Source organism: Bradyrhizobium ferriligni, assembly GCF_056837965.1.
Window position 1 is genome coordinate 56,345 of record NZ_JBXEJO010000024.1, and the last position, 54,115, is coordinate 110,459.

The window sequence follows — 54,115 nt, forward strand, 5'->3', positions numbered from 1 at the left end:
CGGAAGAAGCGTACCTGGAGAGCGTCGCTTAGGCGGCGCCCGTCGTCAGCCCTCGGCGTCGATCGCGAGCACCGCGAAGCTCGCAAGCCAGTGTTCGCCCATATAATCGCTCGCGATATGCGGCAAGCCGGCGTCGAGATGGCGTCGCGCGGCATCCTGCAGGATCGGACGACGGGCATCGGCCGCCGGCAATGCGCCGGCCAGCGCCCGCCAGCACCATGCGCGGCTGAGATTGAGCCCGTCGAGATGCGCCAGCTTGCCGTCCGTGCGATCGGTGACCGTTGCGGGTCGGAACAGGGTTGCCGGTTCGCGCAGTTCGAGCCGCGGCAGGAAGCGGTCGAACCAGGACAGGAAGTCACCCGGCGCCAGCAGCCGGCGCATGCACTGCGCTTCGATGAGCGCGGACGACTGGAAGTCGTCGCCGCTCGGCTCACCCCAGGCGGGGCAGTTCTGATCGGCGCCGTACCAGCGCAGCGCCGTGTCGCGCAACAGCGCGCCGAACGCATCGTCCTGTGTCACGGCGGCGTAGTCGGCTGCCATGCGCAGCCCGAACGCTGTGTTGAAATGGGTGCCGACCCGCACCGGATAGGTGGCGAGCGGCAGGAAATCGCGGTAGCGCTGCGCGAAGATCCCGGCCAGCGGCGCGATCCGCTCGTGCCAGTTGGCGTTCTCGAGGAGCGAGAGTTCCGCTGCGAGCTTCAACAGCCAGCCCCAGCCGTAAGGCCGCTTGAAGCCACGCGCGGTCGGGGCGGCGAGATAGCTGCATTCCGCCGCTACCTTTTCCGCAACGAACTGCGCGTCGAACAGCGCGCGGATATCGTCCGCCGCCCCGGATGAGGGATAGCGGCGCAGCAGCCGGGCAAGCATCCAGTAGCTGTGGACGCAGGAGTGCCAGTCGTAGCTGCCGAAGAACACCGGATGCAGCTCGCGCGGCGTGCGCGCGTCCTGCGGCCCCGCCAGCACGTGATCCGGCTTGTTCGGATATTCGCGCGTAACGTGGCCAAGCGCGATGCGCGCGAAGCGGACGGCGAGCTCTTCGGTCAGGATCGTCGCGCTCATGGTGAGGCATTCTCCTTGCGCTCGCGGCGAACGAGCATCTCGATCAGCCGCGGCGTCATATAGATCGGAAACTGCGTGGCGGCGAAGAACAACGCCGTCATCGGCGACACCGCAGCGCCCATCGCCGACCAGACCAGTCCGACATTGCGGTTGCCGAGAATGAGGCCGCTGGTCAGCCGCGCAGCCAGATTGCCCGGCGTGAGCAGCGCGCCGCACAATTGCAGGGCAAGATTGCAGGCGAAGGCAAGGCCGACGCAGGTGAACGCCGCGGCCGGTTGCGCTTCGATCTGGGTGCGCACCCCGGCCATGGTGGCGATCGCGAACAGCAGCAGCGAGGCGAGCACGAGTGCGTCGATGATGCGCGCGTGCTGCGCCAATCGTGCAGCGGCCTGACGGCGCAGCAGCAACGCCAGCGCGCCGGCGGCGCCGACCAGCAGCGCCAGCCGGGCCGCAAGCGCCAGCGGATCGAGCGCCAGATCGGCAAATCCCGCGGCGATCAGCGGCACGGTGACCGGCGCCAGCGCCATCGACAGCAGCGTCACCGCAAGCGGAATGGTCGCGTCGAAGCCGAGCATGCGCGCGACGGCCGCCGTGCCGCTCGACGGCGGCGCACACACCGACAGCACCAATGCGACGATCAGCTCGGGTCGAAAGCCGGCGCCGCGCGCCGCGAAGCCGACGGCAAGCGGGCTCGCCAGCATGGCGAGCGCCGGCAACAGCAGCCAGACCAGCGGCCGGCGCAATGCGCGCCGGAACGCGGTCCCGTCGACCTGGAGGAAGGTGCCGAGCACCAGAACGAAGATCGCCGCCGCCATCAGCGGGCGCGCGCTGTCCGCCAAGGCAGGGAAAGCCAATCCTGCCAGCACGCCGATGATCAGCAGGGTCGGCCCGCGCGGCACCAGCCTCGCAAATCTCGCCAAATTCGTGGGTCCCGTCGTCATGTCCGGCCAACGAGCATAGGCCGGGGCAAGTCATTGTTGAAATCGATTATTATTATAGGCACTATTGTTACGATGAATTTAGCTGCCATCGATCTCAACCTGCTGGTCGCCTTCGAGGCGCTGATGGAGGAGCGCCCCGTCACCCGGGCGGCCGAGCGCATCGGGCTCGCCCAGCCGTCCATGAGCAGCGCGTTGCGGCGGCTGCGTGCGCTGTTTGCCGACGAACTGTTCCTGCGTGCCGGCGCGGGCATGCAGCCGACCGAAAAGGCGCTGGCACTGGCCGGGCCGATCGGCGAAGCGCTGCGGCAGATCCGGAGCGCGCTGGTGCCCGATCAGGGCTTCGATCCGGCCATCGCGCGACGGCGCATCACCATCGCCGCGACCGACTACGGCGATCTCGTTGTGGTGCCGGAACTGACCCGGCTGCTGCGCATCGAAGCGCCCGGCATTGACCTTGCCGTGCGCCCGCTTACCGATGCGACGGTGGCGCTGGCGAAGCTGGAGCGCGGCGAACTTGATGCGCTGATCGGCGGGCACCTGCCGGAGTCGCCGCGCTGTGTCCGGCACCGGCTGTTCGAGGAACGCTTTGTCTGCGTCCGCGATGCACGCGCGAACCGATCGGAGCGTCTCAGTCTGAAGGATTACGCGACCCTGCCGCACGCGCTGTTCTCGGCGGCCGGCGGCGACGGCCTGCCGAGCGTGATCGACGCGCTGCTGGCACGCCATGGACTGAAGCGACGGGTAGCGGTGACGCTTGCGCATGTGGTGGCCGTTCCGTTCGCCGTGGCCGGCACCGATCTGATCGCCACGATGGCCGAGCGCGTCGCCCGGCGCTTCACGCATCTGGCCGACATTGCCGTCGTCGCACCGCCGATCGACATCCCCGCCTTCGCGATCGACCTGATCCATACAAGCCGCGCCGCCCGGGATCCGGCGTTGCGCTGGTTCCTGGATGCCGCCGATCGCTGCGCCGGCCGATTGCGATATTGAGCGGTGACGTTGACCGCAGGGCTATCGCATATGGGAGGAAATGGATTTGTCCGCACCGTCATGGCCGGGCTTGTCCCGGCCATCCACGTCTTTCTTCACCTGGAAACAAAGACGTGGATGCCCGGGACAAACCCGGGCATGACGAGTTTGTGGAGCGACCGAGCTCATATGCGATAGCCCTGACGTTGATCGGGAGGGGTGGCTAACGACGGCCGCCGCTCCCTATATTGGCGCCGGATTCGAATCAGGCAGCCCATGCGCGTCTTCAGTGTTCCCGTTTCTGCGCCGTTCCTGCGGACCGTCATCTCGGCGCTGGTCGATGGCCGGCTGGTCGCGGGATTCGAGGCGCAGAGCGATCCGGCAAGGCTCGCCAACGCCACGCTGTATCTGCCGACCCGCCGTGCCGGACGGCTGGCGCGGGAAATCTTCCTCGATGTGCTCGAGTCCGACGCAGCCGTGCTGCCGCGCATCGTCGCGCTTGGCGACATCGATGAGGACGAACTTGCCTTCGCCGACCAAAGCGAGGACGTCGGCGGCGCCGCCCCGCTGGAGATTCCGCCAAGGCTCGGCGAGCTCGAGCGCCGGCTGACGCTGGCGCATCTGGTCGCGGCCTGGGCGAAGACGCCGGTGTCGGCGCCGCTGGTGGTCGGCGGCCCGGCTTCGACCTTGCAACTCGCAGGCGATCTGGCGCGGCTGATGGACGACATGGTGACGCGCGGCGTCGACTGGCGCGCGCTCGACCGCCTGGTGCCGGACCAGCTCGACAAATATTGGCAGCATTCGCTCGACTTTCTGCGCATCGCGCGCGACGCCTGGCCGAACTACCTCAAGGAGATCGGCCGGATCGAGCCCGCGGCGCGCCGCGATCTCCTGATCGAGGCGGAAGCGGCGCGGCTGACCGCGCATCACGCGGGCCCTGTGATCGCCGCCGGTTCGACCGGCTCGATGCCGGCGACGGCGAAATTCCTGCACGCGGTGGCGAAGCTGCCGAACGGCGCCGTGGTGCTGCCCGGACTCGACACCGATCTCGACGAGGACTCCTGGGACACGATCGGCGGCGAGCGCGGCGATGACGGCAGGTTCACCACGCCGCCCTCGTCGAACCATCCGCAATTCGCGATGCACGGTCTGCTCGACCGCTTCGGCATCAAGCGCCGCGATGTCGAGAGCCTTGCCGAGCCCGCGCCGCTCGGCCGCGAGGTGCTGGTGTCGGAGACGATGCGTCCCTCGACCGCGACAGCGCAGTGGCATGACCGGCTGGAACGGCCGGAGATCGTGGCGCGGATTTCCGCCGGGATGACAAACCTCACCGTGGTCGAGGCGCCCAATCCGGAAATGGAGGCGCTGGCGATCGCGGTCGCGATGCGCGAGGCGCGGCATCTCGGCAAATCGGCCGCGCTGGTGACGCCGGATCGCGCATTGGCGCGCCGCGTGATGGCCTCGCTGACGCGCTGGAAGCTGGAGTTCGACGATTCCGGCGGCGATGCGCTGATGGAAACGCCGGCCGGCGTGTTCGCCCGCCTGACCGCGGAGGCTGCAGCCAAGGGGCTGGAGCCAGCGATATTGCTCGCGCTGCTCAAGCATCCGCTGTTCCGGCTCGGCGGTTCGCATGGCGCGCTGCGGCGTGCGATCGAGGTGTTGGAGATCGCGCGGCTGCGCGGCACGCGGCCGCAAGCCGGGACCGGCGGCCTCGCCCGCGACTTCGCGCGTTTCCGCGCCGAGCTGGTCAAGCTGCACGGCGGCGAGACCTCGTCGCTGCACGCCATGGAGCCGCGCGCCCGGCTGCGCGACAACGAGCTCAACCAGGCCGAGGGCCTGATCGCCAGATTGCAGGCGGCGCTGGCGCCGCTCGAAGGCATGGCGTCGTCAAAGCCCTACGACTTCGCCGAGCTCGCCGCGCGCCACCGCGAGGCGCTGATCGCGCTGTCCGGCGACCGGAACGGCGTTGCTGTCGTGTTCGAGGAGCGCGCCGGTGCGTCGCTGGCGTCCGCGTTCGACGAGCTGCTCGCCAAGCAGCAGCCGAGTGGGCTGATGACGCCGCTCGCCGATTATCCCGAGGTGTTCCAGACCGCCTTCACCGACCGCATGGTGCGGCGGCCGGAATCGGCGCGCGCGCAGCTCAACATCTTCGGCCAGCTCGAAGCACGTCTCACCGAATCCGATCGCGTCATCCTCGGCGGTCTGGTCGAGGGCGTCTGGCCGCCGGCGCCGCGGATCGATCCCTGGCTGAGCCGGCCGATGCGGCATGAGCTCGGGCTCGATCTTCCCGAGCGGCGCATCGGCTTGTCCGCGCACGACTTTGCGCAGCTGCTCGGCCATGACGAGGTGATCCTCACCCACGCCGCAAAGGTCGGCGGCGCGCCGGCGGTCGCCTCGCGCTTCCTGCATCGGCTCGAAGCGGTTGCCGGCGAAGCGCGCTGGAAGGCCGCGACATCGGCCGGCGAAACCTACGTGCAATATGCCGCCGAGCTCGACCGGCCCGACAAGGTCGAGCCGATCCCGCAGCCGGAGCCGCGGCCGCCGCGCGAGGCACGGCCGTTGAAAATGTCCGTCACCGCGATCGAGGACTGGCTGCGCGATCCCTACACGATCTATGCGCGCTACATCCTGCGGCTCGATCCGCTCGACCCCGTCGACATGCCGCTGTCGGCGGCGGATCGCGGCTCGGCGATCCACGAGGCGCTCGGCGAGTTCACGCAGGTCTATGCCGACGCGCTGCCTACCGACACCCTGCGCACGCTGCGCGAGATCGGAGCCAAATATTTCGCGCCGCTGATGGAGCGGCCCGAGGCGCGGGCGCTGTGGTGGCCGCGCTTCCAGCGCATCGCCGCGTGGTTTGCCGAATGGGAGCAGGCCCGGCGCGGCAATATTGCTGCGATCAAGGCCGAAATCCGCGGCGAGATCGGTATCCCGCTCGACGACGCCAGGACCTTCACCCTCTCGGCGCGTGCCGACCGGATCGAGCGGCGCGACGACGGCAGCTTTGCGATCCTCGACTACAAGACCGGCCAGCCGCCGACCGGCAAGCAGGTACGCATGGGCCTGTCGCCGCAGCTCACCCTGGAAGCCGCGATCCTGCGCGAGGGCGGCTTCGCTGACATCTCGGCGGACTCCTCGGTCGGCGACCTCGTCTACGTCAGGCTGAGCGGCAACAATCCGCCGGGCGAGCAGCGTTCGCTGGAGCTGAAGATCAAGACCAACGACACGCCGCAGCCGCCCGATGAGGCCGCCGACAGCGCGCGGCGCAAGCTGGAGGCCCTGATCCGCGCCTTCGACGACGAGCAGCAGGCCTACACCTCGCTGAACCTCTCGATGTGGGCCAACCGCTACGGCGCCTATGACGACCTCGCGCGCATCAAGGAATGGTCCGCCGCCGGCGGCCTGGGGATCGAGGAATGGTGAAGGCTATCAGGCCCATCCCGCCCGCCGTGCGCGACGCGCAGGCGCGCGCGTCCGATCCGAAGGCGTCGACCTTCGTGTCGGCCAACGCCGGCTCGGGCAAGACCCATGTGCTGGTGCAGCGCGTGATCCGCCTGCTGCTGTCAGGCGTGCCGCCGGAAAAGATCCTCTGCATCACCTTCACCAAGGCGGCTGCGGCGAACATGGCCGAGCGCGTCTTCACGACGCTCGGCCATTGGGTGACGCTCGACGACGCCGGGCTCGATGCTGCGATCCGCGAGGCCGGCATCGCGCATCCAGATTCGAAGCTCCGCAAGGAAGCTCGCAAACTGTTTGCCTGCGCGCTGGAGACGCCCGGCGGCTTGAAGGTGCAGACCATCCACGCGCTGTGCACCCGCCTGCTGCAGCAGTTTCCGTTCGAGGCCAACGTGCCGGCGCGCTTTGCCGTGCTGGATGACCGCGACCAGAACGAGATGATGGAGCGCGCCAATCTCGCGGTGTTCCTCGAGGCGTCGCGGATTCCCGACAGTCCCATCGGCCACGCGCTGCGGACGGCGATGGCAAATGCCGCCGACGTCACTTTCAAGGAGGTGGTCCGCGAGGCTTGTCTGAGCCGCGACCATTTCATGGCCTGGACCGATGCCGCCGGCAACGCCGCGGCCGCCGCCGCGCAGATGTCGGCCGCGCTCGGCGTCTCCTCCGATGATCGCATCGAGGATGTCGAGCGCGAGATCGTCGACGGGCCGAACCTGCCGCGGTCGAGCTGGAAGGAGATGGCCACGCTTCTCGATACCAGCAGCAAGGCGGATCAGAAGCAGGCCGAGCGGCTGCGGAGCGCGCTGACCTTTACCGGTGCAGCCCAGGTCGAGGAATATCTCGGCGTCTTTCTCACCGACGACCGCGCGCCGCGCGCATCTGTGGTCACCAACAATTTCATCAAGAAGAATGCTGTCGCAGGCCACAGGTTCGAGGCGGAGGTCGACCGTCTCGGTCCCTTGATCGAGCGCCGCCGCGCCGTGGTCGCGCGCGACCGCACCGAGGCGCTGATCCACATCGCGACCGCGGCCGCCGCGCACTACCGGCGCGAGAAGCTGGAGCGCGGGCTGCTCGACTACGACGATTTGATCGACAAGACGCTGGCGATGCTCGACCGCGTCTCCTCCGGCTGGGTGCATTACAAGCTCGACCGCGGCGTCGATCACGTGCTGATCGACGAAGCCCAGGACACCAGCCCGCGGCAATGGGATATCGTCGCCCACATCATCTCGGAATTCACCTCCGGCGCCGGCGCGCGCGACGGCCTGGTGCGCACGGTGTTCGCGGTCGGCGACGAGAAGCAGTCGATCTTCTCGTTCCAGGGCGCAGCGCCGCGCGAATTCGACCTGCGCCGGCGCGAGTTGAAGCGGCGGTTCGAGGAAGCCGGGCTGAAATTCGACCCGGTGTCGTTCACCTATTCGTTCCGCTCGGGGCCGGTGATCCTGCATTCGGTCGACCATGTGTTCCGCGAGCAGGAGATCTTCCGCAGCATCCATGCGGTCGAGAACGGCTACCCGATCCACAACGCGATGACCGACGCCGGCCCCAGCCTGATCGAGCTCTGGGATCTCGCGGTTGCCGACGACCGCCAGGACATCGAAGGCTGGCGCGCGCCGTTCGACGGCGTGTCGGTGACCAGCCCCGAGGTGAAGCTGGCAAGGCGCATCCAGGCCGAGATCAAGCGCCTCGTTGCCAGCGGCACCATGACCGGCAGCGCCGGCGGACGGCGGCCGCTCAGCTATGGCGACATGCTGATCCTGGTGCGGCGGCGCGGCAACGCCTTCGACGCGGTGATCCAGGCGCTGAAGCACGCCGGTATCCCGGTCGCCGGCGCCGACCGGCTGAAGCTGACCGAGCACATCGCGATCATCGACCTGATGAACCTCGCCGATGCGCTGTTGCTGCCGCAGGACGATCTCGCGCTTGCGGTGGCGCTGAAGAGCCCGTTGTTCGGCCTCGACGACGACGATTTGTTCAAGCTGGCGTATCAGCGTCGCGGCTCGCTGCGCGAGGCACTGGCCACGCCGGCGCCGACCGATGAGCGCTTTTCGGCCGCGCTCCGCCGTCTCGAACAATGCGAGCGCCGCTTCACCCAGGAGACGCCGTTCGCGTTCTACGCCTGGCTGCTCGGCGGCGACGGCGGACGGGCGCGCATCCTGCGCCGGCTCGGCCACGAGGCCAACGACGCGCTCGACGAATTCCTCGAGCTCGCGCTGAGCTATGAGCGCAAGGCGCCGGCTTCGCTGCAGGGCTTCGTCGCCTGGCTGCGCGCCGCCGACACCGAGGTGAAGCGCGACATGGAGATTTCGCGCGACGAGGTCCGCGTCATGACCGTGCACGGCGCCAAGGGCCTCGAGGCATCGGTCGTGTTCCTGGTCGACACCACGACCTCGCCGTCGGACACGCAGCGGCTGCGGCTGATCCATCTGCCGCAGGGCAATGCCGCACCGAACGCGCCGGGCGTCGTGGTGTGGGCCGGCAAGAAGGCCGAGGATCCGCCCGGCGTCGCGGAGGCGCGCAAGGCGATGCTCGGCGACACCGAGGACGAGTATCGCCGCCTGCTCTACGTCGCGATGACCCGTGCCGCCGACCGGCTGATCGTCGGCGGCTGCATGCCGGGCAACATGAACACGGTGCGGAAATCGTCCTGGTACGATCTGATCACCAAGGGGCTCGCCGGTTCCGGGCTCAAGCTCGAGGAGCTGGAGACGCCAGGCGGCAAGGTGATGCGCTATTCGCGGCCGGATGACGTCGCCGATCTCACCGGCGCTGCTACGTCAGCGGCGACGGCGCCGATCGAGCTGCCGTCCTGGCTGCGTGCTGCGGCCGCACCGGAAGCATCAGCGGCGAGCATGCTGCGTCCGTCCGATCCGACTGATGACGACAGCCATCCGATCCGAACCGGCGAATCGGTGCTGCTGCGCGCCCGCGCCCTGCAACGCGGCACGCTGGTGCATCGCCTGCTGCAATCGCTGCCCGATGTCGCTGTCGAACGACGGCTCGGCGCGGCGCTCGGCTATCTTGCGCGCAATGCCGATGGCTGGAGCGAGGAAGAGCGCGCGGCGCTGGCTCGGCAAGTGGTCGCCCTGACCGTCGATCTGCGCTTCGCGCCGGTGTTTGCCCCCGGCAGCCGTGCCGAGGTTTCGATCGTGGGCCGGCTGGAGCGGCCGGGCCGGCCAAAGGCGCTGGTCTCCGGCCAGATCGACCGGCTGATGGTGACGCCGAACGAGGTCCTGATCGTCGATTTCAAGACCAACCACGCCCCGCCCAAGACCGCCGCCGAGGCCCCCAAGGGTTATATCCGGCAGCTCGCGCTGTACCGTGCGGTGCTGGCAAAGCTTTATCCCCAGAGGATCATCCACGCCGCCCTGCTCTGGACCGAAACGACTGAAATCATGGAGATTTCCGCCTCCGCGCTGGACGCCGCCCTGGCATAAGTTCATGTTGGCGTGAGTAACCTTGACCCGGCAAGGGGGCGTTCATAGGTTTGACCCATGCTCCCGGGCGCGATTCTCAACCGCGCCCTTTGTCTCAACCGAACGAGGTACTCACATGGCCGTTGGCAAGGTTTCTGACGCCGATTTCGAAGCCGAAGTGCTCAAGGCGACCGGGCCGGTGGTCGTCGACTTCTGGGCCGAGTGGTGCGGCCCCTGCCGCATGATCGCGCCCGCTCTCGATGAGATTTCCGGCGCGATGGGCGACAAGGTCAAGATCGTCAAGCTCAATGTCGACGAGAGCCCGAAGACCGCGTCGAAGTATGGCGTGATGTCGATCCCGACCCTGATGATCTTCAAGGGCGGCGAGATGGCGTCCCGTCAGGTCGGCGCCGCTCCGAAGGCCAAGCTGCAGCAGTGGATCACCGCCGCGGTCTGATCCGTTTCGAATTAGCTGATTTGTGCAAACGGCCGGCGATGAGCCGGCCGTTTTGTTTTGCACCCCGATCCCTGCGGTTGCGCGGCAACGCTTAGGAACCCGAGCGGGTGGCCCACGTTCTGGTGTCAAATGGCCCTCGGGAGGGACCCATGTCGAACCCCAGATCAACCGCGCAGGTCGCGGGACATCCTATCCATCCGATGCTCATTCCGTTTCCGGTCGTATGCTTTGTTTTGACCTTCGTTGCCGACCTCGCATTCTGGAAGACGGGCACTGACTTCTGGGCCAGCGCCTCGCTCTGGCTGCTCGGCATCGGCTTGATCATGGCCGCGCTCGCCGCCATCGCCGGCGTGATCGATCTCCTCGGAGACGATCAGGTCCGCAACCTTTCCGATGCGTGGCAGCACGCTGGCGGCAACGTCATCGCGGTGCTGATCGCGCTGTACAACTGGTATTCGCGCTTCGAGCACGGCGCATCCGCCATCGTGCCGACTGGTCTGGCGCTATCGCTCATCGTGGTCCTGATCCTGCTGTTCACCGGCTGGAAGGGCTGGGAGATGGTCTATCGCGAGCATGTCGGCGTCTCGGATGAGGCGCACATCCATTAGCAGCGAGTCCCACGGGTAGCCCGGATGGAGCGCCTGAAGTCGCCTTCCCCTTCCCCCTGAAAGGGGGAAGGTCGGGATGGGGGTCAGCCGCAGGCGACGCTGCATGTGGAGAGAGCAGATCCCCTCCCGCTTTGCTCTGGCGAGCAAAGCGACCTCCCCTTTTCAAGGGGAGGTTGGAGCTACCGGATCCATCCCGTCGCCAGTGCCGAGGCGAGTTCGGCCTGGCCGTGCTGCCGCGCCAGCGCCGCCATTGCCGCGTGGTCGTAGGGGATGTGGCGGAAGGTTACGTCCCAGCCACCATCGACCTGCTCGAGGATCGCATAGCGCGCATCGGGCGAACCGGCCTCCACGACATGCGGATGCGGCTTGCCGACGCGATAGCCGGGCGAGCCGACGCTGCCGGGATTGACGATCAGCCGGCCGTCTCGAAGTCGCACGGCGCGCGCAGTATGCGTGTGTGCGCAGAGGATCAGCGGCTGCCCCACGCCGGCGGCCCTCGTCTCGATCGCTTCCAGCGAGGACATGCAGACTTCGCCGCCCGGCAATACCGTCTCGAGCCAGTAGGTCTCGTCATCCTGGGGCGTTGCATGACAGAGGAAAACCTCGTCGCGATAGACCGAATTCGCCGGCAGCGTGCGCAGCCAGTCGAGATGCCGCGGCTCGAGCTGGGTATAGGTCAGCCGCTCCCAGGAGCCCATTTTCTCGTGCGGCCGGTCGATCAGATAGCGGTCGTGATTGCCGAGCAGATGGACCGCATCGAGCGCCATCAGCATATCGATCGTGGGCCGGGCGTCGAGCGGCCCGCTCACCATGTCGCCGAGGTCGACGATGTCCCGAATTCCCTGCGCGCGGATGTCCGACAGCACGGCTTCGAGCGCGAGATGGTTGCCGTGGATGTCAGCGATCGCAGCAAAGCGCATGACGTTGTCCTGTCCTCAAGCGCGACGTCCCGTAGCCCGGATGGAGCGAAGCGCAATCCGGGGCCCTGTGCCCGCGGATCGAGCCGCTCCGGATTTCGCTTCGCTCCATCCGGGCTACGATACCGACATCATGCAGGAGGCGTGCCGTTGGCCGCAAGCACCGGGCCGGCGAGATACAGCGAGCCCGTGATCAGGATGCGCGGCGGCACCTCATAGGCCAGCATGGCAAGCCGTTGCAGCGCGGCGGCGACGCCATCAGCGATCTCGACCCGCATGCCGAGCGCCCGCGCGGCGTCAGCCAGTCTGTCCGGCGCCATGCCATTGTCGCGGCCGGGCACCGGGACCGCGATGATGTGGCGGGTCAGTCCGGCGAAATTGGCGAGAAACGCGTTGGCGTCCTTGTTGGCCATCATCCCTGTGATCACGACCAGCGGCCGCGACACGCGCTCCTCGAGATCGCCGAGCGCCGCGGCCGCAACGCGGCCGCCCTCGGCATTGTGCCCGCCGTCGAGCCAGACCTCGGAGCCCTGCGGCCCCTGGCCGACCAGCGCGCCGGAAACCAGCCGCTGCATTCGCGCCGGCCATTCCGCATTGACGATGCCGGCTTCAAAGGCCGCGATGTTGAGTTTGAACTTATCGATCGCGCGCAGCGTCGCGATCGCGAGGCCCGCATTGTCGAACTGGTGCCGGCCGAACAGTTTCGGCGCGGCGAGATCGAGCAAGCCGCGCTCGTCCTGATACACCAGCCGGCCGCGCTCGACGCCGACATGCCATTGCTGGCCGGCCGCATGCAGCGGCGCGCGCATGCGGTTCGCCTGCGCCTCAATCACGGCCATGGCATCCGGCGCCTGCTCGGCCGAGATCACCGGCACCTTGCGCTTGATGATCGCGGCCTTCTCGCCGGCGATCGCCGTCAGATTGTCGCCGAGGAATTCCATGTGGTCCATGCTCACCGGCGAGATCACCGAGGCGAGCGGCGTCTCGACCACATTGGTCGAATCGAGCCGGCCGCCAAGCCCGACCTCGAGCAATGCGACATCGGCAGGATGCCTGGCGAACAGACAGAACGCCACCGCCGTTTCCATCTCGAAGATGGTGATGGGACTATCGGCGTTGACGCGCTCGCAGTGCTCGAACGTCTCGCGCAGCTCGTCGTCACCGACGAGCTTGCCGCCGCCTGTGGCGCCCAGCCGGTAGCATTCGTTGATCCGCACCAGATAGGGCGAGGTGAAGACGTGCACGCGCAGGCCCGACGCCTCCAGGATCGCGCGCAGATAGGCGATGGTCGAGCCCTTGCCGTTGGTGCCGGCGACATGGATCACCGGCGGCAGCTTGCGCTCGGGATGATCGAGCCGCTCCATCAGGCCGCGCATGCGATCGAGGCTGAGATCGATGCGCGTGGGATGCAGCGCCGATATCCGCGCGATCAACGCCTCGAACGAGGCTTGCGGTGAGGCGGCGCTTGCGGTCACGCGTGCGGCGCAGCCGGCACCGTCTCCGGTGCCGTGACGATCTGGGCCGGCTCGGTGACTGCGGCCTTGGGCTTCGATGCGGATTCGAGCGGCGGCGCCTTGGTCAGCAGGCGGCACAGCCGCGCCAGCGTGGCCTTCATCTCGTGGCGGTGCACCACCATGTCGACCATGCCGTGCTCGCGCAGATATTCGGCGCGCTGAAAGCCGTCCGGCAGCTTTTCGCGGATGGTCTGCTCGATCACGCGCGCGCCGGCAAAGCCGATCAACGCGCCGGGCTCGGCGATCTGGATGTCGCCGAGCATCGCATAGGACGCGGTGACACCGCCGGTGGTCGGATTGGTCAGCACCACGATGTAGGGCTGGCGCGCCTCGCGCAGCATCTGCACGCCGACGGTGGTGCGCGGCATCTGCATCAGCGACAGAATGCCTTCCTGCATCCGCGCGCCGCCGGATGCGGCGAACACGATGAACGGCGACTTCTTCTCGACCGCGAGCTCGAGCCCGCGCACCATCGCTTCACCGGCGGCCATGCCGAGCGAGCCGCCCATGAAATCGAAATCCTGCACCGCGACCACGACGCCGGCGCCCTCGAGCTTGCCGTAGCCGACCTTGATCGCGTCGTTCAGCCCGGTCTTGGTGCGGGCGTCCTTGATGCGGTCGACATATTTGCGCTCGTCGCGGAATTTCAGCGGATCGGCCGTCACCTCGGGCAGCGCGACATCGAACCAGGTCTCGTTGTCGAAGATCGACTTCAGCCGCGCCACCGCGCCCATGCGCATGTGGTAGTTCGAGCCGGGGATGACGAACTGGTTGGCCTCGACGTCCTTGTAGAACACGAGCTGCCCGGAATCCGGGCACTTGATCCAGAGGTTTTCCGGCGTCTCGCGCCGCAGGATGTTGCGGATCTTCGGCCGGACGACGTTGGTGAGCCAATTCATGGTTCGCTCCGAAATGCGGATCGGTTCCGCACCAGCTGGATATATGGCGGGCCGGGCGAGCCCGGCAAGCCGCCATCGGCGGCCTTGTTGCCGCAAAATGTGGCTTATTCAGCGGCCTGTTTGGCGCCCCGGACCCCCTGCGCCAGCGCCGACACCAGGTCCGCCACCGCGCTCACGGTCTTCGGCGTCGCGCGGCCCTCGGCATCGAGATTGGCACGCACCACATCGACGATTGCGGTGCCGACCACCGCGCCGTTGGCGTTCTCGGCGATCGCGCGCGCCGTCTCCGGAGTGCGGATGCCGAAGCCGACGCAGACCGGCAGCTTGGTGTGCCGCTTGATGCGGGCCACGGCTTCCGCGACCACCTTCGAATCGGCCGTCGCAGCGCCGGTGATGCCGGTGATCGAGACGTAATAGACAAAGCCCGAAGTGTTCGCGAGCACCGCCGGCAGCCGCTTGTCGTCGGTGGTCGGCGTCGCCAGCCGGATGAAGTTCAGCCCGGCCTTCATCGCGGGGATGCAGAGCTCGGTATCTTCTTCCGGCGGCAGGTCGACGATGATCAGGCCGTCGACGCCGGCGGCCTTGGCATCGGCCAGGAAGCTGTCGACGCCGTAGATGTAGATCGGATTGTAGTAGCCCATCAGCACGATCGGCGTGACGTTGTCCTCCTTGCGGAAGTCGCGGACCATCGCCAGCGTCTTGCACAGCGTCATGCCACCCTTGAGCGCGCGCAGACCGGCGGCCTGGATCGACGGGCCGTCGGCCATCGGGTCGGTGAAGGGCATGCCGATCTCGATGACGTCGGCGCCGGCCTTCGGCAACGCCTTGAGGATGTCGAGCGAGGTCTTGGCGTCGGGATCGCCGGCCATCACGAAGGTGACGAAAGCGGAGCGGCCCTGCTGCTTCAGCTCGGCGAAACGTGCGTCGATACGGGTGGTCACTTCTTCCTCGCCTTCAAGATGTCGCCGACCTGCGGCACGTCCTTGTCGCCGCGACCCGAGAGGTTGACCACCATCAGGTGATCCCTGGGCCGCTGCGGTGCGAGTTCGGACAGCTTCGCGATGGCGTGCGCCGATTCCAGCGCGGGGATGATGCCCTCGAGCCGCGACAGCAGCTGGAATGCAGCCAGCGCCTCCTCGTCGGTCGCCGAGAGATACTTCACGCGGCCGGTCTCGTGCAGCCAGGCGTGCTCCGGGCCGATGCCGGGATAATCGAGGCCCGCCGAGATCGAATGCGCTTCCTCGATCTGGCCGTCGGCGTCCATCAAGAGATAGGTGCGGTTGCCGTGCAGCACGCCGGGACGCCCGCCGGCGAGCGAAGCGGCATGCAGCTGCGTCAGTCCGTGACCGGCCGCCTCGACGCCGAAGATCTCGATCAAGGGATCGTCGAGGAACGGATGGAACAGGCCCATCGCATTGGAGCCGCCGCCGATGCAGGCGATCAGCGAATCCGGCAGGCGGCCCTCGGCCTCCTGCATCTGCTTGCGGGTCTCGTGGCCGATGATCGACTGGAAATCGCGCACCATCATCGGATAGGGGTGCGGACCCGCGACCGTACCGATGCAATAGAAGGTGTCGTGCACGTTGGTGACCCAATCGCGCAGCGCGTCGTTCATCGCGTCCTTCAGCGTGCGCGCGCCCGACTGCACCGGGACGACCTTGGCACCCAGCATCTCCATGCGGATCACGTTCGGCTGCTGCCGCTCGACGTCGACCGCGCCCATATAGACCACGCATTCGAGCCCGAACCGCGCGCACAGCGTCGCCGTCGCCACGCCATGCTGGCCGGCGCCGGTCTCGGCGATGATGCGCTTCTTGCCCATGCGGCGCGCGACCATGATCTGGCCGAGCACGTTGTTGACCTTGTGCGAACCGGTGTGGTTGAGCTCCTCGCGCTTCAGATAGATCTTGGCGCCGCCGAGATGCTCGGTGAGACGTTCGGCGAAATAGAGCGGCGAGGGCCGGCCGACATAGTCCTTCAGATAGACATTCATCTCGGCCTGGAACGCCGGATCGGCCTTAGCGTCGGCATAGGCTTTTTCGAGATCGAGGATCAGCGGCATCAGCGTTTCCGCGACGAAGCGTCCGCCGAAAATGCCGAAATGCCCGCGCTCGTCGGGGCCGCTGCGGAATGAATTGGGCAGGTTTGGATTCATCGAACCATCAGTTCTTGGGTTGCGCGCGCGGCGCGGATGAAGGCGCGGATCAATTCGGGATCCTTGACGCCGGGCATGCCCTCGACGCCCGACGAGACATCGACGCCGCCGGCGCCCGTGACGCGGACAGCTTCAGCGACGTTGTCGGCATTGAGCCCGCCGGAGACCATGTAGGGCAGCGCGAGATCGAGATTTTCCAGCACGTGCCAATCGAACGGCGCGCCGAGGCCACCCGGCCGCGTGGCATCCTTCGGCGCGCGGGCATCGAATAGGATGCGGTCGGCGACGCCGGCATAACCCGGCAGCGGGGCGAGATCGGCTGCGGTCTCGACCGGCAGCGCCTTCATCAGCGGCAGGCCGAACTTCGCCTTGATGTCGCGCAGCCGCGCCGTGGTCTCCTTGCCGTGCAATTGCAGGATATCCGGCCGCAGCGTCTCGACGATGTTCTCAAGCGTCGCATCGTCGGCATCGACGGTCAGCGCGACCTTGACGGCGCGGCCCTTGGCGCGGCTGCCGAGCTCGCGCGCGGCCTCGAGGCTGATGTGACGCGGCGACGGCGGAAAGAACACGAACCCCACCATGTCGGCACCGCCCTCGAGCGCGACGTCGAGCGTCTCGCGCGTGGACAGGCCGCAGATTTTGACGAGCAGGGGCATGGTCTCGAAACGGGTCTCAAAACGGGTTTTCGGGCGGCCGGAACCGGAACCCCGGTCCGACGGGGCGGGTTCTACAACGTCGCGCCCTGCTTGTCTCGCCCGGCGGCCCCGTAAAAACCTGATAGGGCCGGGGCCGGACGGCGCTGCGCGTCGTCCCGGGAGGCCGCGGCCCTGAGGTCGGCGAGCTCGGCGCGGACCTGACGGGCGTCGGCCTCGTGCTGCCGGGCGGCGCGGCGCCAGCGCCCTTGCTTGAACCAGGTTCCGATGCCGCCCGCGATCACGCCCAGGATCGCGGAGGCGATGATGACGACGAACAGCGGCAGCGTGACCGCAACCGTGGGGGTCACCGAATTGAAGGGATCGAACGACACCGTCACCCAGTGACGGTTGGCGACTGCAAAAATGATGAAGATCAGTCCGAGCGGAATGACGACCACTGCCGTGAAGAACTTTCGCATGACCATCTCTCGCAGCGATGGAGCAAATGCGGGCGCATCGCCCGCAACACGGCAACGCCTGACGTCGCGCCTTAGGCGTCGACCTTAAGCATCAGCCTTGGGCGCATCGACCTTGGCGGCGCCCGCCTCGGTCACGTCGCGGTTGAGGCGCTCGCGCATTTCCTTGCCGGTCTTGAAGAACGGCACGCTCTTCTGGTCGACCGGCACATGCTCGCCGGTGCGTGGATTGCGGCCGGCGCGCGCCGGGCGGTGCTTCACCGAGAATGCGCCGAAACCGCGCAGTTCGACACGGTCGCCACGAGCCAGCGCCGCGACGATTTCATCGAGAATCGCATTCACAATGTTCTCGACATCCCGCTGGTAGAGGTGCGGGTTGTGCTCGGCGATACGCTGAACAAGTTCGGATTTGATCATCGAAAGTGGGATCCGGGCTCTTGCGGAAACCCATTTCCGTGAAAATGCCGTGCACTGTCAAGACGCTAAATCGATTTAGAGCGTCGTGAAATCACGTGACAAATAGCCCAATTGGGGCATGCGGCGATTCCCGCAAAGCGGGAATAGCCTGACGAGCACGCCTTTGGCAGCCGATCAGTTGGTTCCAGCCGGGCTCCACAGCGCCAGCATGCCGTCAAGCCCGAACCGGTCGACTGCCTCGGCCACGCCACCCTGCTCGATCCGCCGCGCGATCGCGCCAAGACCGAACGCATCGAGCGTCACGGACGCCGCCGTGCGCAGGAAGGTCAGGTCGCCGAACCGCGGATTGAGCTTGTAATTGCGCACCGGCAGGTCGCTTTTGACCTTCTTCTCCGCAACCAGCCAGGCGATCGCGGTCTTCTCGTCTCCCAGCTGATCGACCAGCTTGAGATCGACTGCCTGCCGGCCGGTGAAGACGCGTCCGTCCGCAACCTTCTCCAGCAGGGCGTCGTCCATGCCGCGCCGTTGCTTCACCAATCCACGGAACCATGCATAGGAGTCCTTGACGAGACCATCGATCGCGGCGCGGGCCTCCGGGCTGGTCGGCTCGAAGCCGTTGGGCGCCGCCTTCAGCGGAGAAGATTTGATCTCCTCCATTTTCACGCCGACAGTCTTGAGCAATTCCGAAACGTTCGGATACTGGAAGAGCACGCCGATCGAGCCGACCAGCGAGGTCTGCTGGGCGACGATATGATCGGAGGCGATCGCCGTGATGTAGCCGCCCGAGGCGGCCAATCCCTCGACCACGACGACAAGCGGCTTCTTCGCCTTCAGCTGCATCAGCGAGTCGTAAAGCTGCTCGGAGCCCGCCGTGGTGCCGCCGGGCGAATTGATGTGCACGACAACAGCCGCATAGCTCGACTTGCCGAGCCGCTCCAGCGCCTCGACGCGATCCTGGTCGCTGCGGATCAGTCCGTCGATATTGACCCGCGCGATCGTGTTCGATGTCGAAAAGGTGCCGCGTCCGCCGGCGGCGACCACGCCCACGCCCACGATGGCCGCGATCGCAATGACCGCGGCGGCGACGCGCCAGAACGTCAGTTTGCGCCTGATGCGGCGGCGATCGACGATCACGTCTGAATCCAGCGACATCCGATCTCTCCAGAAATGGTCAGCGCGCAATCCGCGCGTTTTGCAGTCGCAGCGTCACTATCAGCTTAGCCAAATACATCAATTGCGACGCAATATGAAGAAAACAAGGCTCCAACCTCCCCTTGAAAAGGGGAGGTCGCTTTGCTCGCGAGAGCAAAGCGGGTGGGGATCTGCTCCCTCCACATACAGCGTCAGTCGCGGCTGACCCCCATCCCGACCTTCCCCCTTTCAGGGGGAAGGAGAAGAGAAATCCGTAGCCCGGATGGAGCGAAGCGTAATCCGGGAAGATCTCGCAGCGACGTAGGGACCCCCGGATTGCGCTTCGCTCCATCCGGGCTACGCGGCAAAACAAACAAAAGGGCCCCGGCTTGCGCCGGGGCCCCGATTGTTCGCTCAAATCGTGCGAACGCTTACTTGTCGGTGCCGCGGTTCTTCAGCGCGGTGCCGAGGATGTCGCCAAGCGTCGCACCCGAGTCGGAGGAGCCGTACTGCGCGATGGCTTCCTTCTCTTCGGCGACTTCCAACGCCTTGATCGAGACCTGCACCTTGCGGGCCTTCTTGTCGAACTGGATGACGCGGGCATCGACCTTCTCGCCGACGGCGAAGCGCTCGGCGCGCTGGTCGTTGCGGTCGCGGGCCAGCTCGGACCGCTTGATGAAGGTGGTGAACTCGGTGCCCGAAATCCGGACCTCGATGCCGCTCTCCTTCACTTCGAGCACTTCGCAAGTCACGACCGCGCCCTTCTTGACGTCGCCCGGCTCGGCGAAGGGGTCGCCTTCGAGTTGCTTGACGCCGAGCGAGATGCGCTCCTTCTCGACATCGACATCGAGCACCACGGCCTTGACCATGTCGCCCTTCTTGAAGTTGTCGATGACCTGCTCGCCCGGAAGCTTCCAGTCGAGGTCGGAGAGGTGGACCATGCCGTCGACATCGCCCTCGAGACCCAGGAACAGACCGAACTCGGTCTTGTTCTTGACCTCGCCCTCGACCACCGAACCGACCGGGAACTTCTCGACGAAGACTTCCCAGGGATTGCGCATGGTCTGCTTGAGACCGAGCGAGATGCGGCGCTTGACCGAATCCACTTCCAGCACCTGCACTTCGACTTCCTGCGAGGTCGAAACGATCTTGCCGGGGTGCATGTTCTTCTTGGTCCACGACATCTCGGAGACGTGGATCAGGCCTTCGATGCCCGGCTCGAGCTCGACGAACGCGCCGTAGTCGGTGATGTTGGTGACGCGGCCGGTGAAGCGGGCACCCAGCGGGTACTTGGCTTCGATGCCCTGCCACGGATCATCCAACAGCTGCTTCATGCCGAGCGAGATGCGGTGCGTCTCGTGGTTGATCTTGATGATCTTGACCTTCACCGTCTGGCCGATGGTCAGCACCTCGGTCGGGTGGTTGACGCGGCGCCAGGCGATATCGGTCACGTGCAGCAGGCCGTCGATGCCGCCGAGATCAACGAACGCACCGTAATCGGTGATGTTCTTGACCACGCCGTCGATCACCTGACCTTCTTCGAGGTTCTGCACCAGCTCCTGGCGCTGCTCGGCGCGGGTCTCTTCGAGAACAGTGCGGCGCGACACCACGATGTTGCCGCGGCGGCGGTCCATCTTGAGGATCTGGAACGGCTGCGAATTGTTCATCAGCGGCGCAACGTCGCGGATCGGACGAATGTCGACCTGCGAGCGCGGCAGGAAGGCCACCGCACCGTCGAGGTCGACCGTGAAGCCGCCCTTGACCTGGTTGAAGATGACGCCGTTGACCTTTTCGTTGTTCTGGAACGCCTTCTCGAGCTTGCCCCAGCTTTCCTCGCGGCGCGCCTTGTCGCGCGACAGCACGGCTTCGCCGAGCGCATTCTCGATACGGTCGAGGAACACCTCGACTTCGTCACCGACCTTCAGATCGCTTTCACGGCCGGGGCCGGCGAATTCGCGCAGCGCAACGCGACCTTCGGTCTTCAGGCCGACGTCGATGACGGCCATGTCCTTCTCAATTGCAACCACCTTGCCCTTGATGACGGAGCTTTCCTGCAAATTGCCGCCGGCAAAGGATTCATCAAGCATCGCCGCGAAATCATCGCGGGTCGGGGTGTAAGAAGACGCAGAATTCGAAACCATTTGTTCTCCAGATGCGGGATCTCGCCGGCCGTTCGGGTTGATGGGCGCACCGTGCGTGAAGTGTCAGGGCTCCGCAAACCCTGACGACCGCTCATTGCAGGAGGTGCAACAGCGGGCCGGCAGCAAGACTGCACGTTCGGTACGTTTGATTGATGCGGAGCCTGAAACGAAAATATCGACTTCAAGACCTGGGAGCGGGCGTTCCTCCAGATGCGGCGTTGGTTTCGTTTGAGGAATAGCTCAAACCCATCGCCGGCCCGCTCAGACACGGCCTCGACATGGTCGATGCTGCTCCGAACGGCGCTGATATAGCCCTGCAGGCTGCTTTCGGCAAGCAGGAAATGCCCCATTTTGCTGGGTTTTCGGGCCAAACCCGCCCGCCATGCCTGCTGTTCTAGCGCCTGGCGCGCGCCGCCTCGACGATGGCGATGGCGGCGCGGACGCCGGCCTCGATGTCCAGATTGGAATTGTCCAGCGTGTGGGCGTCCGGAGCCGGCCGCAGGGGTGCAATCGCCCGGTTCTTGTCCCGCTCGTCGCGCTTGAGGATGTCGGCGAGCACAGCCTGTTCGTCGGCGTCCTCGCCGCGGGCGCGCGCCTCCAGCGTGCGCCGCCGTGCCCGCACGCGGGGATCGGCGACCACGAAGATCTTCACGTCGGCATCCGGGCAGATCACGGTACCGATGTCGCGTCCATCGAGCACCGCACCGGGCGGATCGGCGGCGAACTGGCGCTGAAAGTTCACCAGCACCTCGCGAACCTGCGGAATGGCCGACACCACCGAGGCGGCATCGCCGACCTTCTGGGTCTTCAGGATCGGATTGCCGAACTTTTCGGGGTCGAGTTCGAGCGCCGCAGCCACGGCCAGCACCTCGTTGCTGAGCTCGGCACCGGCTTGCATCATCGCATAGGCCACCGCGCGGTAGATCACGCCGGTGTCGAGATGGCGGTATCCGTAGTGGTGGGCGAGCCGCTTGCCGAGCGTGCCCTTGCCCGAGGCGGCGGGTCCGTCGATGGCGATGATCATGCGAAATCAGCTCCGAGCGCGCGCATCATCGGGATGAAATCCGGAAAACTGGTGGCGATGAAGCCGGTGTCATCGATCTTCACCGGCCGATCGGAGGCGCAGCCCATCACCAGCGCCGACATCGCGATGCGATGATCCATATGGGTGGCAACAAGGCCGCCGCCCGGAACATGGCCGCGGCCCTCGACGATCAGATCGTCGCCGGACACCTCCACCTTGACGCCGTTGACCCGCAGCATGTCGGCGGTTGCTTCAAGGCGGTCGGATTCCTTGACGCGCAGTTCCTGCAGGCCGTGCATGATCGTGGTGCCCTCGGCGAAGGCAGCCGCGACCGCCAGCACCAAATATTCGTCGATCATCGACGGCGCGCGCTCCGGCGGCACCTCGACGCCCTTCAGCTTCGAGGCCCGCACCCGCAGCTGCGCCATCGGCTCGCCGGCATCGCCGCGGACATCGCTCTCCTCGATCGAGGCGCCCATCTCGCGCAGCGTGGTGAACAGGCCGGTGCGCAGCGGATTGGTCATCACGTCGGAGAACACGACATCGGAGCCTTCGACGATCAGTGCGGCCACGATCGGGAACGACGCGGAGGACGGATCGGCGGGCACCACGACGTTGGCGCCGTGCAGCTCGGGCTCGCCATTCAGCGAAATTCGCCTGCCGTGGCTGCCTTCCTTCTCGGAGGAGATCTCGGCACCGAAATGCTTCAGCATCAGCTCGGTGTGGTCGCGGCTCGCCTCCTGCTCGATCACAGTGGTGATGCCGGGGGCGGAGAGCCCCGCCAGCAGCACCGCGGACTTGATCTGGGCCGAGGCGACCGGCGTCTTGTAGACGATCGGCACCGGATAGCGGGCGCCGTGCAGGGTGAGCGGCAGCCGGCCGCCCTCCCTTATGTCGCTGGTTCGGGCGCCCATCAGCTCCAGCGGGTCGAGGATGCGGCGCATCGGCCGCGAGCGCAGCGAGGCATCGCCGTCGAAAATGGCGACGATCGGGCAGCCGGCCACCGCGCCCATCACCAGCCGGCAGCCGGTGCCGGAATTGCCGAAATCGAGCGGCGCGGCAGGCTGGGCGAAGCCGCCGACGCCGACGCCTGCGACCGACCAGGTAAACGGCGCCGTCCGCTCCACTTTCGCGCCCAGCGCGCGCATGGATTTGGCGGTATTGAGGACGTCCTCGCCCTCCAGGAGGCCGGAAATGCGGGTTTCGCCGACCGAAAGCGCCCCCAGGATCAGGGCACGGTGGGAAATCGATTTGTCGCCGGGAACGCGGACGGTGCCGGCCAGGGGGCCGCACGCGCGCGATTCCAGCGGGGTCGGGGTGTCAGATTGGGCCAAGATTGTGTCCTCTCGCGCCGCGGCAGGTATCACATAGGCAACACCACGTCACGCGCCCGTCACTTGCGCGCAAACCGCTATTGACAGCAGCCTCTCAACTAGCCAAGTGAAGCTCCGTTTTTCAGGAAAATTCTGGGATTACCACGTGGCCAAGTCCGAGCTCGGAACCAAGCGCATTTGCCCGACCACGGGCAAGAAGTTCTACGACCTCAACAAGAATCCGGTGATCTCGCCCTATACCGGCGAAGTCGTGCCGATCGCGCCGGTCGCCCCGCCGCGGGGCCGTGGCGCCACCGTCACTTCGCCTGCGACCGCAGCCGACATGCCGGAGCCCGCCGAGGCCGAAGAGATGGTCTCGCTCGAGGAGGCCGATGCCGAGGAGAACACCGGGAAGGTCAAGGCCCAGGTTCCCGAATCCGAGGACGATATCGAGGTCGATGAGACCATCGACGACGATGACGACGACGATTCGACCTTCATCGCCGACGAGGAAGAGGGCGATGAGGACGTCACCGACATTATTGGTGACGTCGGCGGCGACGAAGAGACTTGAGATCGGCGCCGATCTATGATCAACGGTGCTGCCGCGCGAGTCGTGTAGGCCGCGCGGGCCGGGATTGATCCCCCAGGATCATCCCTACTGGATAAGGGGCCATAGCTCAGCTGGGAGAGCGCTTGCATGGCATGCAAGAGGTCGGCGGTTCGATCCCGCCTGGCTCCACCACGCTTCGCCCTTCGGGCTACGCGTGGCGCAGCCACGAGTTGCCTGAAGGGCGAAGCGTGGTGTCCGGCGTAGCCCGAAGGGAGAAGACGGACTGCCAAGGGCTCTACCCCCGTCCGGCTTCAGTGGATGCGAATGTGGTACGTCTACATCCTCCGCAGCATCAACTTCCCTGATCAGGAATATGTCGGCGCGACCGAAGATCTGAAGCGCCGGCTTCCTGAGCACAACGCCGGCAAATCGGCGCACACCTCAAAATTTATGCCGTGGGACTTGGTCTGGTACTGCGCATTTCCCGACAAGTACAAAGCGTTGGCCTTCGAGAAATATCTCAAATCCCACTCCGGCCGCGCCTTCGCCAAGAAGCGCCTCTAACCGCCCCGCCCGCCCCCTACTCCCCCAGCACCGCATTCAGCCGGTCGCGCAGCGCGACGATCTCGTCCTTCATCGCCATCAGTTCGCTAACGGTGCAGTCCGAGGCCGCGAGGATCGACTGCGGCACGGCCTTGGCCTTGTCGCGCAGCGCGTGGCCCTGCGGCGTCAGCGCGATCAGCACCACCCGCTCGTCCGCGGTGCTGCGCGTCCGCTTGATCAACTCCGCCGCCTCCAGCCGCTTCAACAGCGGCGTCAGCGTGCCGGAATCCAGGAACAGGCGCTCGCCGAGGTCCTTCACCGCCACGTCGTCGCGCTCCCACAGCGCCAGCATCACGAGATACTGCGGATAGGTCAGCCCGAGCCGGTCGAGCAGCGGCTTGTAGACGCGGTTGAAGGCGTGCGCGGTCGAATAGACCGCAAAGCAGATCTGGTTATCGAGCCGCAGCGCCTGATCCGCCGCCGTCGGTTTCCTGGCCATGATTCCCATCGAATCCATCTCGTTTCCGGGTCATTCTGGGCTCTCGGGACCGCGGATTCAATTGCGAACAATTAAATGTGAGGCCGCATATTTTATATTGTGCACAATCTATTTGCGTGCAATACATACGTCGTCGAATTCAAGTCCACACCCACCAAGGGAGACCACGATGTCTGTGAACGTGCTCTACAAGACCAGCGCCAAGGCAACCGGCGGCCGCGACGGCCATGCGGCAACGCTCGACGGCGCGCTCGATGTCAAGCTCACGACCCCGAAGGAGCTCGGTGGCGGCGGCGGTGCCGGCAACAATCCGGAGCAGCTGTTCGCGGCCGGCTATGCCGCCTGCTTCATCGGCGCGATGAAGTTCGTGGCCTCGCAGGGCGGCCCCAAGGTTCCCGCCGACGCCTCGGTGACCTCGACGGTCGGCATCGGCCCGCGCTCGGAAGGCGGCTTCGGCCTCGCGGTCGAGCTCGCGGTGTCGCTGCCCGGCCTTTCCCGCGCCGACGCTGAAGCGCTGGTCGAGAAGGCCCATCATGTGTGCCCCTATTCCAACGCGACCCGCGGCAATGTCGACGTCAAGCTGAGCGTCGTCTAATTCCACATCACGCAATGGTCCGCCGCGACACGTGGCGGACTATTGCTCTTTCAGCGGCTGGTTCGCTTGGCGAACGCATGCGCCGCCTGCTGCATGGGCCTGCGCCGACGGAAGCATTGCTGCCCCGGCTGAAGACCGTTAGCTCTGGGACCCTCGTTATCTGATCCCAACTGAGCGAAGGTTGTTTCCATGAATACCCCAGCGGCTACGGGCGCGATGACCGGCCTGCGCGTGATCGATCTGACGCGCGTGCTCGGCGGCCCGTATTGCACCCAGATCCTTGCTGACCACGGCGCCGACGTGATCAAGGTCGAGCCGCCCGCCGGCGACGAGGTGCGCGACTGGGGCCCTCCCTTCCACGAGGAAGACGCAGCCTATTTCGTCGGCATCAACCGCAACAAGCGCTCGATCGGCCTCGACCTCGCCTCCGAGGGCGGCCGCGCGGTGCTGATGAAGATGCTCGAGACGGCCGACGTGCTGATCGAGAATTTCAAGCCGGGCACGCTCGACAAATGGGGCATCGGCAACGACGTGCTGCGCGCGAAATTTCCGCGCCTCGTGCATTGCCGGATCTCCGGCTTCGGCGCCGACGGCCCGCGCGGCGGCAATCCCGGCTATGACGCGATCATCCAGGCGATGACCGGCATGATCGCGGCGACCGGCTCGCCGGAGAGCGGCCCGATGCGGATCGGCGTGCCGCTGGTCGACATCACCACCGGACTCTACGCCACGATCGGCATCCTGATGGCGCTGTCGGAGCGGCAGCGCTCGGGGATCGGCCAGTTCATCGAGACGACGTTGTACGAGACCGGGCTTGCGATCATGCATCCGCACACCGCGAACTATTTCATGCATGGCAAGCCGCCGTCGCTGACCGGCAACGAGCACCCCAACCTCGTTCCTTACGCGATCTTCCCGACCAAGACCGACAACATCTTCATCGGCGTCGGCAATGACGGCACCTTCCGCAAGCTCGCCAAGGAGATCGGCAAGCCCGAGCTCGGCACCGACCCGCGCTTTGCCCGCAACAAGGACCGCATCGCCAACCGCGATGCGCTCCGCGTCGAGCTGGCCGCGGTGTTCAGCCAGCACGAGGCCGAGCCGCTGTGCAACCGGCTGCTCGCCGCCGGCCTGCCGGCCGGCCCGGTGCAGAAGATCGACCAGGCGCTGACCAACCCGCACACCATTCATCGCGGCGACGTCATCGAGAAGGATTGGTACAAGGGCGTCGCCTCGCCGATCCGCCTCGAACGCACCAAGCCGAACCTGCGCCGCACGCCGCCGAAGTTCAGCCAGCACGCTGCGGAAGTGCTCGGCGAGTTCGGCTACTCGAAGGACGAGATCAACGGCCTGGTTGAAAAGGGCGTGGTCTGCGGCCCCCAGCGCAAGCGCTAGCGCGACCATCCGTTAGCCCTGCGGTGCAACGTCGCGTCTGGCGCTGCACCGCACGGAGCCGGCTGCGGTCTTCGCCTTTTTTACCGCTTCCCTTCGCTTCGGCTTCCCCCCTACCATGACTTTCGTTTATACGGTCATTTGAACGTCATCCGGCGCTGATAACGCGCGCAACGAAAGATGATGTTCCAATTGGGAGGGTTTTGATGTTCTTTCGACGACTAGGCGCTGCCGCGGCAGCCGCTGCCGCGTTTGCATTCGCGTCGCCCGCGTTTGCGGTGACCGAGATCCAGTGGTGGCACGCGATGACCGGCGCCAACAACGACGTCATCGTCAAGCTGGCCAACGACTTCAACGCCTCGCAATCCGACTACAAGGTGATCCCGACCTACAAGGGCGGCTACGCCGACACCATGAACGCCGGCATCGCCGCGTTCCGCGCCGGCAACGCTCCGCATATCATGCAGGTGTTCGAGGTCGGCACCGCGACGATGATGGCCGCCACCGGCGCCGTCAAACCGGTCTACAAGCTGATGGCCGACGCCGGCGAGAAGTTCGATCCGAGCGTCTATCTGCCCGCGATCACCGGCTACTACTCGACCTCCAAGGGCGAGATGCTGTCGTTCCCCTTCAACTCGTCGTCGACGGTGATGTGGATCAATCTCGATGCGCTGAAGAAGGCCAACATCGCGGAGATTCCGAAGACCTGGCCGCAAGTGTTCGACGACGCCAAGAAGCTGAAGGCAGCCGGCTACGCTACCTGCGGCTTCTCCGGCTCGTGGGTCACCTGGGTCAATCTCGAACAGCTCTCGGCCTGGCACAATGTGCCGCTCGCCAGCAAGGCCAACGGCCTCGACGGCTTCGACACCGTGCTCGAGTTCAACGGCCCGCTGCAGGTCAAGCATCTCGAGAACCTCGTCGAGCTGCAGAAGGACAAGACCTACGACTATGCCGGCCGCACCAATACCGGCGAAGGCCGCTTCACCTCGGGCGAATGCCCGATCTACCTGACCTCGTCAGCCTTCTTCGGTAACGTCAAGGCGCAGGCCAAGTTCAACTTCACCGCGGCACCGATGCCGTATTATCCCGACGTCAAGGGCGCGCCGCAGAACTCGATCATCGGCGGCGCCTCGCTCTGGGTGATGGGCGGCAAGTCGGCCGAGGAATACAAGGGCGTGGCCAAGTTCCTGACCTTCCTCTCGGACACCGACCGCCAGATCTGGATCCACAGGGCCTCGGGCTATCTGCCGATCACCAAGGCCGCCTATGCCAAGGCCAAGGAAGAGGGCTTCTACAAGGACCAGCCCTATCTCGAGACCCCGCTGCTCGAGCTCACCAACAAGGAGCCGACCGCGAATTCCCGCGGCCTGCGCCTCGGCAACATGGTGCAGCTGCGCGACATGTGGTCGGAGGAGATCGAGCAGGCGCTGGCCGGCAAGAAGACCGCCAAGCAGGCGCTGGACGCCGCCGTCGAGCGCGGCAACCAGATGCTGCGGCAGTTTGAAAAGACCGCCGTCCGCTGACATGATGCCTTCGGGCATGATCCGGAAAGACGCGAAGCGGCTTTCCGAAAAGATCATGCCCAGACGACAAGCTAAAGCGCGATGACGATCCGACCTCATCTCATCGCGCTTTAGGGCCATCAACCGGAAGGCCGCATCCGCGGCCTGCCCTTCTTCCGAGCCCATGCAAAAGCAAGCGATTTTCCAGTCAAAGCTGTTGCCTTACGCGCTGGTTGCCCCGCAACTCGCGATCGTCCTGATCTTTTTCTACTGGCCGGCCGTGCAGGCGGTGATCCAATCCTTCCTGCTGCAGGACGCTTTCGGTCTCTCCACCAGCTTCGTCTGGTTCGAGAACTATCTCGATCTGTTCAAGGAGCCGGCCTATTTCGCGGCGATCGTCCGAACCTTCGTGTTCTCGTTCGCGATCGCGGTCTCCTCGCTGTCCTTCGCGCTGCTGCTCGCGGTCATGGCCGACAGGCCGCTACGCGGCTCGACGCTGTATCGCACGCTGCTGATCTGGCCCTATGCGGTGGCGCCGCCGGTGGTCGGCGTGCTCTGGGTGTTCATGCTGCACCCCTCGCTCGGCGTGCTGTCGCGCTATCTGCGCGCCATGGGCATCGACTGGAATCCGCTGCTCGACGGCAACCAGGCGGCGGCCCTGATCATCCTCGCCGCGGCCTGGAAGCAGATCTCCTACAATTTCCTGTTCTTCCTCGCCGGGCTGCAGAGCATCCCGAAAAGCGTGATCGAGGCCGCTGCGATCGACGGCGCCCGTCCGATGCGGCGGTTCTGGACCGTGATCTTCCCGCTGCTGTCGCCGACCATCTTCTTCCTCTTGGTCATCAACATCGTCTACGCCTTCTTCGACACCTTCGGCATCATCGACACCATGACCCGCGGCGGTCCCGGCAAGGCGACCGAGACGCTGGTCTACAAGGTCTATACGGACGGCCTGCTCGGCGGCAATCTCGGCTCGTCGGCGGCGCAGTCGGTCATCCTGATGGTAATCGTCGTCATGCTGACGGCGATCCAGTTCCGGTTCGTCGAACGCAAGGTGACCTACTGATGGTCGAGGAGGAGGGCTTCCAGCGCTATCTGGCTCACGCCATCCTGTGGATCGGGATCGCGATCGTCGCCTTCCCGGTCTATCTCGCCCTGGTCGCCTCGACCCAGGACAACGCCGTGATCGCCAACGGCCAGATGTCGCTGCTGCCCGGCGGCCATTTCCTCCAGACCTACTACCAGACGCTGTTTGTCGGCACGAGCGGCTCGACCCGCGAGCCTGTGCTCAACATGATGCTGAACTCGCTGATCATGGCGCTCTTGATCGCGGTCGGCAAAATCGCGATCTCAATCATCTCGGCCTACGCGATCGTCTATTTCCGGTTTCCGTTCCGGATGGCGATCTTCTGGATCATCTTCATCACCTTGATGCTGCCGGTCGAGGTGCGCATCTATCCGACCTACAAGATCGTCGCCGATCTGCACCTGCTCGACAGCTATGCCGGCCTCTCGCTGCCGCTGATTGCGTCAGCCACCGCGACGCTGCTGTTCCGGCAGTTCTTCATGACCGTGCCGGATGAGTTGCTGGAGGCCTCGCGGATCGACGGCGCGGGCCCGGTCCGCTTCTTCTGGGATACGCTGCTGCCGCTGTCGCGCACCAACATGGCGGCGCTGTTCGTGATCCTCTTCATCCTCGGCTGGAATCAATATCTCTGGCCGCTTCTGATCACGACGCGCGACGATATGCAGACCATCCAGGTCGGCATCCGCAAGATGATCACGACGACCGATGCGCTGACCGAATGGCCGATCGTGATGGCGACCGCGTTGCTCGCGATGTTGCCGCCGGTGTTCGTCGTCGTCGTGATGCAGAAACTGTTCGTGCGCGGATTGGTGGAGACGGAAAAGTAATGGCTAACGTCACGCTGCGCAGCGTCCGCAAGACCTATCCCGGTGGCTTCGAGGCCATCAAGGGCGTCGATGTCGACGTCGGCGACGGCCAGTTCTGCGTGCTGGTCGGCCCATCCGGCTGCGGCAAGTCCACGCTGCTCCGCATGGTCGCGGGGCTCGAGACTATCACCGGCGGCGAAATCGACATCGGCGGCCGCGTCGTCAACCAGGTCGAGCCCGCCGATCGCGACATCGCGATGGTGTTCCAGAACTACGCGCTCTATCCGCATATGAGCGTCTACAACAACATGGCCTACGGCCTGCGCAACCGCGGCATGGCCGAGGCCGAGATCAAGACCCGCGTCGAGGAAGCCGCGCGCGTCCTCGAACTCTCGCCGATGCTGGAGCGCAAGCCGCGCCAGCTTTCCGGCGGCCAGCGCCAACGCGTCGCGATGGGCCGCGCCATCGTGCGCCAGCCGAAAGTGTTCCTGTTCGACGAGCCGCTGTCGAACCTGGACGCCAAGCTGCGCATCGCGATGCGGGTCGAGATCCGCAAACTGCAGCGCCGGCTCAACACCACGTCGATCTACGTCACCCACGACCAGCTCGAGGCGATGACGCTCGCCGACATCCTCGTCGTCATGAACGGCGGCCAGGTCGAGCAGGTCGGTAATCCGCTGGACATCTACCAGAAGCCGGCGACCACCTTCGTCGCCTCCTTCATCGGCGCCCCGCCGATGAACCTGATGCCGCTGCGCGCGGACGAGCTGAAGTCCCAGATCACGGGCGCCGACGGCGCCGGCATTGTCGGGATCCGGCCGGAGGATTTCGTGATCTCGAGCGAGACCGGATCCGGCGGTGTTGCGCTTGGCCTCACGGTCGAGGCGATCGAGCATGTCGGCGCCGAGACCTTCGTCTACGGCAGCCGCCAGCGCGAGGAGCAGGGCGTTGCCGCCAATCCGGGCGAGCTGCCGCCGGGCGAGGTGATCGTCCGGGTTCCCGGTGTCTCGGGTCCCGCCATCGGCGAGCGGATCCGGGCCGTCGCCCCCCGCGACAAGCTGCACCTTTTTACCGCCGACGGCCGCAAGCGCGTCGGGGAGTAACCGATCGGGAAGAATTTACCCCCATGTTGCGGGCGTTTAGGCTGGTTTCGGGGCTGCTTGAACGCTATCCAGATCGCCCCCATATCCCTCACTGACCGGAGGCCAGACGGCCCGCCGGTTGCATGGGGCGCCGCAAGGGCCCCTCAAAGTCGCTTCGAGAGGACTTTGTAATGTCTCGTGTTCCATCGTTGTCCAGTCCGTTCCTTCTGGGATTCGACGAGATCGAGCGTGCGCTCGACCGCGTCGTGAAGGGCGCAGACGGCTATCCTCCGTACAACATCGAGCGGTGCGACCGTACCAACGGGCAGCCTGAACGGCTGCGCATCACATTGGCGGTGGCGGGCTTCACCCGCGACCAACTCGATGTAACTATTGAGGAAAATCAGCTCGTCATCCGCGGCCGTCAGCAGGACGACAAGGCTCGGCAATACATCCATCGCGGCATCGCCGCGCGCCACTTCCAGCGCACCTTCGTGCTGGCGGAGGGGATGCAGGTGCTGGGCGCGGATCTGAAGAACGGGTTGTTGTCGATTGACCTGGCCAGGCCGGAACCTGAACGGGTCATTAAGACAATCGCTATCAATGAGCACGAATAATAGAAACAACGAGCGGACTCGACCGCTTATCTGACTGAGGAGTCGAGACCATGAGTGAACTGAGTACCACCACCATCGAATCCGAGAGCGTCACGCCGGAAGCGCTGGCCCATCTGGGCGAAGGTCATATCGCCTATGTGAAGCAGGTCCGCTCCGAGGACGTGCCAGATCTCTTTCCGCAGGCGCCGAAGATCGCGCCGGGCCTCAAACTGTTCGCACTGCACGCCGCCGACGGCACGCCGATCATGCTGACCGACAGCCGCGAAGCCGCAGTCGCGAACGCATGGAGCAACGAGCTGCAGGCCGTCAGCGTCCACTGACGCAGGGTTGAACTAGCATCCGGGAATTCAATGCGCGGGCATGCCTCGATACCGAGGCGGCCCGCGCATTTTTCATGGCGATGTGGTCGACGTGGTGAGCATCGGGCCCATGCTGAGCTGCACCTCGCCGGGCACGTTGTAGTCGCGCATCAGCATGCGGTTGTTCCGCAGCCCGCAGGCCTCCCGCTGCACCACGAACATCCAGAGCGCATGGCCGGCCTCCCGTACCAGGAGACGCCGTGCCTGTTGTGTGGACGTCGATGCTTCAGCGCGCGAATGGGCGGCATCGAACTCGCGCAGCCTGGCGAGCGCCTGCTCCAGCGCGCGGCCCATGCGGCCGAGCGCACTCGCCCTCTCTTCGGCGAGCTCGTAAGCGAGAACGTCGACGGGAACGCGATCAAGGCGAAAATCGCGGGACATCAGTCATCCCTGGTTCGCACACGCAATGTTGCGCGCGTTCGTCTTCCGGCGTCATCGGCTGGTTGTCAATAGGTGCTCGTGTCTTCGATCGCCAAGCGAAAGCTCGCTCAACGTGAGCAATTCAATGCGCAGCCCTGGGCAGCGGACCATGGTCGCGGCTCCATTTCGCTTTGTGCATTTCCGTGCTGTAATAAGTTCCCGCGAGAAACACTGCGACAGGGGAATTTCCAGCAAGAATTATTCGCCGCCAAATCGATTGAAGGAGATGCGACCATACAGAAGAGCTCGCTGATCAATCTCGTTGCTTCGGTGTCGATTTCCGTCCTCGCGACCGGTGTCGCGATTTCCGCGCAGGACAAGTACAGCCTGCAAGTGCCGAACGGGCTCGCGTTCTCCGAGTTCAGGGGATACGAGGACTGGCCCGTGATCGCGATCAGCGAGAACGAAGGCGTCATCGCCGCGATCCTGGGCAATCCGGCGATGATGGGCGCCTTCCGCGAAGGCATACCCGGCAATGGCAAGCCGTTCCCGGACGGCGCCAAGATGGCGAAGATCCATTGGATCCCGAAGAAGCAGGAGGCGTATCCCGGTCAACCGACAGTGCCGGGCGCACAGCACGACGTCGACTTCATGGTCAAGGACAGCAAGAGGTTCGCGGACAGCGGCGGATGGGGATACGGCGCGTTCGAGTATGACGCGGCGTCAGATGTGTTCAGGCCCGCCACTACAGCGGACAATCCGCCCCAGGAAAACGACGCGAAGTGCGGCTACGCCTGCCACACGGTGGTACAGAATCGCGACTATGTCTTCACCGAGTACGGCAAGAGGTAGACACCGGATCGCACGGGCTAGCGTGGCACCAGCCGCGCGCGGATGTCCGGCTTCAGCACCTTGCCGACCTTGGAACGCGGAAGATCGTCCCAGACCTCGATCTGCTTCGGCGTCTTGATGCTGCCGATCTGCTGCTTGACGAAGGCGGCGAGCGCGGACGCATCGACGGTGTGGCCGGCGCGCGGCTGCACCACAGCGACGATCCGCTCGCCCCATTTGTCATCGGGCAATCCGATGACAGCGCAATCCTGCACCGCCTCGTGGGCCCGCAACGCGTTCTCGACCTCGATCGAGTACACGTTGAAGCCGCCGGTGATGATCATGTCCTTGGCGCGATCGACGATGTACAGGTAGCCGTCGCCGTCGATGTAGCCGATATCGCCGGTGTGGTGCCAACCATGCGCCGAAGCCTCGCGCGTGGCCTCGGGGTTCTTGTAGTAGCCTTCCATGACCAGCGATCCGCGCACCACGATCTCGCCGCGCGATCCCGCCGGCAACAGCTTCCCGTCGCCATCCATGATGCCGGCCTGCACCAGCGGGCCGATCCGCCCGGCCGACGAAAGTCGCTCCATCGCGATCGTGCCGTCCGGATTGTAGTGATCGGCGGGCGGCATCATCGAGATCATCATCGGCGCCTCGGTCTGGCCGAACAGCTGTGCCATCGGCCCGATCCGCTTCAAGGCTTCCGCGAGCCGCGTCGCCGAGATCGGTGCCGCTCCGTACCAGAAACATTGCAGCGAGCTGCGATCGGCCGCATCGAGCCCGGGATGATCGAGCAGCATGTAGATCACGGTCGGCGGCAGGAAGGTGTGGGTGACGCGATAACGCTCGATCAGCGCGAGGAACTCGCCGATGTCAGGGTGGTGCATGATCACGACGCGACCACCCAGCGTCATGATCGGAAAACAAAGCACGCCGGCGGCATGCGTCAGCGGCGCAAGCGCGAGATAAATCGGGCGGCCCTTGAACGGGTAACCCATCAGGGTCAGCGCGGTCATCGCCTCGATGTTGCGCCCGGAGAGCATCACGCCCTTCGGCTTGCCTGTGGTGCCGCCGGTGCCCGGGATCATCGCGAGATCGTCGATCGTGGCGCGCTGATAGACATCATCAATAAGGTCGCCGAGCCAGCGCTCGAACGACGGCGCGAACGGCAGCTCGGCGTCGAGACAGACCAGCGCGCGCAGCTTGGGCAGGTCCTGCCGGACGGCGTCAACCATCGGCGCAAAGCTCGAATGAAACAGCAGCAGGCTGCAATCGAACTGGTCGAGAATGAACTTGTTCTCGGCCGCCTCGTTGCGCGGATTGATCGGGCACCACACGGCGGCGGCGCGCGAGATGCCGAACACGCAGGCGAAAGCGAGCGGATCGTTGCCGGACAGGATCGCGACCTTCTCGCCGGGAGCGATGCCCGACCGCTCGAGGCCGCGCGCGATGCGATAGCTCAGCCGCTGCACCTCGCCATAGCTGAGATCGCGGCCGTCCATGGTGAGACACGGCGCGTCGGCGCCGAGCGAGGCACCCTTATCGAGATAATCGATGAAGCGCATGGCAGGTCTCGCGCAAGAGGCGGGTGACGCGCAACGCGTCACCCGCGGGAGGAGCGTTTTCGAGCAAAACGAAAACGCTTCAGGGAACGGAGTGTTGAGCCCCGATCCGAGCGGGGCTCAAGCTCAATCATGCACGGTCAGGACCGGCTGGCCGACCAGGCCGAAGCTGCGCAATTGCCCGAGCAGCTCGCGATGGCCAAACGCCTGACAGCCGGACGCGAAGCCTACGCGCTTGGGCGGCTGCTGCAGCAGGTGCGCGGCAGCATAGGCCTGCAGCATGCCGGTCTGCTTGTAGTTGCTGTTGCCGTAGATGACGCAGTGCGCGCGCCCCAGCGGGCCGGAGGCATACACCGAATCCAGCGACTTGTTGACGCGCGGATTCTCGCGCGGCGGCATGGTGTTCATCACGCCGGCAGCGGTCTGCGCCAGCGCGGCGTAGCGGTCGTCGGGTTTCATGTCCTTGGTCGCCTCCAGCGCGGCGGCGACGATCTGCGGCACGCCCAGCATCAGCGCGCGATTGAACACGCCGCCCAGCACCTTCACGTTGGCGACGCGCGGATCCTGCTTGAACCACACCGGGTGCGAGGTGCCGCCCCACGGCAGCGCCAGCGCCAGCTCGTGCTGGCCGGGGATGGCGAGGTTGTAGAGGCCCGCATCGGGCTGATGCTCGACGTACTTGTTCTGCTCCAGGTAGTAGGCCTTGGCCATCGCGGCGTTGACCAGGATGGTCTGCGTCGAGGCGATGGTCGGGCTGCCGCCCCAGAACACGGCGATGTCGAGCGTGTCGAGGCCGGGCGTTTCCAGGCACACCTGCGCAGCGATCTCGCCGGTGGTGTACATCTGCGCGATGCCCGGCGCCAGCAGCAGGCCGGCATTGGCGAATTTCGTACCAAACTCCTGCTCGAGCGTGATCAGCCAATCCTGCTCACCGGTCGTGTCCGTATAGTGGCACCTGGCAGCCAGGCAGGCCTGTACCACCTCGCCGCCGAACTTGGCGAACGGGCCCACGGTGTTGAGCACCACCGAGGCGCCCTTGAACAATTCGGTCAGCGCGGCCACGGTGTGCGGCACCGACACGACCTCATAGTCGGCGGTCTCGATACCGGCCACGTTCGATTTCATCGCGGCGTTGAGCTTCTCGGCGCTGCGGCCGGCGGCGATGAAGGGGATGTTGTACTCGCGCAGATATTCGCAGACCAGCCGGCCGGTGTAGCCGGATGCGCCATAGACGATGACGGGCTTCTTCTCGCTCATTGCGATCCTCCGAAATGCTTGTTGTCGGCTTTGTTGCTACATGCCCATGCCGCCATCGACCGGCAGGCCGATGCCGGTGATGAAGCGCGCATCGTTCGAGCACAGGAACACCGCGGCGTCGGCGATGTCGGAGACCTCCGCGAGCTTGCCGAGCGGCGTCTGCTCCACCACCGAGCCGACCGCGGCGTTGACGTCGGGCGCGAGACCGATATTCACGATGTCGTTGGCAAGCTGCAGGCCCATGTCGGTCGGGATCAGGCCGGGATAGATGCAGTTGACGCGCACGCCATAGCCGAGCTTGCCGGCCTCCATCGCGCCGACGCGCGTCATGCGGTCGACCGCGGATTTGGTGCCGGAATAGACCGCGATGCTCGGAAACGCGATCGTCGCCGCGACCGAAGCGATGTTGACCACCGCGCCGCCCTTGCCCGCGGCGCCGCCCGGCCGCATCGCGCGGAAGGCGTGCTTCATGCCGAGCACGGTGCCGACGATGTTGACGTCGCACATGCGGCGCGCGTCCTCGGCCTTGATGTCGGCGACCAGCGAGGTGATCTCGATGCCGGCATTGTTGATCAGGATGTCGAAGCCGCCGAGAGTTTCGACCGTCGCTGCGGCGGCCCGCTCCCATTGCGCATCGTCAGTGACGTCGAGCTTGACGAAGCCGGTCTTCACCCCGGCCTTGGCGATCTCGGCGGCGCTGGCCTTGCCGGTGTCGTCGAGAATATCGCCGATCATGACCGCGGCGCCGGACCGCGCCAATGCCTGCGCGATCGCCGCGCCAATCCCCCGGGCGCCGCCGGTGACCAGGGCTTTCCTGCCTTCAAGGCTCTTCCCACTCATGACGTAGTCCTCCCTTTGCTTGGTGATTTGATCGGCGTGCCGTTGGCCCCGGCAGCATGGGCCGGCGGTCTGCGCATTCTGGGTGCACTGGTGGTGGCGGCAGGCGTCAGCGGGGCGCAGCGTTGGCGCGCCCGGCGGTGCATCTCCTCCTGTTTCTCGATTGGTCAGCCGTCTTGACGGTTGTCCAAATTATTGCGCCAACCCTCGTCCAGGAACTTGACACTTGTCAAGTCTGAATTTGACAAGTGTCAAAGAGGATGATTGTGAAGGGATGGAGCGCGCCGCGGTCGCCGCGGTATAGTTGCTCGAGGGAAGAAGCAGAGGGAAGGCACGGAATGGCGCGGCAAGCGACAGGGGCGGCCCAACGCGTGGCTGTGGCGGCCGAGGCGCTGCGCGACGAGAAGTTCAACGCGCGACGCGTCGAGCTCGCGGAGGCCGCGCTGGAAACGCTTGGCGAGCTAGGCTTCGCGCGCACCAGCCTGCGCGAGATCGCGCAGAACTCCGCATTCACGCACGGCGTGTTTCACTACTACTTCAGCGACAAGCTCGACCTGATCTGCTGCTGCGTCCGTCACTACAAGGCGAAATGCGTGACGCGCTATGACGAGGTGGTGACGACAGCGCGCAGCCGCGACGAATTGACCGAAGGCTTCCTCGCCAAGCTCGCGGCCACGCTCGAGAACGAAGCGCGCATGCATCGGCTCTGGTACGATCTGCGCTCGCAGGCGATGTTCGAGCCGGCGTTCCGCAAGGACGTGCTCGAGATCGACAAGAGCCTGGAAGCGATGATCTGGCGCATCGCCACGCGCTACGCCGAGCTCGGCAACAAGCGGCCGGCATCGTCTCCGGCGGCGCTTTATGCGCTGTTCGACGGCCTGTTCCAGAGCGCACTGCTCCGGCATCTCGCCAATGACGAGAAGGCCGTGCCCGATCTGCTCGGCGAAGTTCGCCGTCTGCTGCCGACGATCTGTTGAGAGAATTGCGAACGATTCGACTCCAACCTCCCCTTGAAAAGGGGAGGTCGCTTTGCTCGCCAGAGCAAAGCAGGTGGGGATTCGCACTCTCCACATACAGCGTCGCCCGCGGCTGCCCCCCATCCCGACCTTCCCCCTTTCGGGGGGAAGGAGAAGACGGGCCTGTACGGATGGAGCTTCGTAGCCCGGATGGAGCGCAGCGCAATCCGGGATTGGCGCCAGTTGCGAGATTTCCCCGGATTGCGCTTCGCTCCATCCGGGCTACGGAGATTGAAACGATCGCGCATTGATGTGCGCCACCGCGTGGCGCGCAGTCTATGTCTTGGTGACAGTTGCGCGAACGAATCCGCGAATGCGGATGACTACGCCGCGCTCGCCGGCGGCAGCGCGAGCACGGAGTAGATCGCCTGGGCGTCGCGCGAGGCTCGCAGCTTCTTGGCGACGTCCTGGTCGCGCAGCAGGCGGGCGATTCGCGCCAGCGCCTTGAGATGGTCGGCGCCGGCGCCTTCCGGTGCCAGCAGCAGGAAGATCAGGTCGACCGGCTGTCCGTCCATCGCCTCGAAATCGATCGGGCGCTCGAGGCGGGCGAAGAAGCCGAACAGCTTCTCCAGCTTGGGCAGCTTGCCGTGCGGAATGGCGACGCCATAGCCGACCGCCGTGGTGCCGAGCCTCTCGCGCTGCAGCAGCACCTCGAAGATGGCGCGCTCATTCTGCCCGGTCAGAGCGGAGGCACGCGCAGCGAGTTCCTGCAGCGCCTGCTTCTTGCTGATGACTTTCAAAGCCGGGAGAATCGCCTCGGGTGCGACCAAATCGGTAATCGGCATTGGGACGTTCCGAGGTGAATGACCGTCAGGTTGCGAAATAGGCTTTACAGCGGCGGCGTCAAGAAGATGAGGTGGGATGCGGGCTTAGCCCGGGTCCGGTTGGCAGGGCTTCTACTCCAACGTATCGGCGGTGCCAACACCTGCGAACCCTGTTCCGCCTCCCTTGTTCCTGGAGGCGGCGGACCATAAGCAGGGCCGGCTTCGGACGTCAATGCCATCTGCCAACTATCCTCAAGGGCTCACCGCCGGCGGATCGACCCAGCCGACATTGCCATCCGTACGGCGGTAAATGATGTTCAACCGGCCGCTGCCGCCATGCTGGAACACCAGGCAGGAGGCGCCGGTCAGATCGAGCTCCATCACGGCTTCGCTGACCGACAGCCGCTTCAGCGCGGTGGTTGCCTCGGCAATGATCACCGGGCTGTATTCGGTGACCTCGTCCTCGTTCTCGGGCGCCTCGATGACGTAGCTCGGCGCGTCGAGCCCGACGCCGTTCAATTCGGCAAGCGCGGCAGTCGCGGCATAGGTCTTGCGGGCGGAGCGATCCTTGAGCCGGCTCTTGTAGCGGCGCAGGCGCTTCTCGATCATCAAGAGCGCGGCGTCGGCGCTGGCATAGGCATCGGTGGCGTTGGATTCGGCTTCCAGCGTGATGCCGGAATCCAGATGCAGCGCGCAATCGGTTCGGAAGCCGAAGCCATCCTTGCTCAGCGTGATGTGACCCGAATAGTTGCCATCAAAATACTTTCGCAGGACCTCGTCGGTGCGCTCGCTGACGCGCGCGCGAAGCGCCTCGCCGATGCTGATGCTCTTTCCCGAGATTCGAAGGGTCATTTGATGCCTCAATTGCTGGATGCCTCGATCACTCTTGCAGGAGCATGATGCTTGCTGGGCTTCCGGCCACCTCCCTTTCTGGACGACGCTCGACCTGGAAAGATTGAGACTATCCCGATTTGGCGCGAACGCAACGAGCGCATGGCCCGCTACGTACCCGAACGGGGTCACGCTCAAGAAGTAACCTAAACGGGGGCTGTATCGCGCGACCGGTCGGACGAGGAGGCAGGAGCCGAAAGGGCATTACCGAGCATGCTCTGTTTGTCACGGCGGCGTTGCACCGAGGATGGTATCCGCATCGCCTCGCGATATTTCGCGACGGTACGGCGGGCGATATCAATGCCCGAGGCGCGCAAACGTTCCACGATCGTGTCGTCGGACAGGATCGCCGACGGGGCCTCGCCGTCGATCAGTTGCTTGATGTGGTGACGCACCGCCTCGGCCGAATGGGCCTCGCCGCCGTCGGCCGACGCGATCGAGGCAGTGAAGAAATACTTCAATTCAAAACTGCCGCGATTGGTCGCCATGTATTTGTTGGCGGTGACGCGCGACACCGTCGATTCATGCATCTGGATCGCGTCCGCGACCGCCTTCAGATTGAGCGGCCGCAAATGCGCGACGCCATAGGTGAAGAAGCCATCCTGCTGGCGGACGATTTCGGTCGCGACCTTCAGGATAGTGCGGGCGCGCTGATCGAGCGCGCGGACCAGCCAGGTCGCGTTCTGCAGGCAGTCGGTGAAGTACGACTTGTCACCGTCCTTGCGGATCGTCTTCGACAGCTCAGCGTAATAGGTCTGGTTGACCAGAACGCGCGGCAGAGTGTCGCTGTTGAGCTCGACATGCCAGCCGCCGTCGGGACCCGGGCGCACATAGACGTCGGGCACCATGGTTTGCGTCCGCGCGGTGCCGAACTTCAGTCCGGGCTTCGGGTCGAGTCGGCGGATCTCGGCGATCATGTCGGTGATGTCTTCGTCGTCGACGCCGCAGAGCTTTCGCAAGGCCGCGATGTCGCGCTTGGCGAGCAGGTCGAGATGCTCGACCAGCGCCTGCATCGCCGGATCGTAGCGATCGAGCTCGCGCAGCTGGATCGCGAGGCATTCGCTCAGGTTTCGCGCGCACACGCCGGGCGGGTCGAATTTCTGCAGCACGGCGACGACCTCGTCGACCGCTTGCTGCGACGCACCGAGCCGCTCGGCGGCCTGGCCGAGATCGGCCGGCAGGTAGCCGGCGTCGTCGACCAGGTCGATCAGATACTGCCCGATCATGCGCTGCGCCGGCGCCGAGAACGCCACCGCGAGTTGTTCGGCGAGGTGGTCGGCAAGCGTCAGCTCGGCGGCCACGAAAGCTTCGAGATTGTACTCGTCGTCGCTGGAGGCGCCGCCGCCCCATTCGGTGTAGACCGATGGCGGTGCATCCTGCGCGGCGCGCGCCGCCGCTTCCGCCGGCTCCTCGGAAAACACGTTGTCGAGGCGGGTATCGAGCGTCTGCTCGATCTCGGCGCGGCTGCCGAGGTCGCGGTTCAGCCATTCCTCCTGGCCGGGCTCGAAGGCGGCCTCGCCGCCTGGGCCGGCGGCCATGTCGGAGGCGTCGCCATCGTCCCCATAGCTGCTGGAACCGTCGGAATCGCCGTAGTCCGGCCGCTCCATGGCCGGCTCGCCCGCCACCGGCGGCTCCGGTCCGTCGGCGGCCCGCTCCAGCAGCGGATTGCGCTCCAGCTCTTCCTCGACAAAGGCCGACAGGTCCAGGTTCGACAGTTGCAGCAGCTTGATCGCCTGCATCAGCTGCGGCGTCATCACCAGCGACTGCGACTGGCGGAACTCTAGTCTTTGGGTCAGCGCCATGGAGGCAAGAACGATCCTAAAAGTTGGCTCGATTCTTGCTTATATTAGTCCGAAGCCCTTGTACACGGCTTGACGGATTGGAAAATAGCGCTAGAGGCGGAATTCCTCGCCAAGGTAAAGCCGGCGTACATCGGGATCATTAACGATCTCCTCCGGGCTTCCCTCAGTCAAGATTTCACCGGCATAGACGATATAGGCGCGGTCGGTCAGGCCGAGCGTCTCGCGGACATTGTGGTCGGTGATGAGCACGCCGATGCCGCGGTTGGTGAGATGGCGGACGAGATCCTGGATGTCGCCGACCGCGATCGGGTCGATGCCGGCGAACGGCTCGTCGAGCAGCATGTAATTGGGGCGCGTCGCCAGCGCGCGCGCAATCTCGACGCGGCGGCGCTCGCCGCCGGACAACGCGATCGACGGGCTCTTGCGCAGTCGCGTGATGTTGAACTCGTCGAGCAGCGAATCCAGCTCGTGCTCGCGCTTCTTCTTCGAGGGCTCGACGACCTCGAGCACGGCGCGGATGTTCTGCTCGACCGACAGGCCGCGGAAGATCGAGGCTTCCTGCGGCAGATAGCCGATGCCGAGGCGCGCGCGCTGATACATCGGCAGCTTGGTGACGTCGTGGCCGTCGAGCTCGATGGCGCCGCGATCGGCCTTGATCAGCCCGGTAATCATGTAGAACACGGTGGTCTTGCCGGCGCCGTTGGGCCCGAGCAGGCCGACCGCCTCGCCACGGCGCACATAGATGCTGACGCCGCGCACGACCTGGCGGCTGCCGAAACTCTTTTCCACGCTATGCACAGCCAGATAACCCGGCCGCTTGATGAGCTGCGGCGCGGCGGGCGCGCTGTTCCGGGCCGGCCTTGCACGCGCTGGCGCTGCTGCCGGTTGGGCTCGCGGCAGCTCGACGCCGGGAGCCGACGCGGCGCGCGCCATCGGCGGCGCATCACGCACCGGAGACGTCAGCATCTCGCCGAACTGGTCGTCGAGCGCCGTGATGTCGTCATGCGAGCGCGCAAATCCGGTACTGCGTTTCGCAGAGCGCCGCCGGAACATGCCGAGAAAATCCACCATCCCCGCTTCGCTTCAGCCTTTCACGGTGATCCCGCGACCTTGCCTGCGCATCGATCGATTCGCATGCGACGCCGCAAGCATGAGCCGGAAATCTGAATACCGGCCTTCCCGCGCGACAAAAGCGGACGCATTTGCGCGGAGATCATGCTCGAACAACACGGCAAAGCGCGATCACCCGCGCCTTGAATGAATGGATGCCCCTGTCCCGGCCGACATATTCCCCCTCGAGGCGCATTGTTCGGCCGGGCCGCTGCAGTAGATACAGTCTCGCCCCGCCGGCTTCAACCTCGCGGCCGCAGAATATTATCTAACCAATTGATTCTGCTTGACCTTACGTGAGGCTTACTTGGACTTGCCGCCCGGAGTCAGCTGCAGCGGCGACGGGGCCGGGGCTGAGCCGGGAGCGGCCGGCGCGCCGCACTTGCCGCTCTGTCCGCCCGGCGACTGGATGAACAGGCCCTGCACCTTGCCATTGTCGGCTTCGACGCGCGAGACGCCGGTGGTCATGTCGACCAAAAGGCGGTCGCCGCGCAGCACATTCTGGCACTGGGTCAGCACCACCTGGCTGCCGCCGCCGCCGAGCATCGTGATCAAATTGGTTTTGGTGTCGAAGATCGCGGTCTCGCCGGTGACGACCTGGTCCTTCTGGGTGACGACGACATTACCCTTCGCCTCCAGCCGCTTGATCGAGGAGGCGCCGCCGGGGCCGGGCGTTGCCGACTGCATCGGCGCGGCGCCCTTGGCGGCCGCACCCTTGGTGCCGGTCGGGGCGGGCGCCGGCGCCTGGGTCGATTTATCCTCGTAGAACACGACCAGCGTCTTCGACGTCATGGTGGTGTCGCCCTGCACGACCTTCACATTGCCGGCGAAGGTCGCCTCCTTTTTCTTGTCGCGCATTTCCAGCGAGGCGGCCTCGATCTGGATCGGCTGGTCGCGGTTCTGCGAGAAGCCCTGCATGGCGTTGGGCACGCCGCTCATCGAGCCCTGCGCGAACGCGGCACTCGCGGCGAAAAGCGCGGACAGGAACGCCGCAATTGCCATGCCGTGCGGAAAACGTCTCATCATCAAAATCATTTCGTGTTGGCGGACTTGCGTGGCTTCGGTGACGGCGGCGGCGGTGGAGCGGGCTCGGCCGGCGGGGCGGCATTGTTGTCGCCGAGCTTGTCGAGATTCATCACGACATTGCCTTCGAACCGCACCAGCTCGCCGCTGTTGTAGATCCGGAGCCTGTCGGCGGTCAGCGTGCCGTCGAGCAGCTTGACGTCGACATGCTCGTCCGACGACACGTTACCCTTGTTGATGTCGACGAAGGCCTGCGTCAGCCGGGCCTCGTAGCCGGTGGACGACTGCAGGAAGATGTCCTGGCGCAAGTCGAGCAGCTGCTTCTTGTTGTCGAAGAAGCCGGTGCGCGCATCCATCGTCACCGTCGACTGATCCTGTTGCGCCACCTTGGCGCGGATCGTCTTCAGCTCGACATGGTCAGGATCGGTGACGTCCTGGATCGCCGCCTTGGCCCACATCTCGTAAGGCCGTCCGTCGTTGGAGAAGCCGGCGATATGCGGCGCTTCCATCGTGATCTTGGTGCCGGACACGACGAGGTTATCCATCTCGAGCGGCAGCTTGGGGATCAGGTCGTGGAACGGATTGAACAGCGCGATGTAGATGACCACGGCCATCGCCAGGCCGACCATCGCGGGCACCGCGACACGCAGGATCCGCACCATGCGGCTGTGCCGCGCGGCGGCGGCAAAGCGCGCCTCGAGGCCCGTGACATAGGCTGGATTCTGAACCGAATTCACCTGAGCTCCAGAGGCGCGAAACTGCCCCTATTCTAGCCGGAGCCGCCCAAATATGCAGCCCGGACCTCGCCTCGCGCCCCCGCACCGGACCACGCGTGAACAGTTTGGCCGAAACGGGGCGGAACTGCCCCCGCCGCGACGAATTCGGCGCGCATCATGAATGGGCGAAAATGTCCTCGGCCTCCCAGCCGTCGAGATCGAGCCTGGCGCGGGCGGGGAGGAAGTCGAAGCAGGCCTGGGCGAGATCGGTCCGTCCCTCGCGCGCGAGCATGACATTCAGCTTGTCGCGCAGCGCATGCAAATGCAGCACGTCGGAGGCGGCGTAGGCGAGCTGGGCCTCGCTGAGGCTTTGCGCGCCCCAGTCGCTGGACTGCTGCTGCTTCGACAATTCGACGTTCAGCACCTCGCGCACCAGATCCTTCAGGCCGTGGCGATCGGTGTAGGTGCGCGACAGCCGCGAGGCGATCTTGGTGCAATAGACCGGCGTCGGCATCACGCCGAACGTGTTGTAGAGCACCGCGACGTCGAACCGTGCGAAATGGAAGATCTTGGTGATCTTGGGATTGGCGAGCAGCGCCTTCAGGTTCGGCGAATCGGTGTGGCCCTTCGGAATCTGGATCACGTCGGCGGTGCCGTCGCCGTTCGACATCTGCACCACGCAGAGCCGGTCACGGTGCGGATGCAGCCCCATGGTCTCGGTGTCGATCGCCACCGAGTCGGTGTAGCGGGACAGATCGGGCAGGTCGCCGCGATGCAGGCGGATGGTCATGCTGTCAAAAACCTCGTCGAATCGCCGTCGGAATAAACTACCGTCCAATCCGCCGACAGGCGAGCATGCGCCAATCTTCGGATCGCACTGGCATCGGGGCCGGTCTGGACCGGACGCGAGCAGCGGGAATCCTTAATTGTTCCGGCACAGATAGTTCAGGGTGTACCGCCATTGTGCAGCGGAGACAATGGGTTGCTATCCCTGCCGCGCGCCCCCACGCGGGCGCGCCATCACTGCCAGCTGACGCGCAGGCCGAAGCGGCCAGTGATGTCCTCGCGATGGAGGCTGTCCACCGAGGTCGTGTAGCCGGCGCTCGCATAGGCGCTGATCGTGCGATTGAGCTGCGCGGAGACGCCGGCACCGATCTCGACGGCGGTGCCGCGGCTTTGCACGCCGATCAGGTCCGTCGTCGCGAACGCGATGCTGCGGTCATTCGCGGCGGTGTGCCAGAGATTGGCCTCGAGATAGGGACGCAGTTCGGCCGTGCCGACGACGAACGTTGCCGGAACGCGCACGCCGAGCCGCCCGGTCAGCGTATCGGCACTGCCGAGCGCGACGCTCGAGAACATGTCGTTGAAGCTGTCGAACGACTGCCGCTGCCAGATCAGCTGCGCCTGCGGCTCGATCGCGAGAAAGCTGTTCAGCGGGATCGGCGCGCCGGCTTCCAGCGATGCGGCGACGCCGGTGCCCGACACCCGCGCGCCGACCTGACGATCCGACTGCGGGCTTGCGCCGTAGAAGCTGCCCATCAGCACGGCGTCGACATACCAGCCCGAGGGGCCGACATGGGTCCAGTAGCCGCCGATATTCTGGCTGTCGATCGAGAGCGTGCCGGTGCGGACGTCGTTCAGGCCGAGCGCGAAGCCGTTGATGGTGCCGCTGGCCCAGCCATACGCGTAGAAGAAGCCGGCGCGATCATGATGCTCGGGCGCGGACTGGATGCGCAGGATGTCGACGCCGACCTGCACGCCGGCCATGGTGCCGTCGAAGGCGGGGCTGACCGTGCCGGCCCAGCTCTGCGAGCTGTGCGAGCCATAGGCACGCGCCCACGCCGCCGGCTGTTCGCCGCCGCTGGTCAGCAAAGCCTGATCGCCCTGGCGCTGATGGAAGGTGCCGAGCGTCGCCAGCCCGAGCTTTTGCGCCACCTGCGGCAGCGCCGAATAGACCGACACCTCTTCACGGTAGAGCTGGACCGGCGCGGCGCCTGCCGGCGGCGGCGTCAGCGACGACAGATCCTCCGCGGGCAGCCCCGGAGGCGGCGGCACCACGTTGGGCGATGAAGGGGGCGCCGGTGCAGCCACAGCCGGGGGCGCAGGCGAGGCCGTGCCGGGCAACAATGTCGAGCGCAGATACCAGTTGTTGGCGCTGCCGGCGGAGACGCCGCCGCGGAACAGCAGATATTCGTGGGCGCCGGCCACGACGGCGTTGGTGAGGCCGAATGCGCCCGCAGCCGTGGTGCCGCCGTTGACCGCCTGCACCACCATGATGCCGTCGGCGGCGGTCAGTGCGCCCGCGCCGCCGGCATTGGTGACGGTCACCGCGGTCGAGCCCGACGCATTGCCGCCGGAGATGACGAGCCGATCCGACGGCGACCCATCGCCACCGAGCACGGTGCGCAGATAGAGCCCGCCGCCATTGCCGACATAGTTGCCCGCGATCGTCAGGCTATTCGCGGCGGTGGCGCCGCCGTTGGTCAAATTGATCACGCCGGCATTGGTGACGGTGATCGGCGGGCCGCCCGGAAACGGCGTGATCGACGGATTGGCGCCGTTGCCTGCCAGCAGGCTGGTGCCGGCCGCGATCGTCACATTGCCGGTCAGCGACGTCTGCAGCGTAAGCGAACCGCTGTTGATGAAGGTGTTGGCGAAGGTGCCGGTACCGGCCCAGGTCCAGTCATTGCCTTCCATCGTCAGCGTCTGGAATCGCGCGAACGCATTGTCGACCGTGCCGCTGCCTTGCAGCCGCACCTGGTTGTTGCCGCCGCCGCCATCGGCAAGGCCAACGATCTGCGAGCCGGTTTGCAGGATCATGGTCACGGCACCGCTGCCGCCAGCGAGCGCCGTGCCGCCGTTGCCGGCGATCAGGCCGGCATTGACGATGGTGGTGGCGCCGTTGAGCGTGCGGATCGCGGGTCCCGCCTGGCTGATGATCTTGCCGCCGGCGAGGTTCTCGATGCGGGCGGTGAACGACGATCCGGCGGTGTTGGAGAACACGCCGTCGGCATTGACGCCGCGCGCCTCGATCGTGCCGTTGTTGCGCAGGACGCCGGCATTGCCTTGCATGAACACGGTGTTGTTGGCGGTGCCGCCCGCGTCGCCACCGGTCGTCAGCAGCGTGCCGGTATTGGTGATGGTCGCAAACTGGCCGGCGGAGAAGATCGCACGGGCGCCTGCGCCGGCCGTGGTGATGGTGCCGCTATTGGTGAAGGTGTTGCTGTCGCCGGTCTGCACAAAAAGGCCGTGCGATTGCGGGCCCTGGGTGGTGATCGTCCCGGTATTGATCAGCGTGTTGTTGTTGTGCTGCGTGAGACCGGTGATGGCAAGGCCGCGCGAGGTGCCGTTCTGCGTCGTGATCGTGCCGTTGTTGATCAGCGTGTTGCCGTTACTGCTGGCGGCGATCGCATTGCTGCCGGCGCCCGAGGTCGTGATCACGCCCGACGCGCCGTTGGTGAAGACATTGCCGTTGCCGCTGCCGAAGATGCCGGTGCCACCGCCGCTGATGGTCAGCGTGCCGTTGTTGGTGGCGGCGCTGCTGGAGACAAGGCCGATCGCGGTCGCTCCGGCGCCCGGCGTGATGCCGGCGCCCTGCAGCACGTTCACGGTGACGTTCGAGCTGCCGGCAACGGCCTGCACGCCGGCCGGCGAGGGATTCGGCGCTGCGGTCGAACAGGTTACCGTCTGCCCGCTCGCTGGCGCGAGACTGTCGCAGGCCGCAAACGCCGGCGACGCGGACAACAGACAACCGCCACCCAAGGCCGTGCACGACAGGATCGCCGCGAGCCGCGAGGAAACCATGCCCCTACTCCACCGTCGGCGCGAAGCCGAGCCCCCGGCCTCGCCGCCATCTGCTACTCCGCCCCGCTCTCAGCTCCGCTCCGTTCAAGCTTGAAACGATTTACAGCGACCTGTTGCGCGGTCGCCACAGACGGAACCATGAGATGCATCAGTCCGATTCACATCCTTGACGTGCGTACTCTTCCAAGGTTGTGAAGTACAGCATTCACCCGTTGCAGTTATCGACCGACACAACCGGAAACAATCGCCATGGCGTCTCGGGCGCGCCGCTGCCCCCATTTTCTCGCCAAGTTCGACGTGGGCACGCGGCCAAGTCGGGGCGAAGTCGGGGCCAAGTCATTGCCGCTACGCGTTCGATTTCGAGGGAACTGTTGCCCGTGCGCCCCATGAAATCCGGCCGCGCCCTCCCTATCTGTTGCCGGCCAGCACCGGCCTCCCCAATGAAATGAGCCTTATGTCCGACCAGACCATCGCTGCGCCGATCGACGACGACCAGCAGGAGCGTGGCTTCTCGCGCTACCAATCGTTCCTGATCGCGCTGCTCGCCTTCACGCAATTCACGCTGATCCTCGATTTCATCATCATGTCGCCGCTCGGCGCCATCCTGATGCCGTCGCTGAACATCACGGCCGGGCAATTCGGCGTCGCGGTCTCGGCCTACGCGTTCGCGGCCGGCATTTCCGGCGTCCTCGCCGCCGGCTTTGCCGATCGCTTCGACCGCAAGCGGCTGCTGCTGTTCTTCTATGTCGGCTTCATGCTCGGCACCGTTCTCTGCGCGCTGGCGCAGAATTTTCACGTGCTGCTGCTCGGCCGCATCGTCACCGGCATTTTCGGCGGGGTGATCGGCTCCGTGGTGCTTGCCATCGTCACCGACCTGTTCCCGCTGCAACAGCGCGGCCGCGCCATGGGCGTGCTGCAAACGGCGTTCGCCGCGAGCCAGGTGCTCGGCGTTCCGGCCGGCCTGTTCCTGGCCAATCACTTTAACTGGCACATCTGCTTCGTGGCCATCGTCGGCCTGTCGATTGTCGCGATCGCGGCGATTGCAATCGCGATGCATCCGGTCGATGCCCATCTCAAATTGCAGCACGACAGCAATCCGTTCCGCCACCTGATCGCGACCGTGGGCCAGCCGCGCTACACGCTGGCCTTCCTGGTGACCACGCTGCTCGCGACCGGCGGCTTCATGCTGATGCCGTTCGGCAGCGCCTTCACCGTGCATAATCTCGGCATCGACATCGTCCACCTGCCGACGATCTATCTCGTCTCAGGCCTGTTCAGCATCATCATCGGACCGCTGGTCGGCCGCGCCAGCGATGCGTTCGGCAAATATCCGACCTTCGCATTCGGCTGCGTGGTGACCGTGATCATGGTGCTGATCTACACCAACCTCGGCCACGTCTCGCTGCTGACCGCGATCGTGGTTAATGTGCTGATGTTCATCGGCATCTTCTCGCGCATGATCCCGTCGCAGGCGCTGATGTCGGCGATTCCCGACGCCAGCCAGCGCGGATCGTTCAGCGCGATCTCGGCATCCGTGCAGCAGCTGTCGGGCGGGTTGGGCTCGGTCTTTGCAGCGGCGATCATCGCGGAAAATCCCGACGGTTCGCTGCTGCATTTCGACCGGCTGGGCTACATCGTCGTCGCAACCACCATTATTTCGATGATCGCGATGTATTTCGTGCAGCGGCCCATCGCCCGCCGCGCGGGCCGACGGATCGTGTGAGGGAGGCGCCGCTCGTTCCGGCTACGCGGGATGGGACGCAGGCTCGGGCCTGCGCGCGTCCCGGCTAGCCGCCGCGGATGCCTGACCTCCGCGGTTGACGAAGCTCGGCAGCTACATTTGAAGCAAGGAAACGAGGGGAATTGTGCAGAATGCTTTGTCGAGCAAGACCTTGCGAAGGCGCTGCGCAACGCCGCGGAGCTTCGGGTGGTGTTCCACCAACCGCTTGGTGCGGTCCACCGCGGACATCACTCCGGCGGCCTGTCGGCCGAGCCTGGTGAGCGGAATGAAACTGTCGAACAATGGCTCGTCGTCCTTGCAGAATAGCCGCTTGTAGTCATGCGAGCCGAGGCCGAAGTCGAAGGCGCGATAGTGCCGGCCGGCAAAATGATGGATGATTTCCTGCATCAAGAGCAGGCCGGGACTGAATTTCGCGTTGCCTGACAAAGTGTAGGTGTTGAACATCGTCGAGAAGCGGTGGCCATCGGCAGCCAAGGCGAAGATCGCGATCACTTCCTCGTCGCATTCGAGCGCATGGATTTCGATGACACGGCCGCCGTGGGACAGCCTTGTCATGCAGGCGGCGCGGATGAATTGCTCCACGGCGCGTTCGGCGAACACATTGGACTGCTTCCGCTCGGCCAACCGCTCCGACTTCACGCGGAAGAACCAGTCGAGCAGGCGGTCGATGTCGGCATCAGCGGAGGCGACGTGATAGCGGTAGCCGGTCAGCTCCAGCAGTTTGCGCTGCTTGAGCTTCATGCGGCGGGAGGGATTGCCGACCAGGTTCACGGCCGTTGCGCCCGGCTCGATTGTGCGCATCGGGCAGTTCAAGACCAAGGGCTCATGAGGCAGCAGCGCCAGCGGGTTTTGCACGCCGCGCCACTGCGCCGGCTGCTGGCGCAACGCCAGCACGTCGACTTTGTCACGCTTGGCGAGCATCGCCATGAATGCGTGGAGATCGGCCTTCGTGGCACCGGAAGCGAACCCGCGCTCCCACAGGCCCATATTGAAGGTTGCGTGCTCGCCGCCCATGAAGCTCGCGCGGCGCACGCCGAGAGCCGTTTGCAGGGCAAGCGGCAGCAAGCCCCGTGCTTGGCCATCGCCGTCACGCGCGATAACGATGAAAGGCGACAGTCCCGCGCGCTGACCGACCTCACGCTGCCACGGGGCGAGGAAGTCGAACCGCTGAAAGGGCGTGATGGAATGACTCGAGTTCTCAAGACTCCGCCAGATCGTCTCGGCGGCGTCGAGATCGTGGACGACGTCGACGGCGGCGATGCGCGTTGCTCGCGCCGTCCGGCTTTCGATCGCGATCATCGCCAAGCTCTGTCGTGGTGTATAGTCGCAGCGGGGCTGAGGCCGTCCAGTCGGCGCCGATCTGAGCGTAATTCGATGCCGGGACAAAATTGGCAAAAATGCCGCAGGACGAGAGAACTGGGATTACCTCCATCGTTTATTCGTTGGTCATGAAGCTGTCGTTTCCGTTTCGGATACACCTGCCTTCAGGCTCCATGTCGACAACGGAAGCATGTATTCGGCGGCCACGCGGTCAACACACCGCCACGGTTCATCTCGTGATATCAAGCTGCGATGGCGGATCACTTGGTACAGCCCGGCATTATCGAAATTGCGATCGAGCCCAGGTCGAAGGCCGACCATCAGCGGCTCGAGGCTGCGCTCGCCGAGCTGACGGCGGGGGATCCCTCGTTCCTCGTGTCGACTAATCATGTGTCCGGCCAGATCATCCTGAAGGGCGTCAGCGAGCTGCAGCTCGACACCAAGATCGACCTCTTGAAGCGCGCTTACGAAATCGACGCGCGTATCGGCGCACCGCAGGTGGCATTCCTCGAGCGGATCACCTGTCGGGTCGAGCACAGCTACACTCACAAGCGGCAGAGCGGCGGCGCCGGCCAGTTCGCTTCCGTCACCCTCGTGGTCGAGCCGAACGAGCCGGGCAAGGGCTACGCTTTCGAATCGAAGATCGCCGACGGCGCCGTGCCGAAACAGTACGTCCCCGGCATCGAGAAGGGTCTCGTGAGCCTCTTGCCCTCGGGCGTGGTCGCCGGCTTCCCCGTGGTCGACGTCAGGGTGCAACTGACCGACGGCAAGTTCCACGACGTCGACTCGTCGGCACAGGCCTTCGAGATCGCCGCGCGCGCCTGCTTCCGCGAGGCGCTGCAAATGGGCAAGTCAGTGCTGCTCGAGCCGATCATGAAGGTCGAGGTGGTGACGCCGGAGGATCGCTTGGCTGCTGTCATGCACGACCTGCGCCTGCGCCGTGGCAATATCCAGAATCAAATCGCGCACAACGACGGCATTGCCATCACGGCAATGGTGCCGCTGAAAAACATGTTCGGCGGCTATACGAATGGCCTGCGTGCCGCAGGCCAGGGCCGCGCGACCTTCACCATGCAGTTCGATCACTACGCCGAGGCGCGGCCGAACGATGACGACCCGCCGTTCGGTCCGGCGATGGGAATGCGCGCCTAGGTGCTGGGCGAACCCGAGACGCAGAAAGCCCGCACCGTGGCAGGTTACGGCTTCGCCGCACCCATCCTCCGGATACCGAGCGATTTCAATCGCTTAAAAAGGGGGTGGTGCCCAGGAAAGGACTCGAACCTTCACGGCCGTTAAGCCACTGGCACCTGAAGCCAGCGCGTCTACCAATTCCGCCACCTGGGCATGTGGAGCGGCTTAGTAAGGATCGGTTGCGCGCTTGTCAAATTCGCGATTGGAAATTCAAATACCCTGTACAGGATAAGGCCGATGGCGTATCGCCAGACGGTTAACCCACGTCAATCGCTCTCGAATCCCACAGGAATCACCCCATGGCATCGAACCTGGACACGCTCGTCACGGTCTTCGGCGGATCGGGTTTTCTGGGGCGGAACGTGGTCCGGGCGCTCTGCAAGCGCGATTACCGCGTCCGAGTCGCGGTGCGGCGGCCTGAACTGGCCGGTCATCTGCAGCCGCTCGGCCGTGTCGGGCAGATTCATGCCGTCCAGGCCAATGTGCGCTATCCGGCCTCGGTCGAGGCGGCGATGCGTGATTCGCATATCGCCATCAACCTGGTCGGCATCCTGGCCGAGGGCGGCGGGCAGAGCTTCGATGCCGTGCAGGTGAAGGGTGCCGAGAGCATCGCCAAGGCGGCGGCCGCTGCCGGCGGGCGGATGGTCCATGTCTCGGCGATCGGGGCCGACGCGGATTCGCCCTCGAGCTATTTCCGCGCCAAGGCGGAGGGCGAGGCGGCGGTGCTGGCGGCCTTGCCACAGGCCACCATCATGCGGCCGTCGCTGTTGTTCGGGCCCGAGGATCAGTTCACCAACCGCTTTGCGGCGCTGGCACGGATGTCGCCGGTGCTGCCGCTGGTCGGCGGCGGGGTCAACACGGTGCAGCCGGCCTATGTCGGCGACGTCGCGGTCGCCGTCGCCGATGCCGTGGACGGCAAGGCGAAGCAGGGCGCAGCTTACGAGCTCGGCGGGCCGGAAGTGCTCACCATGCGCGAGGTGATGCAGATCATCCTCAAGATCACCCAGCGCGATCGCATGCTGGCGCCGCTGCCGTTCGGCCTCGCCAAGTTCCAGTCGTACTTCCTGCAGTTCGCGCCGGGGCCGTTCACGCTGACACCGGACCAGGTCGCGATGCTGCGTTCGGACAACGTGGTGTCCGACGCCGCCAAGGCCGCCGGCCTGACCTTCGCGGGCCTCGGCATCTCGCCGGATTCGATGGAAGCGATCGCCCCGCAATATCTCTGGCGCTTCCGCGCCACCGGCCAGTTCCAGAAGAAGAGCGCGTAGGCGTTACCACGGAAAGACTGCGCCCCCTCTCCCGCTTGCGGGGGAGGGTTGGGGTG

Annotated in this window: 48 protein-coding genes, 2 tRNA genes and 1 pseudogene (1 of these 51 only partly in view); 22 read left to right on the forward strand and 29 right to left on the reverse strand. The window is 65.4% G+C overall.

The window, feature by feature from the left end:
* A protein-coding gene (locus AC1VNY_RS16265; RefSeq protein WP_482405944.1) for a nucleotidyltransferase family protein crosses the window boundary here: on the forward strand, positions 1–32 show its end. 691 nt of this gene lie to the left of the window's left edge; the window shows 32 of its 723 coding nt (coding positions 692–723); its start codon lies off the left edge, out of view; its stop codon occupies positions 30–32.
* 13 nt (positions 33–45) lie between these two features.
* On the opposite strand, the gene AC1VNY_RS16270 is transcribed toward AC1VNY_RS16265, so the two are convergent.
* Together AC1VNY_RS16270 and AC1VNY_RS16275 are read right to left on the reverse strand one after the other, a co-directional pair.
* Complete coding sequence (locus AC1VNY_RS16270) at positions 46–1,059, reverse strand: DUF2891 domain-containing protein (protein ID WP_482405915.1); 1,014 nt, start codon at positions 1,057–1,059, stop codon at positions 46–48.
* A complete protein-coding gene (locus AC1VNY_RS16275) occupies positions 1,056–1,979 on the reverse strand; it encodes a hypothetical protein (protein ID WP_482405916.1) in 924 nt (307 codons plus the stop codon). Before AC1VNY_RS16275 ends, AC1VNY_RS16270 begins: the two co-directional genes overlap by 4 nt.
* A gap of 54 nt (positions 1,980–2,033) precedes the next feature.
* On the opposite strand from AC1VNY_RS16275, the gene AC1VNY_RS16280 reads away from it, so the two are divergent.
* From AC1VNY_RS16280 to AC1VNY_RS16300, 5 genes are all read left to right on the forward strand, one after another.
* Positions 2,034–2,990, forward strand: coding sequence for a LysR family transcriptional regulator (locus AC1VNY_RS16280; protein WP_482405917.1), 957 nt, complete (start codon positions 2,034–2,036; stop codon positions 2,988–2,990).
* A gap of 255 nt (positions 2,991–3,245) precedes the next feature.
* Positions 3,246–6,392 carry a double-strand break repair protein AddB gene (addB, locus tag AC1VNY_RS16285; RefSeq protein WP_482405918.1) on the forward strand — a complete coding sequence of 1,049 codons (3,147 nt, stop codon included), beginning with the start codon at positions 3,246–3,248 and terminating at the stop codon, positions 6,390–6,392.
* Positions 6,386–9,862: a double-strand break repair helicase AddA gene (gene addA, locus AC1VNY_RS16290; RefSeq protein WP_482405919.1), complete on the forward strand. Its 3,477-nt coding sequence runs from the start codon at positions 6,386–6,388 to the stop codon at positions 9,860–9,862. The genes addB and addA overlap by 7 nt, the downstream gene beginning before the upstream one ends.
* Positions 9,863–9,977: 115 nt before the next feature.
* Positions 9,978–10,298 (forward strand): thioredoxin, encoded by a 321-nt coding sequence (trxA, locus tag AC1VNY_RS16295; protein WP_016847387.1) that lies wholly within the window; start codon positions 9,978–9,980, stop codon positions 10,296–10,298.
* Between the two features lie 149 nt (positions 10,299–10,447).
* On the forward strand, positions 10,448–10,906 hold the full coding sequence (locus tag AC1VNY_RS16300; protein ID WP_057020418.1) for a DUF2231 domain-containing protein: 459 nt from the start codon (positions 10,448–10,450) through the stop codon (positions 10,904–10,906).
* 179 nt (positions 10,907–11,085) lie between these two features.
* Here the strand turns inward: AC1VNY_RS16300 and AC1VNY_RS16305 are convergent, their stop codons facing one another.
* The 12 genes from AC1VNY_RS16305 to aroA form a co-directional block, all read right to left on the reverse strand.
* Positions 11,086–11,826, reverse strand: a complete 741-nt coding sequence (locus AC1VNY_RS16305; RefSeq protein ID WP_482405920.1) for a metallophosphoesterase family protein — start codon at positions 11,824–11,826, stop codon at positions 11,086–11,088.
* 128 nt (positions 11,827–11,954) lie between these two features.
* Positions 11,955–13,199, reverse strand: a complete 1,245-nt coding sequence (locus AC1VNY_RS16310; RefSeq protein ID WP_482405945.1) for a bifunctional folylpolyglutamate synthase/dihydrofolate synthase — start codon at positions 13,197–13,199, stop codon at positions 11,955–11,957.
* A 95-nt stretch (positions 13,200–13,294) separates the two neighbouring features.
* On the reverse strand, positions 13,295–14,236 hold the full coding sequence (gene accD / locus AC1VNY_RS16315; RefSeq protein ID WP_038382637.1) for an acetyl-CoA carboxylase, carboxyltransferase subunit beta: 942 nt from the start codon (positions 14,234–14,236) through the stop codon (positions 13,295–13,297).
* A gap of 104 nt (positions 14,237–14,340) precedes the next feature.
* On the reverse strand, positions 14,341–15,177 hold the full coding sequence (gene trpA, locus AC1VNY_RS16320) for a tryptophan synthase subunit alpha (RefSeq protein WP_482405921.1): 837 nt from the start codon (positions 15,175–15,177) through the stop codon (positions 14,341–14,343).
* Positions 15,174–16,391, reverse strand: a complete 1,218-nt coding sequence (trpB, locus tag AC1VNY_RS16325) for a tryptophan synthase subunit beta (RefSeq protein ID WP_482405922.1) — start codon at positions 16,389–16,391, stop codon at positions 15,174–15,176. The genes trpA and trpB overlap by 4 nt, the downstream gene beginning before the upstream one ends.
* Entirely contained in the window at positions 16,388–17,047 is a 660-nt protein-coding gene (locus AC1VNY_RS16330) for a phosphoribosylanthranilate isomerase (protein ID WP_482405923.1), read from the reverse strand. Before AC1VNY_RS16330 ends, trpB begins: the two co-directional genes overlap by 4 nt.
* 71 nt (positions 17,048–17,118) lie before the next feature.
* The gene (locus AC1VNY_RS16335; protein ID WP_482405924.1) at positions 17,119–17,505 is read right to left on the reverse strand and encodes a LapA family protein; all 387 of its coding nucleotides are present in this window, start codon (positions 17,503–17,505) and stop codon (positions 17,119–17,121) included.
* 84 nt (positions 17,506–17,589) lie between these two features.
* Positions 17,590–17,919: an integration host factor subunit beta gene (locus AC1VNY_RS16340; RefSeq protein WP_016847379.1), complete on the reverse strand. Its 330-nt coding sequence runs from the start codon at positions 17,917–17,919 to the stop codon at positions 17,590–17,592.
* A 174-nt stretch (positions 17,920–18,093) separates the two neighbouring features.
* Positions 18,094–19,071 (reverse strand): signal peptide peptidase SppA, encoded by a 978-nt coding sequence (gene sppA, locus AC1VNY_RS16345; protein ID WP_028341705.1) that lies wholly within the window; start codon positions 19,069–19,071, stop codon positions 18,094–18,096.
* Between the two features lie 410 nt (positions 19,072–19,481).
* On the reverse strand, positions 19,482–21,191 hold the full coding sequence (gene rpsA, locus AC1VNY_RS16350) for a 30S ribosomal protein S1 (protein ID WP_018269280.1): 1,710 nt from the start codon (positions 21,189–21,191) through the stop codon (positions 19,482–19,484).
* 394 nt (positions 21,192–21,585) lie between these two features.
* Positions 21,586–22,215, reverse strand: coding sequence for a (d)CMP kinase (gene cmk / locus AC1VNY_RS16355; protein WP_482405925.1), 630 nt, complete (start codon positions 22,213–22,215; stop codon positions 21,586–21,588).
* Positions 22,212–23,549 carry a 3-phosphoshikimate 1-carboxyvinyltransferase gene (gene aroA, locus AC1VNY_RS16360; RefSeq protein WP_482405926.1) on the reverse strand — a complete coding sequence of 446 codons (1,338 nt, stop codon included), beginning with the start codon at positions 23,547–23,549 and terminating at the stop codon, positions 22,212–22,214. The genes cmk and aroA overlap by 4 nt, the downstream gene beginning before the upstream one ends.
* A gap of 145 nt (positions 23,550–23,694) precedes the next feature.
* On the opposite strand from aroA, the gene AC1VNY_RS16365 reads away from it, so the two are divergent.
* The 3 genes from AC1VNY_RS16365 (at position 23,695) to AC1VNY_RS16375 (ending at position 24,645) form a co-directional block, all read left to right on the forward strand.
* Positions 23,695–24,102: a TIGR02300 family protein gene (locus AC1VNY_RS16365; RefSeq protein WP_028341708.1), complete on the forward strand. Its 408-nt coding sequence runs from the start codon at positions 23,695–23,697 to the stop codon at positions 24,100–24,102.
* A 95-nt stretch (positions 24,103–24,197) separates the two neighbouring features.
* A tRNA-Ala gene (locus AC1VNY_RS16370) sits at positions 24,198–24,273 on the forward strand.
* Between the two features lie 132 nt (positions 24,274–24,405).
* On the forward strand, positions 24,406–24,645 hold the full coding sequence (locus tag AC1VNY_RS16375; protein WP_482405927.1) for a GIY-YIG nuclease family protein: 240 nt from the start codon (positions 24,406–24,408) through the stop codon (positions 24,643–24,645).
* A gap of 16 nt (positions 24,646–24,661) precedes the next feature.
* On the opposite strand, the gene AC1VNY_RS16380 is transcribed toward AC1VNY_RS16375, so the two are convergent.
* Entirely contained in the window at positions 24,662–25,123 is a 462-nt protein-coding gene (locus AC1VNY_RS16380) for a MarR family winged helix-turn-helix transcriptional regulator (RefSeq protein ID WP_482405928.1), read from the reverse strand.
* A 169-nt stretch (positions 25,124–25,292) separates the two neighbouring features.
* Here AC1VNY_RS16380 and AC1VNY_RS16385 point away from each other — a divergent pair, with 169 nt between their 5' ends.
* The 8 genes from AC1VNY_RS16385 to AC1VNY_RS16420 all read left to right on the forward strand — a co-directional run bounded on the left by AC1VNY_RS16385 (position 25,293) and on the right by AC1VNY_RS16420 (position 32,524).
* Complete coding sequence (locus tag AC1VNY_RS16385) at positions 25,293–25,718, forward strand: organic hydroperoxide resistance protein (protein ID WP_028341711.1); 426 nt, start codon at positions 25,293–25,295, stop codon at positions 25,716–25,718.
* Positions 25,719–25,907: 189 nt separating this feature from the next.
* Positions 25,908–27,113 (forward strand): CaiB/BaiF CoA transferase family protein, encoded by a 1,206-nt coding sequence (locus AC1VNY_RS16390; RefSeq protein WP_482405929.1) that lies wholly within the window; start codon positions 25,908–25,910, stop codon positions 27,111–27,113.
* A 203-nt stretch (positions 27,114–27,316) separates the two neighbouring features.
* Positions 27,317–28,633: a sn-glycerol-3-phosphate ABC transporter substrate-binding protein UgpB gene (ugpB, locus tag AC1VNY_RS16395; protein ID WP_482405930.1), complete on the forward strand. Its 1,317-nt coding sequence runs from the start codon at positions 27,317–27,319 to the stop codon at positions 28,631–28,633.
* A 163-nt stretch (positions 28,634–28,796) separates the two neighbouring features.
* Positions 28,797–29,678, forward strand: a complete 882-nt coding sequence (gene ugpA, locus AC1VNY_RS16400) for a sn-glycerol-3-phosphate ABC transporter permease UgpA (protein ID WP_304497916.1) — start codon at positions 28,797–28,799, stop codon at positions 29,676–29,678.
* A complete protein-coding gene (gene ugpE, locus AC1VNY_RS16405; protein WP_482405931.1) occupies positions 29,678–30,526 on the forward strand; it encodes a sn-glycerol-3-phosphate ABC transporter permease UgpE in 849 nt (282 codons plus the stop codon). The genes ugpA and ugpE overlap by 1 nt, the downstream gene beginning before the upstream one ends.
* Positions 30,526–31,608: a sn-glycerol-3-phosphate import ATP-binding protein UgpC gene (locus tag AC1VNY_RS16410; RefSeq protein ID WP_028341716.1), complete on the forward strand. Its 1,083-nt coding sequence runs from the start codon at positions 30,526–30,528 to the stop codon at positions 31,606–31,608. Before ugpE ends, AC1VNY_RS16410 begins: the two co-directional genes overlap by 1 nt.
* A gap of 170 nt (positions 31,609–31,778) precedes the next feature.
* A complete protein-coding gene (locus AC1VNY_RS16415) occupies positions 31,779–32,204 on the forward strand; it encodes an Hsp20 family protein (protein ID WP_021082592.1) in 426 nt (141 codons plus the stop codon).
* Between the two features lie 50 nt (positions 32,205–32,254).
* Entirely contained in the window at positions 32,255–32,524 is a 270-nt protein-coding gene (locus AC1VNY_RS16420) for a BQ00720 family protein (RefSeq protein ID WP_016843536.1), read from the forward strand.
* 72 nt (positions 32,525–32,596) lie between these two features.
* Here the strand turns inward: AC1VNY_RS16420 and AC1VNY_RS16425 are convergent, their stop codons facing one another.
* The gene (locus AC1VNY_RS16425; protein WP_482405932.1) at positions 32,597–32,944 is read right to left on the reverse strand and encodes a DUF6665 family protein; all 348 of its coding nucleotides are present in this window, start codon (positions 32,942–32,944) and stop codon (positions 32,597–32,599) included.
* Between the two features lie 273 nt (positions 32,945–33,217).
* Between AC1VNY_RS16425 and AC1VNY_RS16430 the strand changes: the two genes are divergently transcribed.
* Positions 33,218–33,775, forward strand: a complete 558-nt coding sequence (locus AC1VNY_RS16430) for a cytochrome P460 family protein (protein ID WP_482405946.1) — start codon at positions 33,218–33,220, stop codon at positions 33,773–33,775.
* 17 nt (positions 33,776–33,792) lie between these two features.
* Here the strand turns inward: AC1VNY_RS16430 and AC1VNY_RS16435 are convergent, their stop codons facing one another.
* The 3 genes from AC1VNY_RS16435 to AC1VNY_RS16445 all read right to left on the reverse strand — a co-directional run bounded on the left by AC1VNY_RS16435 (position 33,793) and on the right by AC1VNY_RS16445 (position 37,416).
* Entirely contained in the window at positions 33,793–35,322 is a 1,530-nt protein-coding gene (locus AC1VNY_RS16435) for an AMP-binding protein (RefSeq protein WP_482405933.1), read from the reverse strand.
* A gap of 123 nt (positions 35,323–35,445) precedes the next feature.
* Positions 35,446–36,576 (reverse strand): DUF5938 domain-containing protein, encoded by a 1,131-nt coding sequence (locus AC1VNY_RS16440; RefSeq protein WP_482405934.1) that lies wholly within the window; start codon positions 36,574–36,576, stop codon positions 35,446–35,448.
* Positions 36,577–36,612: 36 nt separating this feature from the next.
* Positions 36,613–37,416 carry an SDR family NAD(P)-dependent oxidoreductase gene (locus AC1VNY_RS16445; RefSeq protein ID WP_482405935.1) on the reverse strand — a complete coding sequence of 268 codons (804 nt, stop codon included), beginning with the start codon at positions 37,414–37,416 and terminating at the stop codon, positions 36,613–36,615.
* A 335-nt stretch (positions 37,417–37,751) separates the two neighbouring features.
* Here AC1VNY_RS16445 and AC1VNY_RS16450 point away from each other — a divergent pair, with 335 nt between their 5' ends.
* Positions 37,752–38,390, forward strand: a complete 639-nt coding sequence (locus AC1VNY_RS16450; RefSeq protein WP_411779814.1) for a TetR/AcrR family transcriptional regulator — start codon at positions 37,752–37,754, stop codon at positions 38,388–38,390.
* A 362-nt stretch (positions 38,391–38,752) separates the two neighbouring features.
* Here AC1VNY_RS16450 and ptsN read toward each other — a convergent pair whose 3' ends face one another.
* From ptsN to AC1VNY_RS16490, 8 genes are all read right to left on the reverse strand, one after another.
* Complete coding sequence (gene ptsN / locus AC1VNY_RS16455; protein WP_095731866.1) at positions 38,753–39,214, reverse strand: PTS IIA-like nitrogen regulatory protein PtsN; 462 nt, start codon at positions 39,212–39,214, stop codon at positions 38,753–38,755.
* Positions 39,215–39,445: 231 nt separating this feature from the next.
* Positions 39,446–40,045 (reverse strand): ribosome hibernation-promoting factor, HPF/YfiA family, encoded by a 600-nt coding sequence (hpf, locus tag AC1VNY_RS16460; protein ID WP_028337939.1) that lies wholly within the window; start codon positions 40,043–40,045, stop codon positions 39,446–39,448.
* A 185-nt stretch (positions 40,046–40,230) separates the two neighbouring features.
* The gene (gene rpoN / locus AC1VNY_RS16465; protein WP_456683987.1) at positions 40,231–41,886 is read right to left on the reverse strand and encodes an RNA polymerase factor sigma-54; all 1,656 of its coding nucleotides are present in this window, start codon (positions 41,884–41,886) and stop codon (positions 40,231–40,233) included.
* Between the two features lie 90 nt (positions 41,887–41,976).
* Complete coding sequence (gene lptB / locus AC1VNY_RS16470; RefSeq protein WP_482405936.1) at positions 41,977–42,957, reverse strand: LPS export ABC transporter ATP-binding protein; 981 nt, start codon at positions 42,955–42,957, stop codon at positions 41,977–41,979.
* 342 nt (positions 42,958–43,299) lie between these two features.
* On the reverse strand, positions 43,300–44,031 hold the full coding sequence (locus AC1VNY_RS16475; protein ID WP_482405937.1) for an LptA/OstA family protein: 732 nt from the start codon (positions 44,029–44,031) through the stop codon (positions 43,300–43,302).
* Positions 44,028–44,756 carry an LPS export ABC transporter periplasmic protein LptC gene (gene lptC / locus AC1VNY_RS16480; protein WP_411779815.1) on the reverse strand — a complete coding sequence of 243 codons (729 nt, stop codon included), beginning with the start codon at positions 44,754–44,756 and terminating at the stop codon, positions 44,028–44,030. The genes AC1VNY_RS16475 and lptC overlap by 4 nt, the downstream gene beginning before the upstream one ends.
* Before the next feature lie 154 nt (positions 44,757–44,910).
* Complete coding sequence (locus tag AC1VNY_RS16485) at positions 44,911–45,525, reverse strand: ribonuclease D (RefSeq protein ID WP_076833773.1); 615 nt, start codon at positions 45,523–45,525, stop codon at positions 44,911–44,913.
* 230 nt (positions 45,526–45,755) lie between these two features.
* Positions 45,756–48,539, reverse strand: coding sequence for an autotransporter family protein (locus AC1VNY_RS16490; RefSeq protein ID WP_482405938.1), 2,784 nt, complete (start codon positions 48,537–48,539; stop codon positions 45,756–45,758).
* 454 nt (positions 48,540–48,993) lie between these two features.
* Here AC1VNY_RS16490 and AC1VNY_RS16495 point away from each other — a divergent pair, with 454 nt between their 5' ends.
* The gene (locus tag AC1VNY_RS16495; protein WP_482405939.1) at positions 48,994–50,262 is read left to right on the forward strand and encodes an MFS transporter; all 1,269 of its coding nucleotides are present in this window, start codon (positions 48,994–48,996) and stop codon (positions 50,260–50,262) included.
* Between the two features lie 111 nt (positions 50,263–50,373).
* Here AC1VNY_RS16495 and AC1VNY_RS16500 read toward each other — a convergent pair whose 3' ends face one another.
* Positions 50,374–51,579, reverse strand: a complete 1,206-nt coding sequence (locus tag AC1VNY_RS16500; RefSeq protein WP_482405940.1) for a GNAT family N-acetyltransferase — start codon at positions 51,577–51,579, stop codon at positions 50,374–50,376.
* Positions 51,580–51,879: 300 nt separating this feature from the next.
* Here AC1VNY_RS16500 and AC1VNY_RS16505 point away from each other — a divergent pair.
* Positions 51,880–52,752: pseudogene (locus AC1VNY_RS16505) on the forward strand (translation factor GTPase family protein); the annotation flags it as partial.
* Positions 52,753–52,857: 105 nt separating this feature from the next.
* On the opposite strand, the gene AC1VNY_RS16510 reads toward AC1VNY_RS16505, so the two are convergent.
* Positions 52,858–52,944: transfer RNA gene (locus AC1VNY_RS16510), tRNA-Leu, on the reverse strand.
* A gap of 146 nt (positions 52,945–53,090) precedes the next feature.
* On the opposite strand from AC1VNY_RS16510, the gene AC1VNY_RS16515 reads away from it, so the two are divergent.
* Positions 53,091–54,059, forward strand: a complete 969-nt coding sequence (locus AC1VNY_RS16515) for a complex I NDUFA9 subunit family protein (protein WP_482405941.1) — start codon at positions 53,091–53,093, stop codon at positions 54,057–54,059.
* Positions 54,060–54,115 lie beyond the last annotated feature (56 nt).

What these genes read in the sequence shown, in the direction of transcription:
- AC1VNY_RS16270 (WP_482405915.1), bottom strand. Translation starts at nt 1,059, where the DNA reads ATGAGCGCGACGATCCTGACCGAAGAGCTCGCCGTCCGCTTCGCGCGC.
- addB (WP_482405918.1), top strand. Translation starts at nt 3,246, where the DNA reads ATGCGCGTCTTCAGTGTTCCCGTTTCTGCGCCGTTCCTGCGGACCGTC.
- addA (WP_482405919.1), top strand. Translation starts at nt 6,386, where the DNA reads ATGGTGAAGGCTATCAGGCCCATCCCGCCCGCCGTGCGCGACGCGCAG.
- trxA (WP_016847387.1), top strand. Translation starts at nt 9,978, where the DNA reads ATGGCCGTTGGCAAGGTTTCTGACGCCGATTTCGAAGCCGAAGTGCTC.
- AC1VNY_RS16300 (WP_057020418.1), top strand. Translation starts at nt 10,448, where the DNA reads ATGTCGAACCCCAGATCAACCGCGCAGGTCGCGGGACATCCTATCCAT.
- AC1VNY_RS16305 (WP_482405920.1), bottom strand. Translation starts at nt 11,826, where the DNA reads ATGCGCTTTGCTGCGATCGCTGACATCCACGGCAACCATCTCGCGCTC.
- AC1VNY_RS16310 (WP_482405945.1), bottom strand. Translation starts at nt 13,199, where the DNA reads ATGCGCGGCCTGATGGAGCGGCTCGATCATCCCGAGCGCAAGCTGCCG.
- accD (WP_038382637.1), bottom strand. Translation starts at nt 14,236, where the DNA reads ATGAATTGGCTCACCAACGTCGTCCGGCCGAAGATCCGCAACATCCTG.
- trpB (WP_482405922.1), bottom strand. Translation starts at nt 16,391, where the DNA reads ATGAATCCAAACCTGCCCAATTCATTCCGCAGCGGCCCCGACGAGCGC.
- AC1VNY_RS16330 (WP_482405923.1), bottom strand. Translation starts at nt 17,047, where the DNA reads ATGCCCCTGCTCGTCAAAATCTGCGGCCTGTCCACGCGCGAGACGCTC.
- AC1VNY_RS16335 (WP_482405924.1), bottom strand. Translation starts at nt 17,505, where the DNA reads ATGCGAAAGTTCTTCACGGCAGTGGTCGTCATTCCGCTCGGACTGATC.
- AC1VNY_RS16340 (WP_016847379.1), bottom strand. Translation starts at nt 17,919, where the DNA reads ATGATCAAATCCGAACTTGTTCAGCGTATCGCCGAGCACAACCCGCAC.
- sppA (WP_028341705.1), bottom strand. Translation starts at nt 19,071, where the DNA reads ATGTCGCTGGATTCAGACGTGATCGTCGATCGCCGCCGCATCAGGCGC.
- rpsA (WP_018269280.1), bottom strand. Translation starts at nt 21,191, where the DNA reads ATGGTTTCGAATTCTGCGTCTTCTTACACCCCGACCCGCGATGATTTC.
- cmk (WP_482405925.1), bottom strand. Translation starts at nt 22,215, where the DNA reads ATGATCATCGCCATCGACGGACCCGCCGCCTCGGGCAAGGGCACGCTC.
- AC1VNY_RS16375 (WP_482405927.1), top strand. Translation starts at nt 24,406, where the DNA reads ATGTGGTACGTCTACATCCTCCGCAGCATCAACTTCCCTGATCAGGAA.
- AC1VNY_RS16380 (WP_482405928.1), bottom strand. Translation starts at nt 25,123, where the DNA reads ATGGCCAGGAAACCGACGGCGGCGGATCAGGCGCTGCGGCTCGATAAC.
- AC1VNY_RS16385 (WP_028341711.1), top strand. Translation starts at nt 25,293, where the DNA reads ATGTCTGTGAACGTGCTCTACAAGACCAGCGCCAAGGCAACCGGCGGC.
- AC1VNY_RS16390 (WP_482405929.1), top strand. Translation starts at nt 25,908, where the DNA reads ATGAATACCCCAGCGGCTACGGGCGCGATGACCGGCCTGCGCGTGATC.
- ugpB (WP_482405930.1), top strand. Translation starts at nt 27,317, where the DNA reads ATGTTCTTTCGACGACTAGGCGCTGCCGCGGCAGCCGCTGCCGCGTTT.
- ugpA (WP_304497916.1), top strand. Translation starts at nt 28,797, where the DNA reads ATGCAAAAGCAAGCGATTTTCCAGTCAAAGCTGTTGCCTTACGCGCTG.
- ugpE (WP_482405931.1), top strand. Translation starts at nt 29,678, where the DNA reads ATGGTCGAGGAGGAGGGCTTCCAGCGCTATCTGGCTCACGCCATCCTG.
- AC1VNY_RS16410 (WP_028341716.1), top strand. Translation starts at nt 30,526, where the DNA reads ATGGCTAACGTCACGCTGCGCAGCGTCCGCAAGACCTATCCCGGTGGC.
- AC1VNY_RS16415 (WP_021082592.1), top strand. Translation starts at nt 31,779, where the DNA reads ATGTCTCGTGTTCCATCGTTGTCCAGTCCGTTCCTTCTGGGATTCGAC.
- AC1VNY_RS16420 (WP_016843536.1), top strand. Translation starts at nt 32,255, where the DNA reads ATGAGTGAACTGAGTACCACCACCATCGAATCCGAGAGCGTCACGCCG.
- AC1VNY_RS16425 (WP_482405932.1), bottom strand. Translation starts at nt 32,944, where the DNA reads ATGTCCCGCGATTTTCGCCTTGATCGCGTTCCCGTCGACGTTCTCGCT.
- AC1VNY_RS16435 (WP_482405933.1), bottom strand. Translation starts at nt 35,322, where the DNA reads ATGCGCTTCATCGATTATCTCGATAAGGGTGCCTCGCTCGGCGCCGAC.
- AC1VNY_RS16440 (WP_482405934.1), bottom strand. Translation starts at nt 36,576, where the DNA reads ATGAGCGAGAAGAAGCCCGTCATCGTCTATGGCGCATCCGGCTACACC.
- AC1VNY_RS16445 (WP_482405935.1), bottom strand. Translation starts at nt 37,416, where the DNA reads ATGAGTGGGAAGAGCCTTGAAGGCAGGAAAGCCCTGGTCACCGGCGGC.
- AC1VNY_RS16450 (WP_411779814.1), top strand. Translation starts at nt 37,752, where the DNA reads ATGGCGCGGCAAGCGACAGGGGCGGCCCAACGCGTGGCTGTGGCGGCC.
- ptsN (WP_095731866.1), bottom strand. Translation starts at nt 39,214, where the DNA reads ATGCCGATTACCGATTTGGTCGCACCCGAGGCGATTCTCCCGGCTTTG.
- hpf (WP_028337939.1), bottom strand. Translation starts at nt 40,045, where the DNA reads ATGACCCTTCGAATCTCGGGAAAGAGCATCAGCATCGGCGAGGCGCTT.
- rpoN (WP_456683987.1), bottom strand. Translation starts at nt 41,886, where the DNA reads ATGGCGCTGACCCAAAGACTAGAGTTCCGCCAGTCGCAGTCGCTGGTG.
- lptB (WP_482405936.1), bottom strand. Translation starts at nt 42,957, where the DNA reads ATGGTGGATTTTCTCGGCATGTTCCGGCGGCGCTCTGCGAAACGCAGT.
- AC1VNY_RS16475 (WP_482405937.1), bottom strand. Translation starts at nt 44,031, where the DNA reads ATGATTTTGATGATGAGACGTTTTCCGCACGGCATGGCAATTGCGGCG.
- AC1VNY_RS16485 (WP_076833773.1), bottom strand. Translation starts at nt 45,525, where the DNA reads ATGACCATCCGCCTGCATCGCGGCGACCTGCCCGATCTGTCCCGCTAC.
- AC1VNY_RS16490 (WP_482405938.1), bottom strand. Translation starts at nt 48,539, where the DNA reads ATGGTTTCCTCGCGGCTCGCGGCGATCCTGTCGTGCACGGCCTTGGGT.
- AC1VNY_RS16495 (WP_482405939.1), top strand. Translation starts at nt 48,994, where the DNA reads ATGTCCGACCAGACCATCGCTGCGCCGATCGACGACGACCAGCAGGAG.
- AC1VNY_RS16500 (WP_482405940.1), bottom strand. Translation starts at nt 51,579, where the DNA reads ATGATCGCGATCGAAAGCCGGACGGCGCGAGCAACGCGCATCGCCGCC.
- AC1VNY_RS16515 (WP_482405941.1), top strand. Translation starts at nt 53,091, where the DNA reads ATGGCATCGAACCTGGACACGCTCGTCACGGTCTTCGGCGGATCGGGT.